The organism is Vibrio sp. 1402, assembly GCF_033340275.1.
The window spans coordinates 82,743-140,413 of the sequence record NZ_JAWOWE010000006.1 but is presented as its reverse complement, the minus strand read 5'-3'; the positions used below and the strand labels follow the sequence as shown (position 1 = coordinate 140,413).

The window sequence follows — 57,671 nt, the reverse complement described above, 5'->3', positions numbered from 1 at the left end:
CGTACATGCGATGGCGTACAAACAGATGTTCTTCGTAAGAATTTCTGTTGTGTTTTTAGAGCGCACAAGGCCAGCCTCTAGCATCGCAAAACCTGCTGCCATCCACATTACCAACGCACCGGAAATGAGGAAGAAAAAGGTGTCAAGTGCGTAACGTAACTCGGTTACTGTTGTTGTTAATTCCATAATAAGTATCTCCAATCCTTTGAATTCTTAAAGTGCTTCTGCGTCCATTTCGCCAGTTCGGATACGCACCGCTTGGTTCAGATCGTAAACAAAAATTTTACCGTCGCCGATTTTTCCGGTTTGCGCAGCTTTTGTAATTGCTTCAACAACGCGATCTACATTGTCTGCGTGAGTCGCGATTTCAATTTTCACCTTTGGTAGAAAATCGACTTGATACTCTGCACCGCGATACAATTCCGTGTGACCTTTTTGACGACCGAACCCTTTAACTTCTGATACTGTCATCCCTTCGATACCGACATCAGCCAATGCTTCTCGTACATCGTCTAATTTAAACGGCTTAATAATGGCATTGATTATTTTCATTGAGTTATCTCCGAAGCTTTCATCCTGAAACACTTCTTATAATCCAATCTACGTGCCAAGTTTTTAAGTTATTGAATAATAAAAACTAACCTCAATTTACATATCTATAAACAAAAAGGGCGCACCATATCGGTGCGCCCTTTTCACAAATTTAAAGCAACGGCAGAGAAGTTACCCAAAACTGTGCATTAAATGTTCAAAAAGTCTTTCCACTGTTCGATAAGTGCCATGAAATCCTCTATCCCACAACTTGCTGTACTTTCTGCATTGTAGAAGTCGAACTCACTTTCCATCTCGACATCATATTCATGGGCTAATGCGTTTTCTTGTACAAGAACTTCGTCGCCCTGAATCATCAAGCTAATTTCCGTGCCTGTTAGGTTATGCTCCTGAGAAGGCGCTGAAAATGACCGCTCAATTAGCTTTTCAACCTGTGCAATCTTCATCGGATCTTTGCCAATTTCTTCTTGCAACCAGCGCCCTACAATCTCATGTCCCATGCTACATTTTACGTAGTACTCGCCCATCAACGTGTTACGAATGAATTCAAATTCCACCGAGATTGCCTATTTCGTATCAATTTGGTGCGAGTATAGCGAATTGCTCCCATAAAAAAAGCACCTCATATGAGGTGCTTTCGAATTGTGCATTTCTGATTATGCCGGTTCTTGGAAGATCACTTCGTCCGCTTTCTTGGTGTATTGATCCATTTTATGGAAGTTCAAGTAGCGGTATGTATCCGTTGCCGTAGCGTCGATTTGCTTCGCGTATTCTAGGTATTCTTCTTTGGTTGGAATCTTACCTAGAATTGCACCTACTGCAGCTAGCTCAGCTGACGACAGGTAAACATTCGCACCAGTACCCAGACGGTTCGGGAAGTTACGCGTTGAAGTCGACATTACTGTTGATTTATCTGCAACACGCGCTTGGTTACCCATACAAAGTGAACACCCTGGCGTTTCAATACGCACCCCTGCACGTCCGAAGATACCGTAGTAGCCTTCTTCAATCAGTTGGTCTTTATCCATCTTTGTTGGTGGCGCTACCCAAAGGCGCGTTGCTAACTGGCCATTGAACTTATCAAGCAATTTACCTGCTGCGCGGAAGTGACCGATGTTCGTCATACAAGAGCCGATGAACACTTCATCAATCGCTGTGCCTTGTACTTCAGACAACAAACGAGCGTCATCTGGGTCATTCGGTGCACATAGTACTGGCTCATTGATTTCAGCCATATCGATTTCAATCACATGTGCGTATTCAGCGTCTTTATCTGCTTGCATCAGCTCAGGGTTTGCTAGCCACTCTTGCATTGCAGTAATGCGGCGCTCGATAGTACGGCGATCACCGTAGCCTTCAGAGATCATCCACTTCAGCATCACGATGTTAGAGTTTAAGTACTCTTCGATCGACTCTTGAGACAATTTCACAGTACAACCTGCCGCAGAACGCTCTGCAGATGCATCAGAAAGCTCAAATGCTTGCTCAACCGTTAGCGTTTCTAAGCCTTCAATCTCAAGGATACGGCCAGAAAATTCGTTGATCTTGCCCGCTTTTTCTACCGTTAGTAGCCCTTGCTGAATCGCGTAGTAAGGGATGGCATGAACAAGATCACGCAGTGTAATACCCGGTTGCATTTCACCTTTAAAACGAACCAAGATTGACTCTGGCATGTCTAGCGGCATAACGCCTGTCGCAGCTGCAAAGGCAACCAAGCCCGAGCCAGCTGGGAATGAAATACCCAGAGGGAAACGAGTATGTGAGTCACCACCCGTACCAACAGTATCCGGCAGTAGCATACGGTTCAGCCATGAGTGGATAATACCGTCACCAGGACGAAGAGATACACCACCGCGGTTCATAATAAAGTCCGGAAGTGTATGGTGAGTGTTAACGTCTACTGGTTTTGGATAAGCCGATGTGTGACAGAAAGACTGCATGACAAGATCAGCAGAGAAGCCGAGACACGCCAAGTCTTTAAGTTCATCACGAGTCATAGGGCCAGTAGTATCTTGCGAACCTACTGTCGTCATTTTCGGCTCACAGTAGGTACCAGGGCGAATGCCTTCTACGCCACACGCTTTACCAACCATTTTCTGTGCAAGCGTGTAACCCTTGCCAGAATCTGCGATTTCACCAGGTTTACGGAATACGTCCGAAGGCTCAAGACCTAGAGACTGGCGCGCTTTGTCTGTCAAACCACGACCGATGATCAATGGGATACGACCACCAGCACGAACTTCATCAATCAGTACTTCTGTTTTTAGCGAGAACTCAGCTAGAACCTCACCAGTTTCGTGGTTGCAAACTTTACCTTCATATGGGTAAACATCGATAACATCGCCCATGTTGAGCTTAGTTACGTCAACTTCAATTGGTAGTGCGCCAGCATCTTCCATTGTGTTAAAGAAGATAGGGGCAATTTTGCCACCAAGCACATACCCACCAGCTCGTTTGTTTGGAACGTAAGGGATATCATCACCCATAAACCAAAGCACTGAGTTGGTTGCCGATTTACGTGAAGAGCCAGTACCAACAACATCACCAACGTAAACCAATTGATGACCTTTGTCTTTTAACTCTTCAATTTGCTTGATCGGGCCAATAGTACCCGGTTGATCAGGGTTTATTCCTTCACGCTCGTTTTTAAGCATCGCCAGTGCGTGTACTGGAATATCAGGGCGAGACCAAGCGTCAGGTGCAGGTGAAAGGTCATCCGTGTTCGTTTCACCTGTTACTTTAAATACGGTTAGAGTGACTTTTTCTTCAAGCTTAGGCTTAGAAAGGAACCACTCAGCATCAGCCCATGATTGAAGTACTTTCTGTGCATGCGCATTGCCTGCTTTCGCTTTCTCTTCTACGTCATAGAAAGCATCAAACATCAGCAGCGTATGAGACAGCGCTTTTACTGCGATCTCTGCCAGTGCTTCATCATCCAATAGCTCAACTAGCGGTTCGATGTTGTAACCACCTTGCATAGTGCCTAGCAGTTCAGCCGCTTTTTCACGACTCACTAATGGTGATTTAACTTCACCTTTTGCTACTGCTGTTAGGAAACCCGCTTTTACATAAGCAGCTTCATCAACACCTGGAGGGATACGGTTTTCAAGTAGGTCAAGAATGACTTCTTCTTCACCTTGCGGGGGATTTTTCAGAAGTTCTACAAGTCCAGCAACTTGTTCTGCGTCTAGCGGTTTAGGAACAACTCCTTCAGCAGCACGCTCTTCGACGTGTTTACGGTAGGCTTCAAGCACGACTTTTTCCTCTCATTGCGGTTCCTCCTCTATTATTACTATTGTTAAAGTAAAGGAGTGAACATCCTTGGAAACTTGGCTCTCCATTGCCCTTGTTTTCATTCAATTATGATTGAGAAACAGCGCCGTAGAGGCCAAACTGTGGGCAAAATAATAGCAAATTTAACCTTAAATTAAAATCTTATCATTTTGACCAACATAGCAACTTACGACTAAAGTTCTGCTAATTTTGACCAAATATGCCAAGTTTTTGCTTTCTCATACCCGATTAATTAAACGATGTTCCTACGATCAAATACACAGCATCCAAATCTTGCTCGGTACGACCGTATGCCAACATTATTGGTCCTATTGGTGAGTCAACACCAAAGAAGATGGAGCCAGCATTGTAAAGCGGCGCTTCGTTTAGTTTCAGATCATTATCAGACCAAACACCGCCATATTCGACCGATGCGCCCAGGTAGACTGGAGCTTCAAACAATCCGAAATCATTATCAAACCACTTATATCGGTACACCAAACTGCTGAAAAATAAGTTCTGTCCGATCAGGCTATTTCTTGGGATTCCAGATAGACTTAAAAAGCCGCCCAACTCTCTGGGATCAAGCGGTAAAGATGAGTTTTTACTCTCTACAAAACTATATTCAGCATGTCCGACTAAAGTATGACGCTGATGACTCACTGCACCTTTAAATCGTGCAGAGATTTCATAAACGGTATCTTCAATAATTTTGTCAGTTTCTAAAAGGCTAACGCCCTGAGGACTTTGATCATGAGACACTAAATATTCGAGATCGACTAAAAGCCCACGAGTCGGAAATGCGAAATCATCGAGTGTATCTAGGCGATAATTGGCAAACAGGCCACGACGTTCAAAATCCAATTTACCAGCAGAAGCCAAAGTAGAAAGCTCAATATCTCCGGTTGAGTAGCGAGCGCCAAATCGAAGTTCTTGCCACAATGTGGGTTGGATACCTATCGCTACCTCTGTTGTAAAATCATCGTAAGTGACCGGAAAAAAGTCATTTACTGACTCTAAATCTGGTGCTTGAGGCTCTGTTAAAGGTAAGTTTCGGCTCTCACTGCCATAGGAAATACGCCCCGATACAAAAAGTTCTTGGCTAGATAAAACAGGGGAATACAACTCAGCTTCAATCAGCTTATCCGTGCCCATTTCTACGTTGAACGCCAACTCCGCGCCATGAGAGTTCAAGTTGGTAAAGTTGGTTGATATCCCTATGCCGTACTGGCTATCTGTATCGAAGTCATCTTCAAGAAAAAATCGGAAGTTGAGATAATTAGGCCCCCACGACTTCTCGTTAACATCAAAAACCAACAATGTCTCACCATCAACCTCTTCAAAGTGATAAGTGATGAGCTCGAACCGATCTAACGCGTAGAGGTTTTCAACGGCTTTCTCAATTTCGGCCGTTGAAATACGACGTCCGGTTTCTAATTCAATACGATTCGTCAACAACACATCGCTGTAGTGCGTGTTATTTACAATCACAATGTCATCAACCACACGCTGATCGCCATAAATCAGAGTTTTACGAACTTCTTGTTTGCGGTCGATGTATTTTTGATAGTCCGCGTTGGACAAGCGTAACTCTTTCAGCTTGTCTTTTAATTGCTTGGTAATATCGTACCCAGCTTGAAAAGCCCAAGGCATTTTGTCGAACTCGACGGTTTCCATGGTGCCCACATTGGGACGAATATAGATATCTTGAGGTTCAAGCTCGTCCACTTGCTGTTGTGTACTACGACGAACGAGATAGTTAGAGAGTTGGTCCGCGACAGTAAACAGCCCCGTAAATTCATCTTCGGTTTTGTAGTCGGTGCTAATATCGACGGCAATAACGACATCAGCCCCCATGGCGCGAGCCACATCGACAGGCATGTTATTGACGACGCCGCCATCAACAAGCATATGGCCATTGAGCTTATAGGGAGGAAGCGCTCCTGGTACAGACATGCTAGCCATCATGGCGTCCACAAGGTAACCATTGCCCAGTACGACTTCTTCTAGGGCAAGAATATCAGTCGCAACAGAACGATAAGGAATGGCAAGATCATCAAAAGAATCGAATCGCCCTAAGTTCCCTGTAGTCTCACGCAATACTCGCAACATGTTCTGGCCTTGCACCACACCCGTTGGTGCTCGTACCTCACCGAACCTTAAGCCGAGATCGGTATTAATTTGATAGCGGTCTTCATACTCTTTGTCACGAACTCGACGTTGGCTACGGTCAACACGATCTCGATAACCGCTGCCCCAATCGACGGTGTAGATAAAACTCTCGATTTCATCAGCACTCATACCCGTGGCATAAAGCCCACCCACATAGGCGCCCATACTGGTACCGGTCACAATATCGACAGGGATCTGCATTTCTTCCAATGCTTTTAAAACCCCAATGTGTGCCGCCCCTTTCGCTCCTCCACCAGCGAGCACAACCGCCACCTTTGGTCGAGGTTCCAAGTCATCCGTTTTTGTTAGAGAGTTTGCGAGGGAAACAGAAGGAGTGATCATCAAAAAGGTACTAACCCAAAGCGCAAAGTTGCGAACCGATGGGCTTGATAACAGCTTTTTGAACATTCACTTCTTCCTTTATTGAATATCTGATCAAGTAGGGCGTGCTAGCAGTACTGTACTAACACGCCCTAATATGTACTAAGAATTAATCAGATAAACAAGCTAATGTTGTTGATTTGGCGATGCTACCAATCAAATATGCTATTTAACCAGTTTGATTTCTTCTCACACTGTTGCTTTATCTGACCGGTTTTATCCCAAACCGGCAGTTTGTAATCACTACGGCAGTTCATTTCTAAACCTCCATCAGATGTAGGCTTGAACCCTAATGTGGTGATTTCTCTTGGCCATGGGAGCTCTAAGCGCTCAGGAATACGCTGCTTCAAGTACTCTGCGTACACTCGTAATGCACCACTCGACCCCGTTAGATTCACGGGTTTATTATCGTCGCGGCCTAGCCAAATTGTCGTCACCTCACGACCATCAACACCGACAAACCAACTATCGCGGTTGTCATTACTGGTACCCGTTTTTCCTGCCAATGCAGCCCAACCAAACTGGCTTTGTAAGAAGCGGCCAGTGCCTTGAGCAACCCCTTGTTTCATCGCGTAGGTCGTTAGCCATGCAGCTTGTTCATCCACGGCTCTTGATGAACGAGGCAAGGATTGATACAGCACATTACCTTCCATATCCATGACTGAGCGCAGAGCGGTCAGTTTTGCACGCTTACCTGAATTCGTCAGAGTCTGATACATCTGTGCAACTTCGAATGGCGTCAAAGAAAACGAACCCAAAAACATCGAAGGCACTGGGCGAATTTCGTCTTTGTTCACGCCCAAACGCTCTAAAGTATTGGACACTTCAGGAATGCCAAGTGCCATACCTAAGCGCACGGTTGGTACGTTAAGTGATTTCGCTAAAGCAATGTAAAGTGGCACATCACCACGATATTTTCTATCGTAGTTGCGCGGCGTCCACACGTTACCTTTACTGCTCTTCAGACTTAACGGCGTGTCGTGTAGCGTCGTGCCTAGGTTGTATTTATCCGGTTGTTCTAGAGCCGTTAAGTAAATCGCTGGTTTCACTAAAGAACCAATTGGACGACTGGCATTGAGCGCTCGGTTAAAGCCTTCATAACCGACACGTTTACCACCAACCATCGCACGGATTTCACCACTATGGCGATCAACGGCCACAGCAGCGGCTTCTAACTCTTTACCACCCCGTTTAGCTAGTTCTGGGATCTTTTTCGCGATAGCTTGTTCCATTTTGCTTTGCGATACTGGGTCCAGAGACGTAAATACGCGCAGTCCGGTCTCTGCCTTAAATCGCTCCCCAACTTTTTCTTTTAATTCAATACTCAATTGTTGGAAATAAGCTGGCTGACGGCTCGCAATACGTGGCTTGCTTTGCGTATCGAGTGGACGACTTACAGCTTGTTCATACTGCTCTGAAGTCAACATGTTTTGCTGCATTAACAGGCGCAGAACGAGATCACGACGCTCTTTCGTTCTCTCAGGGTAACGAATTGGGTTGTAGTAAGACGGTCCTTTTACCATCCCAACTAACATCGCCAGCTGATCGATTCGCAACTCCTGAATTGGCTGCCCAAAATAGTAACGCGACGCCAAGCCAAACCCGTGGATCGCTTCACCTCCACTTTGACCTAGGTACACTTCGTTTAGGTAGGCTTCTAAGATACGATCTTTGCTGTAACGGTAATCCAAAATTAGCGCGATATACGCTTCTCGAACTTTACGCCACAGTGTTTTATCACGAGTCAAAAACAGGTTTTTTGCCAATTGCTGAGTCAGCGTACTACCACCTTGAACAGTACGACCCGCCTTAATGTTCGCAACCAATGCACGTGCAATCGCGAGCGGTGACACCCCGTCATGTTGATAAAAATCCCGGTCTTCGGTCGCAAGCAGTGCATCCACCAAAATTTCAGGGAACTGATCACGACGTAAGAAAAGGCGCTGTTCATCACGGTCTTTCTCCAGCATGCCCAACATCTTCGGTTCTAAGCGCAAGTAACCAAGGTCTCCTCGAGATTCTAAAGACTGAATACGTTGCAAGCCGGAATCAGAGAAATGCAGCATAATGTGACGATCCGGCTCGGGACCATCGGCAAACTCGAATGGACGACGAATCAATTCAATCCGAGTGGAAGAAGAGGAATATTCGCCTGGGTAACGAGGTTGACTCACTTTACGGTAATTCAACACATCTAGCTCGTTGCGCAGTTCTTGGATGGTGATATTCTCACCAGGGCTTAGATTCAAGATACGGGCATAAACCACCGTTGGCAGCTCAAACAGCTGACCTTCAAAGCGTTCTTTCACCACACTATCTAAGTAAATCCCAACAAACAGCAAAACAGCGGCAAGTGCAACGCCAGCTTTCCAGCTAAACGACCACAGAACTTTCAACCACGAACGTTTCTCGTTAGTCGGCTTTTTACTCGGCGTACGTCGAGTCTGTTTTGCGGTTCCTTTATTGGTTGTACTTTTCTTCGCTGGCGCTTTTTTCGCGCTAGGCTTCTTGCTGTCAGTCATTATTCAATTGTCTTTTTGTTTTCGTTGTTGCTACATGATTGGCAGGATCATCTGGCCAAACGTGTTTTGGGTAGCGCCCTTTCATCTCTTTTTGAACGTCTTTGTAGCTTCCGTTCCAGAAAGCCGCCAAGTCCGACGTTACTTGCAATGGACGTTGTGCCGGTGAAAGCAGTTCAAGCACCAAACGCTTGCGGCCAAGAGCTACCGTTGGGGAACCACTCTCCCCAAATACTTCTTGCATACGCACCGATAATATCGGCTCGTGGCCATATTGGTAACGGATACGCTTCTTTGAACCTGTGGGTAGTTGGTAATGCTCAGGTAACCATTCATCCAGTTGTTGATTGAGTGGCCAACCTAATAGAGCATTAAGCGCTTCGACCAAGTTTATCTTGCTCAGGTCTTTAACCGAGCTGACAGACGTCATGTATGGTTCTAACCACTCCTCTAATGAATCCAGCAAACTGGCTTCATCAAACACTGGCCATGACTGCTCAGGTAACCATTCCACCGCACAACGAATCCGAGCCAACAAGCTCTCCGCTGCCGGTGTCCAGTTTAGACTCTGTAAGCCCTGGCGGCGGACATACGTGAGTAAAGCTTGTGTCATTTTTTCTTTGCCCGGGCTTGGCAACGGCTCGCGTTCAACGACCAGCAGACCGAGTTTTGTTTGTCGCTCAGCTATTAGACGGCCTCTTTTTTCATCCCAGTCCACTACTTCTTCAGACGAAAATAGCGTATCAAAGGTCGTTCGCAATATATTGACATCCAATTCACATGCCGAATGAATTTGACTTGAGTTAGAATGAGAACGCATTAAGTCAACGGCAACCAAATACTCACAGCCACCTAGCATGTCTTCCTGACGACATTCTGCACCATGACCATTAGCCAAAGTAAATCGCCCAAATTGATTTGTGCGCTGCTGCGCAATGCGATCTGGAAATGCCAAACTTAACACCAGCGGTAATGCATCTTCATCCACGTCTTTCAGGTCAAATACCGTATCCAATTTGTACGCTAGAGATTGAGCACGCTTGAACAACATCGACTTTTTTGGATGAGTACCAACAAGCCAACGATGCAAGCTATGAGCGATATTGGTAACATTTCTCTCTGGCTCTTCAATCAGTGCGACCGCCGCCAAAGCAGCATTTAACATCTTATCACTGTAAGATTGCGCTTTAATTAGCATCGCAGCCGCACGAGGCTCAACGCCTAGTTCATGCGCCTGTTTTCCTTCGGACGTTAATTGCCCTTTTTCCGTCAGTAGTCCCAATGACACCAATAGCTGCTTCGCTTGTTCCAATGACGCATTAGCGGGAACATCAAGCCACTTTAGATCGTGGATATCACTCGCTCCCCAAAAGGCAAGCTCCATAACTAAACTAGCTAAATCGGAATGCAAAATTTCGGGTTGGGGAACCAGCGGTTGCTGCTTGAACTGGTTTTCAGAATAAAGACGAACACAAATGCCCTCTTCTATTCGTCCCGCTCGTCCTGCACGCTGAATCGCTGAAGACTGTGCAATGCGTGTTTGCTCTAAGCGTGTTAAACCGTTTTTCAAATCAAAGCGGGCAACACGCTCTAACCCAGAATCAACGACGAGGCGAATGCCTTCAATCGTTAGTGAAGTTTCTGCAATGTTGGTCGCTAGAACGACTTTACGCTTACCTTGTTCTGCTGGCGTAATCGCTTTTTGTTGATCTGCAAAACTCAGTTGACCATAAAGTGGGCATACGTCGATATCATCCGCTAAATGAGACAACCGCTCTTCAACTTGTTTTATGGCACCAACACCCGGTAGGAAAGCTAACAAAGATCCAGACTCTTTGTTCATAAGACTTTCTATTGTTTTTGCCATACTCGTAGGTAAATGCTCGTTCACACCTAACGGCTGGTAGCGCATTGCCACATCAAAGCTGCGCCCTTCAGATTCAATGTAACTGGCTTCTGGCAACAACGATTGTAATGCTTGTTGGTCAAGCGTTGCCGACATTACCACCAGCTTGAGATCGTCTCGCAATGCCTCTTGAACTTCTAAACTGAATGCCAAAGCGGTATCGGCATGAATGCTGCGTTCATGAAACTCATCAAAGATCAGTAGATCAACCCCATCCAACTCCGGGTCCGTTTGAATCATCCGAGTCATGATCCCTTCGGTCACGATCTCCAGCTGCGTTGCAGAACTTACCTTTGCCTCACCACGGACTCGATAACCCACGCGTTGACCTACTTGCTCTCCCAATTGCTCAGCAAGATAACGGGCAATGTTACGCGCCGCGAGTCGTCTTGGCTCAAGCATGATGATTTTTCCAGCAACCGAATGATTTAAGAGTAACTGCAAAGGGAAGTAAGTCGACTTACCGGCACCAGGCGCCGCTTTTAAGATCACTTGATGTTGATTTTTGACCGCCGTCAGCAACTCAGGCATCACGGCTTCAATCGGCAATTGTGACAAAGGAAATACCTTATGGTGTAATGGTGGCAACATTGTACATAAAAAATTTTTTGTCTAAATAAGCAAATGCATTTCACACCCGCTTTAGAGTCCGCCACTCTACTCAAACGTTATAAACGCTTTCTTGCCGATATCGAGCTCGATACTGGTGAAATCCGTACAATCCACTGCGCAAATACAGGTGCAATGACGGGTTGTGCAACGCCCGGAAACAAGGTTTGGTTTTCTACTTCCGACAACCCGAAACGAAAATACCCCAATAGTTGGGAGTTGAGTGAGACCGAACAAGGCCACCGTATTTGTATCAACACCGCGCGTGCCAATCAATTAGCCGTAGAGGCTATTGAAAATAATGTCATTTCAGAGCTTTGTGGTTATGACACACTTCAAACTGAGGTGAAATACGGTAATGAAAATAGCCGAATTGATATCTTGCTCAGCGCAGACGACAAGCCAAAGTGCTATATAGAAGTGAAAAGCGTCACTCTTCTTGATGAGACCGACTCTACTGGACAAGGATACTTCCCAGATGCGGTCACGACTCGGGGACAAAAACACCTGAGAGAGCTCACAGAAATGGCACAAAATGGAAGTAGAGCCATACTTTTATTCACTGTTTTACATTCAGGTATTGAAAAAGTATCCGCGGCGCACCATATAGACGCGAAATATTCACTATTACTCAAACAAGCACAAGACGCTGGAGTGGAAGTTCTCTGCTACAAAGCTGAACTGAGCGATACTGGAATGAAGCTGATTTCCGCTATTGATTTTATCAATTAAGAGAAAAAATGATGTCGTCTTCACATTGACGATAACTTTGCGATTCAGTATTTGCTTGCACCGCCTCTTTTTGCTATAGATACCCGCCTTAAATTGACTGCGTAGCAGTTGACTAGGTGTAAGTAGGAGATGCTGTATGCCAGAATCAAAGAAGAAAACGATAGGCATCCTAGCCATTGCCGGCGTGGAGCCATATCAGGAAAAACCTGGTGAAGAGTACATGTCACCAGAGCAGGTTGAACACTTTACGAAAATCTTAACAGCTTGGCGCGACCAGCTAAGAGCTGAAGTGGATCGTACTGTTCACCACATGCAGGACGAAGCAGCAAACTTCCCAGATCCAGTTGACCGCGCCTCTCAAGAGGAAGAGTTCAGCCTAGAACTGCGTAACCGTGACCGCGAACGCCGTTTGATCAAGAAGATTGAAAAGACTTTGGATAAAATCAAAGAAGACGATTTTGGCTTCTGTGAGTCTTGTGGCGTAGAGATTGGCGTTCGCCGTCTTGAAGCACGTCCAACCGCTGACCTTTGTATTGACTGTAAAACACTTGCAGAAATCAAAGAGAAGCAAATGCAAGGTTAATCACCCAGCATTATGATTGTTGAAGGGAGCTCAGGCTCCCTTTTTGTTTTGGCTATCTTCGCACCCTATTTGTTTACTAAATTCGAGATACACGCATGGCACGCTATGTAGGTCGATTCGCCCCATCTCCTTCTGGTCCACTGCATTTTGGTTCACTGATTGCCGCTCTTGGCAGTTATTTTCAAGCGAAAGCACAAAACGGAGCTTGGTTAGTACGTATTGAGGACTTAGACCCACCAAGAGAAATGCCAGGTGCAGCGCAACTTATCCTAGAGGCACTCAAGGCCTATCAGCTGCATTGGGATGGAGAAGTGGTATACCAGAGCGAACGTCACGACCTTTACCAAGCTCAAATAAACAAATGGCTCGAAAATGGAGAAGCCTATTATTGCCAATGTACTCGTAAGCAAATTAAAGAGCATGGCGGTTTTTATCCTGGCACTTGCCGCGATAAAAACTTGAAAGACGGCGCGATTCGCCTAAAAATGACCAAGCCTGTCGCTCATTTCCTCGACCAAAAGCAGGGAACCATTACGATTCCAGAGCAACTCGTTAATGAAGATTTCATTATTAAACGTCGAGATGGATTATTTGCTTATAATCTTGCGGTAGTATTGGACGACATCGACCAAGGCGTCACAGAAGTCGTGCGAGGTGCAGACTTAATCGAGCCGACAGGGCGTCAAATTAGCCTGTACCAAATACTTGGTCAGCCTGAAGTTAGCTACTTGCATTTACCATTGGCGATGGACAACAACGGCAATAAATTGTCGAAACAAAATCACGCGACGGCTATTGATATAGATACACCAAAACCTACTCTATTGCGCGCCATGACATTTTTAGGTTTCGAGATACCTGAAACCGTAAGGGCGGCCAACATAGAAGATATTCTTCGTTGGGGCTGCGAAAACTGGCGGTTGGAACAGCTTCCAGCAGAGATCGAGATCACACCGTGATTCTCAAATGGCATTGTGTAGGCTATCATTAGCCGCAAATTAGGCCCTAGAGGCGTATAAAACTAACCAAAGCAAGATTGGATTAAACCCAGTTATTGCCAGATGCACATGAATACAAACGACTATACACCAAGCGAACCTGCCACAATTCCAGAGCTCGCTCTCAATGTAATAACTCGTGAAGAGCACAACATTTCGCGTAAGCAGATCAGTGATAATGCGCTGAAGGTACTGTACCGCCTAAATGGTGCTGGTTTCGATGCTTTTCTTGTGGGTGGCGGGGTTCGAGACTTACTGCTTGGACAAAAACCAAAAGATTTTGACATTGCGACCAACGCAACGCCGGAACAGATCAAACAGCTATTTCGTAACTGCCGTTTGATTGGTCGCCGCTTCCGCTTGGCTCATATTATGTTTGGCCGAGACATCATTGAGGTTGCGACATTCCGTGGTCACCACCAAGAGCAAAAGAATAAGAGCATTTCTCAGCAATCAAAAGAGGGTATGCTGCTGCGTGACAACGTCTACGGCACCATCGATGAAGATGCTGAGCGCCGTGATTTCACGATTAACTCGATGTACTACAACATCGCAGATTACTCGATTCACGACTACGCACGTGGTATTGAAGATTTAGAAGATCGCCTAATTCGACTTATTGGTGATCCAGAAACACGCTACCGTGAAGACCCTGTACGCATGCTGCGTGCGGTTCGTTTCGCGGTAAAACTAGACTTTGATATTGAAGAAGACACCGCAGCGCCAATCGAACACATGGCACCGTTGCTCGGTGACATTCCGTCAGCGCGTCTTTTTGAAGAGTCACTCAAATTATTGCAATCCGGTCATGGCTTAGAAACCTACCACCTACTGCGTGAGTACAACCTATTCCAGCAACTATTCCCGACGATTGCAGCGCACTTTACAGAAGATTACTCCTCTCATACTGAGCAGATGTTGGATCTTGTCCTAGATTCTACCGACATGCGCATCGAAGATGGGAAACGCATCAATCCAGCATTTATGTTTGCTGCAATGCTGTGGTACCCACTGTGTGCGAAAGCCGATGAACTGATGGAAGAGCGCAACTTAGGCCATTACGACGCCATTATGGAAGCGAGCAACATCATTCTTGACGAGCAAGTTCGCACAATTGCCATTCCAAGACGCCACACCGCAACCATTCGCGAGATTTGGCAGTTACAGCTTCGTCTTCCACGACGTAACGGTAAACGTGCATTCCGTCTTATGGAGCTCAATAAATTTAGAGCTGGCTTTGATTTTCTTGAAATGCGCGGTGAAATTGAAGGTGGTGACACTCAGAAGCTTGCCAAGTGGTGGGAAACTTTTCAAAATGCAGGCCGAGAAATGCGTCAAGCAATGGCTGCCGACTTAGACGGTCAATCACCGAAAACAGGCCAGCGCCGCCGTAAAACTTATCGCAAGAAAAAGAGTAAGCCCAAATCATGATTACAGCGTACATTGCGGTAGGCAGTAACTTGGCTGATCCTGTCAGCCAAGCGAAGCAAGCGATTGAAGCATTAAAAACGCTGCCTAAATCAGAGTTTGTTCAAGCTTCTTCGCTATACAGCAGCACGCCAATGGGGCCACAAAACCAACCGGATTACATCAATGCGGTTGTGTCTATTAACACCAGTTTGACGCCTATTGAATTGCTCAATTGCACACAAGCTATAGAGCAAGAACAAGGGCGTGTCCGTAAAGACGAACGCTGGGGACCAAGAACCTTGGACCTCGACATTGTGCTTTATGGCAATGAGGTGATTAATTCCGAGAGGCTGATCGTTCCTCATTATGGAATGAAAGAGCGTGAATTCGTACTCTACCCTCTTGCGGAAATTGCACCAAGTTTACAACTCCCTGATGGGACCGAGGTCTCTAAACTACTGGAACAAGTAGATAGAAACGGCCTCAGTATCTGGCAGTCATAGCCAACTCCTAGTAAGGATAAAACCATGAAAAAAATGACCATCAACGACCTAATCAAGTGGAAGCAAGAAGGTCGTAAATTTGCTACTTCAACCGCTTATGATGCGAGCTTTGCCCAACTGTTTGAAAGCCAAGAAATGCCAGTACTTCTTGTCGGTGATTCTCTAGGTATGGTTTTGCAAGGTCACAACGATACTCTACCAGTAACGGTCGATGATATCGCTTACCATACTCGTTGCGTACGCGCTGGTAGCCCAAATTGTTTGTTGATGGCAGACATGCCATTCATGAGCTACACCACCCCAGAGCAAGCTTGCGAAAATGCGGCTAAACTGATGCGTGCTGGTGCCAATATGGTAAAAATTGAAGGTGGTGACTGGCTTGTCGACACGGTGAAAATGCTCACTGAACGATCAGTTCCAGTTTGTGCTCATCTTGGTTTAACTCCTCAAGCTGTTAATATTTTTGGTGGTTACAAAATCCAAGGTCGCGATCAAGAAAAAGCAGACCGCATGGTAAAAGACGCATTAGCGCTGCAAGAAGCAGGCGCTCAAATCGTCTTACTAGAATGCGTACCAGCTGAGCTTGCTGAACGTATTACGCAAGTGCTTGACGTTCCTGTTATCGGTATTGGTGCAGGTAACGTAACAGATGGTCAAATTCTCGTAATGCATGATATGTTTGGTATTTCTGCCAACTACATGCCGAAATTCTCCAAAAACTTTCTTGCTGAAACAGGTGATATGCGCAAAGCCGTTACTAAATACATTGAAGATGTAGCCAACGGTGTATTCCCAGACGACGCTCATACCATTGCCTAGAGGATAAATGCATGCAAACTTTTGCGGAAATCTCAGCAGTTCGTGAACACCTTAAAACCTTTAAACGTGAAGGTCGTAAAGTGGCGTTTGTCCCTACCATGGGCAACCTTCACGAAGGCCACTTAACTTTAGTGCGTAAAGCACGCGAATACGCTGATATCGTTGTCGTAAGCATCTTTGTTAATCCGATGCAGTTTGATCGTGCTGACGATTTAAATAATTACCCACGCACGCTAGAGGAAGACTTAAGCAAGTTAACCTCTGAAGGGGTCGATGTGGTATTTACGCCAACACCAGAAGTTATCTACCCAGAAGGTCTGGATAAGCAAACCTTCGTCGATGTCCCTGGCCTATCAACAATTCTCGAAGGCGCGTCTCGACCAGGTCATTTCCGTGGCGTGACGACGATTGTGAATAAGCTGTTTAACATCGTACAACCGGATGTCGCGTGCTTCGGCGAGAAGGACTTCCAACAACTTGCTGTTATCCGCAAGATGGTTGATGACCTAGCAATGGACATTGAAATCATCGGTGTACCAACCGTACGTGAAATGGACGGTTTAGCAATGAGTTCACGCAATGGCTTGCTTACGCTGGACGAGCGTCAACGTGCTCCTGTACTTGCTCGTACAATGCGTTGGATCAGTAGTGCCATTCGCGGTGGCCGCGATGACTACGCATCGATCATCGAAGATGCAAGCGACCAACTTCGAGCTGCAGGTCTGCACCCTGATGAGATCTTCATTCGTGATGCTCGTACATTACAAGTGATCACACCAGAAACGACACAAGCTGTCATTCTGATGTCTGCGTTCCTAGGCAAAGCTCGTCTTATCGATAACCAAACGGTAGATATGGTTGTCGAAACGAAGGAAGAAGCTGAATCTAACAATACAAACTCAGAGAGCGCAGAGTAAGCTCTGAGTCATAAAAGTAAAAAGGTCGACTCTTAGTCGACCTTTTTTATACTCTACGTATAGACGCAATCTAACCCTTCAGGGCGAGTTTTAAACCGCTTGTGCAGCCACATCCACGCTGGAATATCACGTTTTATCATTTTCTCAAGCTCTTGGTTCAAGATGCTTGCCGCTTTAACCGCATTACGTCTCTCGAAACGCTCGCTAATGTCTTTTCCAATGTACAGCGTGTATTGGTGATTTTTACTCACTGTAACGCCAGATATAACCGCGCACTTTGTTGCATCAATGAGAACACTAGACCCGACGGTACTCGCCGCTTGTTCAACAGCAAAAAACGGCGCAAAAACAGAATGGCTAACGCCATAATCATGGTCGGGCAAATACCAAAGTCGATGACCATTCTTCAGAACTTTGAGCATTGATTTCACGTCTTTTCGATCAATCATTTGATGTCCAAAACGAGTTCGACCTCGATGTTGAATAAACTCATAAGCTGGATTCGAATTTGGGCGATAAACGCCATAACCTTGGGCAAACTGGCTAAAAATACGAGCGGTTATCTCCAAGTTTAAATGGTGACTGCACACCACCAACACACCACGTCCATTCTTTTCCTCAGCGAGTAAACGATCTTTTCCAACAATAGAGGTTATCCGACGTATCCGCCAATCTGGCCAAAACCAGGCGATACCGGTTTCGATGATCGCCATTCCAGTATATTGAAAGTTTTTTCGTACTACGTCCTTACATTGCCAATCCGTAAAATCAGGGAAACACAGCTGGAGATTACGCAGAGCGATCTTGTGTCGGCGCTTCATTACATGCATCGCAATACAGCCGATGCTTCTACCTAAGATTCGTAATACTACGTATGGCAGTACATTAACAAGAATCGCTAAAGATCCAAATGCCAGCCATACAGACCAATATTTGGGCTTAAGTAATTGATAGGAGAAAGGCGGCGGCGGGACAATATTCATAGGATCACTCATTTATTACAAATGATTGAAACCTACCATGATAAAAACCGAAAAATTGTATGGGTATGTATTGTTATGCACGCGAAAGAGCAGCATGAATCGCTGCTCTTTGCTTTATGAGAATGGCTTAGCTTCTTAGGCCAATCCCTTTGGTTACTAGGTAATGCGCAATGGCATACAGTGCAACAACAAATACTGCAAGTACACTAAATGAAGTGACAATGCCCACATCCGAGACACCTAAAAAGCCGTAGCGAAACGCATTCACCATGTAGACGATTGGGTTGATCTTAGAAACGCCTTGCCAAAATTCAGGCAGCAGACTGATCGAATAAAAGACTCCTCCCAAGTAAGTTAAAGGAGTCAATACAAACGTAGGGATGATCGAAATATCGTCAAACGTTTTTGCGTAAACCGCATTGATCAAGCCACCGAGAGCAAATACAACCGACGTCATGAAGACAGTCGCGACAATAATGCCCCAGTGCTCCACTTGCAAATCAACGAACAAAAGTGACACACAAGTAACAATTGCACCGACCAACAAACCTCGAGTCACGCCGCCCATCACATAGCCAGCAATAATCACATAGTTTGGTACCGGTGCCACCAGCAGTTCTTCAATATTCTTCTGTAGCTTTGCACTAAAGAATGAAGACGCAACATTCGAGTATGAGTTGGTGATCACCGACATCATGATCAAACCTGGAACAATGTACTCCATGTAACTAAAGCCGCTCATCTCACCAATTCGAGAGCCAATAAGATTACCGAAAATGATGAAGTACAACGTCATCGTAATGGCTGGCGGCACTAAGGTTTGCACCCAAATACGTGTAAAACGAGTGACTTCTTTGCTCAGCAAGCTGCGAAATGCCGTCCAATATAAACCGTACATTTAATTACTCCCCTCTCTTACAATGCTGACAAACAACTCTTCAAGTCGGTTGGCTTTGTTACGCATTGAGAGAACTTTAATGCCATGCTCTGTTAACTGACTGAATACCGAATTCAATCCTTGGCTTTTATCTAGTTCTATCTCTAAAGAGCCATCAACAATACTTTGTCGATTAACACCTTCAAGCTCAGGCACCTCGACTTCTGACTCAATATCCAAGATAAATGTCTCGACGCTTAGCTTACCTAGTAACGCCTTCATGGTGGTATTTTCAATCAGCTCACCACGATTAATAATGCCGATATTTCGACACAGCATCTCCGCTTCTTCTAGGTAGTGTGTCGTTAAAATAATCGTAATTCCTTGCTCTTGGTTGATCTCTTTCAGAAACCCCCACATTGAGCGGCGTAGTTCAATATCCACTCCAGCCGTTGGTTCATCTAAAATGAGTAACTGCGGCTCGTGCATCAAAGCTCTTGCGATCATTAAACGACGCTTCATCCCACCGGATAGGTTACGAGCACGCTCTTGGCGTTTTTCCCATAAATCCAATTTTTTCAGGTATTTTTCTGCTCTTTCTTTGGCTAATACTTTAGACACACCGTAATAGCCAGCTTGCTGCATCACAATTTGCTCAACGGTTTCAAACTGGTTGAAGTTGAACTCTTGTGGCACCAAGCCTAAATTCTGCTTGGCCAATTCGAGGTCGGTATCAATGTCATAACCGAAAACTTTCGTCGTTCCGGAGGTTTTATTCACTAAGGAGGAAATGATGCCAATCGTGGTCGATTTTCCTGCACCATTGGGACCCAGAAGCGCGTAGAAGTCACCCTTTTTCACTTGGAGACTTATACCTTTTAACGCCTCAAAGCCACCTGCATACGTCTTGCGCAGTTGTTCAATTTCTAATGCGTACATAAGGTCTTGATTGCCGTTTGTTTGTGATTACTAATACCGACTCATATTTAGCAGCGGTTTACTACAAAATCGCCTTGGGTATCGTACTGGAGGTCCATCAGTTTATCGTTGAATAACGATGATTACAAATAAACCTTTCGATAATGTTGGAAATATAACCCTTACCTCGTAAAGGTTATCTCTAAGTAAGACAAAATAGAGCATAAAAAAACGCAACAGGACACTGTTGCGTTTTTAACTGTCAGAATGATTACGCCGTTATGCGCTGATACTGGTCTGCCTCAACATGTGCCACCGCCGCATTCAATGCTTCATAACGGAATTGGTACATATTTTCATCAGGCACAAGGTCAATCACATGGAATTTCTCTAGCTGTTCTCGTGTTCGCTCATTCGGGCATAATAAATACACGGCACAATTGGCATCGAGAGCATCCTTAATCGCATTCTCTAACGCCAAACCGACGGTCACATCAATCATTGGTACATCCGTAAGATCGAGAATCATCACGTCATAGTCCGAAATACTAGAGTGCTGACGTGAAATGGCTTTAGAAACACTAAAGATCATCGGACCGGAAAGATAAAAGAACAGCACTTTTCCATTCGCACGATCCAACAAACCACGCTCGCTGTCAGTCAGCGGCACATCATCTTCATCCGCGTCGCTGATCGCTTTTACTTGTCGCGCCTGCTCTCGGCTCAAACGCTCGATGATGATAATGTTCGAGATAAAGACGCCTAAACCCACCGCAACGATAAGATCAACGAATACTGTAAGCAACATAACGCCATACATCACCGCCATTCCGGAAAAGCTTACCTTATGTGCCCTCTGAATAAAGCTCCAGTCTAGGATGTTAAAGCCAACATACACCGCAATGCCTGCTAACACAGCCATCGGGATTGGCTCTGTTAACCCACCAGCAACCAGTACAACCAACGCCAACATTAGTGCGCGAATCACACCAGATAATGGCGAGCGAGCCCCTACTTGGATATTCGTTACCGTCCCCATAGTAGCTCCCGCCCCCGGCAGCGCACCAAACAAGCCTGAGATCATGTTAGCTAACCCTTGACCTCGCAGCTCTTTATCTGAGTCGTGTTCTTTACGAGTTAATGAGTCACCGATAACCGCCGTTAACAAAGTATCAATACAACCTAATGTGCCGAGCACTAATGCATCAATGACCATCTCGACAAACATATCTGTGTCAATATAAGGGGCGACGAGAGAAGGTAACCCAGCAGGAATTTCACCGATACGACGAATATCTTCTGTATCAAAGAGAATCACAGACAATAAAGTCACCGCGACCAATGCCACGAGCTGTGCAGGAACGTATTTACGATATTGCTTAGGGAAGAAAAAAAGAATCCCCAAAGTCAGTAGTCCCAAAAACAACTCACTGAACTTAAGGTTAGAAATGGTCTCCGGCAAAGCAGATAACGTTCCGAGTACTCCCCCTGAAGGCGCAGCATGTCCCATCAAAGGCGATAACTGCAGAATGATAAGAATCACACCAATGCCAGACATAAACCCGGAAATAACGCTGTAAGGCATCAAGGTAACATATTTACCCAGTTTTAATGTCCCCAATAGGATTTGGAACGCGCCAGCCATCATGACAACCGTGAAAGTCATAGCCATGCCCGTTTCTGGGTATTTCGCCATCATACTGGTTAATACTGCGGTCATGATTACCGTCATTGGCCCTGTCGGTTCTGATATTAACGTATTAGAACCACCAAATAACGAGGCAAACAAACCGACCATTATTGCCCCCCAAAGGCCGGCCTCAGCCCCGGCTCCGGATGCAACACCAAACGCTAACGCCAGAGGGAGAGAGATAATCGCCGTGGTTACCCCGCCAAATACATCCCCTTTGAAATTGATATCTTCAAAACGACTACCGAACACTGCTGATTTTCCCTGCATTCAATTTTAAAAAGTAAAATATCACTACTTTAACGAGCTAGGCGAAAATTTAAACCATAAATAGATTAAGGCTAAATTCACACCACAAATAGTTTCACCAGATTTTACTTTTTTCTTAATGAAAACTAGTCAGATGAGTCCTATCTGACGAATATTTAACGAGATCGAAATTGTAACATTGTGTATAGTTACAACACTGATCGCTTGCATGTGCACACAAACAGCGGCAGCGATTTTGTCTTTTAAGGGAAGTAGTTTGCAAAATGCCGGAAATAAAACAGTTATTTGAAAACAATTCGAAATGGTCTCAAGAGATCAAATCTGATCGACCTGAATACTTCGCAAAACTCGCTGAGGGGCAAAAGCCTGATTTTCTTTGGATTGGCTGCTCTGATAGCCGCGTTCCTGCCGAGCGACTAACCGGGCTATACTCAGGTGAACTCTTTGTTCATCGGAATGTTGCAAACCAAGTTATCCATACTGATCTCAACTGTCTATCGGTCGTCCAGTACGCTGTAGACGTTCTTAAGGTTAAACACATCATTGTCTGTGGACACTATGGATGTGGTGGCGTAAACGCAGCCATTGATAACCCTAAGCTAGGTCTTATTAATAATTGGCTGTTACATATCAGAGATATCTATTTCAAACACCGCACTTACCTAGATCAAATGCCGCAACAAGATCGAGCGGATAAACTAGGCGAGCTTAATGTTGCAGAGCAAGTGTACAACTTGGGTAACTCAACCATCCTGCAAAACGCTTGGGAGCGTGGGCAAGATGTTGAAATTCACGGTGTGGTATACGGAATTGAAGATGGTCGCTTAGAGTACTTAGGCATTCGTTCTAACTCTAAGGAAACCGTAGAAGCGTCTTACCAGAAAGCTCTTTCGACGATTCTAAATACAGACAACAAGCTCCTTTGTCGCTAAGTCATATCTAAAAGTTGAACGAAAAACGCCCATCTTAGATGGGCGTTTTTTTATATTTTTAATGCTGAACTCAATGATTATTCTTGAGGTACAACTTTACCGATGTATGGTAAGTGGCGGTATTTCTGTGCGTAATCAATGCCCACCCCAACGACAAATTCATCTGGAATTTCGAAACCAATCCAATCCACAGGAACATTCACTTCACGACGAGATGGCTTATCTAGGAGCGTACAAATAGCGATAGACTTCGGCTCACGTAGCGAAAGAATCTCACGGATTTTATTTAGTGTGTTACCAGTGTCAATGATGTCTTCAACAAGCAGAATGTCTTTACCTTTGATGTCATCATCCAAATCTTTCAAGATACGAACGTCACGTGAGCTTTCCATCGTATTGCCGTAGCTTGACGCAGTCATAAAATCAACTTGGTGAGTCAGTTCGATAGCACGTGCCAAGTCTGCCATAAATACAAATGAGCCACGCAATAAGCCTACCAACACAAGATCTTCACTACCTTGATAACGCTCTGTAATTTGTTTGCCTAATTCACGAACTCGCTCCTGAACTTCTTGCTCAGAAATCATGACTTCTATTGTATGTTTCATACTGTGCTCAATCTAAATTTGTGGGTTGAGGTAAGTCGCACGCAAACGATCACCTAATCTTACGGCGTGTAGTGTATCACCACGTTCATTGGGTTGAAAGTCGCATCCTGTTGCCAAAAAATCTTGGAAGAAGGTCTTAGTTTTATAAAGTTCATAGCTAAATTTATCAATAATAATGACATTACTGTATATAAATTGTTCTACAGATGTTGACCTTGTGCATATGCACCATTACACTCATCACTGCTTTAAGCAACTATTAAAATAATCAATTAGGGGGTTACCCCCAATATCAACTCAAATGGCAAGGAAAATGGATATGGACTCAATTGCAAAGAGACCTAGAACTAGGCTTTCTCCAATTAAGCGTAAGCAACAGTTAATGGAAATCGCATTGGAAGTATTTGCGCGCCGCGGCATCGGTCGTGGTGGTCACGCAGATATCGCAGAAATTGCTCAAGTTTCTGTAGCGACTGTTTTTAACTACTTCCCTACACGCGAAGACTTGGTGGATGAAGTTCTCAATCACGTCGTACGTCAGTTCTCAAACTTCCTATCGGATAACATAGACCTAGACTTACATGCACGTGAAAACATCGCCAATATTACTAATGCGATGATCGAGCTTGTCAGCCAAGATTGTCACTGGCTAAAAGTATGGTTCGAGTGGAGTGCTTCAACACGTGACGAAGTATGGCCATTGTTTGTTTCAACTAACCGTACTAACCAGTTGCTGGTACAAAACATGTTCATTAAAGCAATTGAACGTGGCGAAGTGTGTGACCAGCACGATTCAGAACACTTGGCAAACCTGTTCCACGGTATTTGTTACTCACTGTTTGTCCAAGCGAACCGCGCTAAAGGTGAAGCGGAGCTGAAACACCTAGTGAATTCATACTTAGATATGCTTTGCATTTACAACCGTGAACACTAAAGCTTAGCTCGTAATATATGTCAGCCCACCGTTTGGTGGGCTTTTTATTGTCTGCTGTCAGCTAAGCACACATTTATATTTCTATATAACAAGCATAAAAAAACCGCTGCAATGCAGCGGCTTCTATCATTCAGTCAGAAAAAGCTTACTTCTTCTTAACTGCTTTTTTGTTTGGCAGGTCAGTGATTGAACCTTCAAATACTTCAGCAGCTAGACCTACAGACTCGTGTAGAGTTGGGTGAGCGTGGATAGTCAGAGCGATATCTTCTGCATCACAGCCCATCTCAATTGCAAGGCCGATTTCACCAAGTAGTTCACCACCGTTAGTACCAACGATAGCACCACCGATTACGCGGTGAGTTTCTTTGTCGAAGATTAGCTTAGTCATACCGTCTGCACAGTCAGATGCAATTGCACGACCTGATGCTGCCCATGGGAATGTTGCTACTTCGTACTTGATGCCTTCTTCTTTCGCTTCTTTTTCAGTCTTACCAACCCAAGCCACTTCTGGCTCAGTGTACGCAATTGAAGGGATAACTTTAGGGTCAAAGTAGTGCTTCTTACCAGAGATAACTTCAGCAGCTACGTGACCTTCATGCACACCTTTGTGAGCAAGCATTGGTTGACCAACGATATCACCGATCGCGAAGATGTGAGGAACGTTAGTACGCATTTGCTTATCAACGTTGATGAAGCCGCGCTCGTCAATTTCTAGACCCGCTTTTTCACCGTCGATTAGCTTACCATTTGGTACACGACCGATAGCAACTAGAACCGCATCGTAACGCTCAGCTTCAGCTGGCGCTTTCTTGCCTTCCATTGAAACGTAGATACCGTCTTCTTTTGCTTCAACTGCTGTTACTTTCGTTTCTAGCATTAGCTTGAACTTGTCTTTGATACGCTTAGTAAATACTTTCACGATATCTTTGTCTGCTGCAGGAATTACCTGGTCAAACATTTCAACAACTTCAACTTTAGAACCTAGAGAGTGGTAAACCGTACCCATTTCTAGACCGATGATACCACCGCCCATGATAAGCAGTTTTTCTGGCACTTCTTTTAGTTCTAGAGCGTCAGTAGAGTCCCAAATACGTGGGTCTTCATGCGGGATAAATGGCAGTTTGATTGGACGAGAACCAGCCGCAACGATTGCGTTGTCAAAGTTAACAACTGTTGGCTCACCTTCACCTTCTACAAGGATAGAGTTAGGGCCAGTGAACTTACCGTAACCGTTAACTACTGTTACGTTACGCATCTTAGCCATACCGCTTAGGCCGCCAGTTAGTTGGTTAACAACTTTTTCTTTCCAGATGCGGATTTTGCTGATGTCTGTTTGAGGCTCACCGAACACAACGCCGTGGTCAGCCATCGCTTTCGCTTCTTCAATTACTTTAGAAACGTGAAGCAGTGCTTTAGATGGGATACAACCCACGTTCAGACATACACCGCCAAGCGTGCTGTAACGTTCAACTAGTACAGTTTCAAGACCTAAGTCCGCACAACGGAATGCAGCGGAGTAACCAGCAGGACCAGAACCAAGTACAACAACTTGGGCTTTAATTTCTTTGCTCATTTTGACCTCTTGTAGTCATTATCCCTAACAGGCTGAGTGGGTATCGATTTTTTATGTTTAAGAGAGATTTGTTTTAAACAGTTATTTTCAGACCGCTAACAGTTTACAGAGATGTTAATGGTGTGAAAAGTAAATCAATTTAGCCTGTGAGCTAGACAACAATTCGATTGTGAAAACCCTGAACGAAGCAAGGCTGATAACCAAATTGTCGGTAATTATGATTAGCAGAGGCGGCTAAGTTGCCGCCTCTCATTCATCTAATTTCTATTACAGAACTAGACGACGAATGTCAGATAGACATGAGTTTAAGTAAGTGATGAAGCGCGCACCTTCAGCACCATCGATCACACGGTGGTCGTATGATAGAGACAGTGGAAGTTGTAGACGCGGTTCGAACTCTTTACCGTTCCATACCGGTTTCATTTCTGACTTAGACACACCTAGGATACCAACTTCTGGTGCGTTTACGATTGGAGTAAACGCTGTACCGCCGATACCGCCTAGGCTAGAGATAGTGAAACAGCCACCTTGCATGTCAGCCGCAGTTAGCTTACCAGCACGTGCTTTCTTAGAAACCGCCATTAGCTCTTCAGATAGCTCGTAGATGCCTTTCTTGTTCACGTCTTTAAATACAGGAACAACTAGACCGTTTGGTGTATCTACCGCGATACCAACATTCACGTATTTCTTCAGAATTAGGCTCTCACCGTCTTCTGATAGAGAAGAGTTGAACGCTGGGAACGCTTCAAGCGCTTTAGCTACCGCTTTCATGATGAACACAAGTGGTGTGATCTTCATGCCAGTGTCTTTCTTCGCTTCAATCGCGTTTTGCTCTTTACGGAATGCTTCAAGAGCCGTGATGTCTGCGTTATCCCACTGTGTAACGTGCGGGATCATTACCCAGTTACGGTGTAGGTTTGCGCCAGAGATCTTCTTAATGCGAGATAGCGGTTGAACTTCTGTCTCACCAAACTTGCTGAAGTCCACTTTTGGCCATGGTAGTAGACCAAGAGCCGCGCCGTCGCCTTTGCCAGATGCTGCTGCACCTGCGCCAGACTCAAGACGCTTAAGTGCATCTTTCACGTAAGCTTGAACGTCTTCTTTTAAGATACGGCTCTTACGACCAGAACCTTTAACCTTAGAAAGATTAACGCCAAATTCACGCGCTAGACGACGAACAACTGGAGATGCGTGAGCGTACTCATCGTTTTCTTTGAAATCGCCAGTCGCTGCTGGAGCTGCTGCCGCTGGAGCTTCTGCTTTAGGAGCTGGAGCTGCAGGTGCTGCCGCTTGAGCTGGAGCTGCTGCAGGAGCAGGTGCTGCGCCCGCCACTTCGAATACCATGATTAGTGAGCCAGTAGACACTTTGTCGCCAGCTGCAATCTTGATTTCTTTAACTGTGCCAGCGAATGGTGCAGGAACTTCCATAGAAGCTTTGTCACCTTCAACAGTGATTAGAGATTGCTCTTCTTCCACTGTGTCGCCAACCGCAACCATGATCTCAGTAACTTCAACTTCGTCGCCGCCGATATCTGGAACGTTCACTTCTTTTGCCGCAGACGCTGCTGGAGCTGCTGCCGCAGGAGCTTCAGCTGCCGCTGGTGCTGCTGGAGCGCCTGAACCTGCTGTTTCGAATACCATGATAAGTGAGCCAGTCGATACTTTATCGCCTGTTGCAACTTTGATCTCTTTTAGAGTACCTGCGAATGGCGCTGGAACTTCCATAGAAGCTTTGTCGCCTTCAACAGTTAGAAGAGATTGCTCTTCTTCGATGCTGTCGCCAACGGCAACCATGATTTCAGTAACTTCTACTTCATCACCACCGATGTCTGGTACGTGAACTTCTTTTAGTTCTGCCGCTGCTGCTGGAGCTGGAGCTGCTGCTGGAGCTGCTTCTGCCGCAGGAGCAGGTGCAGCGTCAGCTGCACCCTCGGCTTCGAAAATCATGATTAGAGAACCAGTAGAAACCTTGTCGCCTTCTGCAACTTTGATTTCTTTAACGATACCCGCTTGAGAAGCAGGAACTTCCATAGAAGCTTTATCGCCTTCAACTGTGATCAGAGACTGCTCTTCTTCAACCTTGTCGCCAACGCTTACAAGAATCTCAGTAACTTCAACCTCATCCGCACCGATGTCTGGTACATTAATTTCGATTGCCATTTCTTATCTACCTTCTTAATTAAGCGTATAGCGGGTTTGTTTTCTCTGTGTCGATGTCGAATTTCTTAATTGCTTCTGCAACTACAGATTTCTCAACTTCGCCACGTTTCGCTAGTTCAGTTAGCGCTGCTACTACTACGTAACCTGCGTTCACTTCGAAGTGACGACGTAGGTTTTCACGGCTGTCTGAACGACCGAAGCCATCAGTACCAAGAACTTTGAAAGACTCAGCAGGAATGTATGCACGAACCTGCTCTGCGTAGTTCTTCATGTAGTCAGTTGCTGCGATAGCAGGTTCAGTACCCATTACTGTTTGGATGTAAGGTACTTTCGCTTCCGCTTCTGGGTGAAGCATGTTGAAACGCTCTGCATCTTGGCCATCGCGAGTTAGTTCGTTGAATGACGTTACAGAGTAAACATCAGAAGCAACACCGTAATCTTCGCTTAGGATTTGAGCTGCTTTACGTACTTCATTCATGATAGTACCAGAGCTCATTAGCTGAACTTTCGCTTTGTCGCCCGTGTAAGTTTCTAGCTTGTAGATACCTTTACGGATGCCTTCTTCAGCGCCTTCTGGCATTGCTGGCATTGCGTAGTTTTCGTTCATTAGCGTTAGGTAGTAGAACACGTTTTCTTGTTCTGGACCGTACATGCGACGGATACCGTCTTGCATGATTACTGCTACTTCGTACGCGAATGTTGGGTCGTAAGAAATACAGTTAGGAACCGTACCCGCCAAAATGTGCGAGTGGCCGTCTTCGTGCTGTAGACCTTCACCGTTCAACGTTGTACGACCCGCAGTTGCACCTAGTAGGAAACCACGTGCTTGTTGGTCACCAGCCATCCACGCCATGTCGCCAACACGTTGGAAGCCGAACATTGAGTAGTAGATGTAGAACGGGATCATTGGTAGGTCGTTTGTCGAGTATGACGTCGCAGCAGCAACCCATGAAGACATAGCACCTAGCTCGTTGATACCTTCTTGTAGAACCTGACCTGAAGTCGCTTCTTTGTAGTAAGAAACAACGCCACGGTCTTCTGGTGTGTAAGTTTGGCCGTGCGGGTTGTAGATACCGATTTGACGGAACAGACCTTCCATACCGAATGTACGTGCTTCGTCAGCAATGATAGGAACGATGTTCTTACCAATGTTCTTGTTCTTAAGTAGAACGTTTAGTGCACGTACGAATGCCATAGTAGAAGAGATATCACGCTTCTGTTCTTCTAATAGTGGCTTGAATTCTTCTAGCTCAGGAACGATGAATTCTTGAGTGAATTTTGGTAGACGCTGTGGCGTGTAGCCGTGTAGCGCTTTACGACGAGCGTGTAGGTATTCGTACTCTTTTGAACCTTCTTCAAGTTTCAGGTACGGAAGTTCTTTCACTGCTTCGTCAGTTAGGATGTCTTGAAGACCTAGACGATCACGTAGGTGTAGTACGTGAGTCATGTCCATCTTCTTAACTTGGTGCGCGATGTTCTTACCTTCAGCCGCTTCACCCATGCCGTAACCTTTAACAGTCTTAGCTAGGATTACTGTTGGACGACCTTTAGTTTCTGCCGCGTTTTTGTATGCCGCGTATAGCTTAGAAGACTCGTGACCACCACGCTTAAGTGCGAAGATTTCGTCATCAGTCATGTCAGCAACAAGTGCAGCTGTCTCTGGGTACTTACCAAAGAAGTGCTCACGTACGTACGCGCCGTCTTTTGATTTGAATGTTTGGTAGTCGCCGTCGATCGTTTCATTCATAAGCTGTAGAAGCTTACCAGTCGTATCTTTAGCTAGTAGTGAATCCCAGTTGTTACCCCAGATTACCTTCACTACGTTCCAACCAGCACCTTTGAACAGACCTTCAAGTTCTTGAATGATCTTACCGTTACCCATTACAGGGCCATCTAGACGCTGTAGGTTACAGTTGATTAGGAAGCATAGGTTGTCTAGTTTCTCACGCGCAGCGAAAGAGATCGCACCACGTGATTCTGGCTCATCCATCTCACCGTCACCTAGGAACGCGTAAACGCGCTGCTCTGAAGTATCTTTAAGACCACGGCCTTCTAGGTACTTAAGGAAACGAGCTTGGTAGATAGAAGCGATTGGACCTAGGCCCATCGATACTGTCGGGAACTGCCAGAATTCAGGCATCAGTTTAGGGTGCGGGTATGAAGGAATACCTTTGCCGTCTACTTCTTGACGGAAGTTGTCTAGCTGCTCTTCAGTTAGACGACCTTCAACGAATGCACGTGAGTAGATACCTGGTGAAATGTGACCTTGGTAGTAAACTAGGTCGCCACCATCCTTCTCGTTTGGTGCACGGAAGAAGTGGTTGAAACATGTCTCGTAGAACGCAGCAGAAGACTGGAAAGACGCCATGTGGCCGCCTAGCTCTAGGTCTTTCTTAGATGCACGTAGAACGATCATGATAGCGTTCCAACGAATAATTGAGCGAATACGACGCTCAAGTGTTGTGTCACCTGGGTATGCTGGTTCTTGGTCTGCAGGAATCGTGTTGATGTAGTTAGTTGTGATACCTGTTGGCATATCAACACCGTCTAGACGTGCTTTATCTAGAACTTGCTCTAATAGGAATTGAGCACGCTCTAGACCTTCTTCACGTACAACTGACTCAAGCGCTTGTAGCCATTCTTGAGTTTCCAGTGCATCTACGTCATGCTTCATATCAGACATGGCGATCTATCCTTCTGTTGGTTGGATCTACTTATTTAAGTAACGCTCTTACGAGTCATTACCCTGCTGAATTCGACGTAGAGAACGCTCTCGTCGAGACTCTTCTCGAGTCAAATCCAACAATGTTTCTTCGATGTAAGCCAAGTGCGAGTGGGACATTTCTCGCGCCTTTTCAGGCTGACCAGAAACAATCGCATCCACGATATTGGCTCGGTGTTTACTGACTTTCTCGACCGCTTCTGGGCGGCGACGTAGTAATTTAAAATTTTGTAGAATATTTTGCTCAAGCAAAGGTGCTAAGCTTCGAACAATGTGCAACAAAACCACGTTGTGCGCGGCTTCTGTCAAAGCGATCAAAAATTGCATTACTTCCGCAGATTCAGCTTCGATATCGTTGTTTGCTTGCTCTTGGCTAATGCGCTCAAGGCAACCTTGAATACGCGCAAAATCTTCTTCGGTACCACGTAAAGCTGCAAAGTAGGCTGAAATTCCTTCCATCGCATGACGAGACTCAAGCACATCAAGCTGGGTTTCAGAATGACTAGACAACAAATTCAACAAGGGATCTGAAAAGCTCTTCCAGATATTCTCACTTACGAATGTTCCGCCACCTTGGCGACGAGTCAACAAACGCTTTGCTTCCAAGCGTTGAATGGCTTCTCGGACTGAAGGACGAGACACATCGAACTGTTTTGCCAGTTCACGCTCTGGAGGCAGTTGTTGCCCCGGAGACAATGTTCCTTCCACTATCAACCTTTCTAACTCTTGTTCTATAACATCAGAGAGTTTTGGCTGACGAATCCTTTGATAAGCCATAATTTATTGTTCTTCTACTCTTGCAGGTAATTGGTAATACCAATTTTAAGTTGGTGCAGAAATTAACATAATTAAAACGCCACTGTCCAGCCGAAAATTGACCTAAATCATAGAACGAGCTTACTTCCAACACTCTGATAACAATCGACTGTTAAAACAGCAATAGAATTGGTATGACCAATTACATAAAGCATACAAATGGGAAGTCGACGTGCTAGCAGTTTTGGAAAAGAAATACAGAAAATGACAAAATTATCAGTCTATTTATTCACCAAAACGGCATGTACGAGCGTAAAAATGTAGTTAACTTTTAACAATCATTAATATTTCTGGTATCAAAAAAAGGCATACCTGATCGTATGCCTTATTTATTTCGCTTTTTTGAATTTACACTTTCGCTACAAATCAACGCTGTATAAGCAGTCTATATTTCACCCAATCAAAGCTTAGACCAGGATCGCTTTTTCTCAAGGGCGCAATATATTGATGACCGGTAATTCGTGGCGGGGTGATTTGAGGATAAGACTGCATAATCACCTCAGTGATCTCTGCAAGTGATTGATATTGCGCTTCTGTATAGGCAGTAAATTCTGTCCCTTCAAGCTCGATACCAATGGAATAGTCATTACAACGCTCCCTGCCCGCGAAACTGGATTGACCGGCATGCCATGCTCTATCGAGAAAAGAAACAAATTGAACAACCTCGCCGTTTCTTTTAATCAAGCAATGTGCAGAAACGCCCATTTTGTGAATAACTTCAAAAAATGGATGTTCATTTGGGTCTAGCTTGCCAGTGAAGAAGTCCTCTATATATGGTCCACCAAACTGCCCAGGAGGCAAACTGATGTTATGTACCACCAGCAGAGAGATGTCGTTTACATCAGAGCGTGCATCAAAAAATGGTGACGGAACATGCTTTGCCTGTGTCAGCCAGCCATTCTCGATAATTGGGCGCATATCAACCTCTCTACTTTTCAAATTAACTGCTGAAATTATTGACACCGGAGAGTATCATTCGTTGCCATCTCCCTTTCAAGACAAGATTTGCGATGAAGAACACACACAACATTCAAGAACGCCTAGAATACCTTAAACAACAACTCCCTTTAGAGATCACTCGCTCTGTCGCTGATACCTTAAAAGAAGATCTAGGTGGCAGTGTCAACGCAGATAACGACATTACTGCATCTTTGATCCCTGCCGATGCGGTTAATACCGCAACGATTATTACTCGTGAGCATGGTGTGTTCTGTGGTCAAGCATGGGCTGATGAAGTTTTTAAACAGCTCGGTGGCAAGGTCAGCATTGAATGGCACGTAAAGGACGGCGATAAAGTCGAACCTAACCAAACCCTTTGCACGCTGACAGGCCCTGCTCGTGACTTGTTGACTGGTGAGCGTAACGCAATGAACTTCATCCAAACGCTGTCTGGCTGCGCAACAGTTACCGCAGAGTACGCTGAAAAAATCGCGCATACTGAGTGTCGTCTACTCGACACACGCAAAACCATTCCTGGTCTGCGTAGCGCACTAAAATACGCCGTGACGTGTGGTGGTGGCTTTAACCATCGCATCGGCGTGTTCGACGCTTACCTCATTAAAGAAAACCACATTATTGCTTGTGGTGGCATCACTCAAGCCATCCAAAAAGCGAAAGAGCTTAACCCAGGCAAACCGGTAGAAGTCGAAACGGAAAGCTTAGAAGAGTTGAAACAAGCGATAGAGGCTGGTGCCGACATCATCATGCTCGATAACTTCACAAAAGAAATGATGCGTGAAGCCGTAGCGATTAACGCAGGTCGTGCCGCTTTAGAGAACTCCGGCAACATTACGCTAGAGACCATCGCAGAATACGCAGAAACCGGTGTCGATTACATTTCGGTAGGCGCGTTGACTAAGCATCTAAAAGCGGTGGATCTTTCGATGCGCTTCAAATAATTAAAGCAACACAATCTCAATTACTTCAACTAACTCAGTGAGTTGTGAGTAACTCATCATTTAAAAGGGCCAATTGGCCCTTTCTTTTTATCCACTAAAAAAATAGTACTACTCGCAAAACTCTGCATGCGATATGCAACTTTTCACCAAAGAGTTTTATCTCACTCGAGAGCCCATCTCTTCCCCATTTTCAACCCACTTTAACTCTCCATAATCTTTCGCTAATGCAAGAGCATTATTAATTTTTTAGAAAGGGTTAAAAATGAAAAACAGTAAACAGAAAAAACAGCAAGGTTTTACCTTGATTGAATTAATGATTGTCGTCGCGATTATTGGTATTTTGGCCGCATTTGCTGTGCCTGCTTATCAAAACTACACAAAAAAAGCGACGCTGGCAGAGTTCCCAAAAGCAGCTTCTGCGATGAAGTTAGCCGTTGAGTTGTGTGCACATGAAAATGCATCAAACGCAGCTACTTTTAAAACGAACTGCTTATCTGGTAGTAATGGTGTACCTTCAAAAATTAACAACCTAAATGATATCTCTATTGAAGCAGTTGCTGGATCATCAGGCGTAAATGTCATTGCAAAAGCTGTAGCAGTAAAAGGGCCGATTGCTAGTGGAGAACAGTATACTATGGCATCTAACTACACGACTAGTGGTATTGAGTGGGCGGGCTCATGTCAAGATTCTAATGGTAATAACCAATCTGATTACTGTCCTGAATAATTCATGCAAACCAACCTCTCCACGATTCTTCGTCAAAAAGGACTATTGGCTTTTTCCCAAGAAGAATCGTTACTTGAGCAAGTCAAAGCTTCTGGCATTTCGATGCCAGAGGCTTTACTCAGTTCTGGATTATTTACATCAAGCGAACTCGCTGAGCACTTAAGTTCTCTCTTTGGTTTAAATCAGCCCGAGTTATCTCAGTACGAGTATGCTTCGCTTTGTCAGCAACTTGGCCTTAGGGAATTAATCACGCGGCATAACGCACTCCCACTCCAGCGTACGTCTTCAACGTTATTACTCGCCGTTGCCGACCCCACCAACCAACAAGCAGAAGATGATTTTCGCTTTGCCACTGGTTTACAGGTTGAATTGGTCTTGGGGGAATTTAGTCAACTCAGCGCGGCAATTCGACGCTTGTATGGTCGTTCATTGAGTCATGAGAAGTCCGGGTTAAAAGAGATCAACCAAGAAGAGTTAGCCAATCTGGTTGACGTGGGCGCAGATGAAATCGACAACATTGAAGACTTGAGCCAAGATGAGTCTCCTGTTAGCCGTTACATCAACCAAATTCTATTGGACGCTGTGCGCAAAGGCGCATCCGATATCCACTTTGAGCCTTATGAAAAGATGTACCGCGTGCGCCTGCGCTGTGATGGCATCTTAATTGAAACACAGCAGCCACCAAGCCACTTGAGTCGTCGCTTATCCGCTCGTATCAAAATCCTCTCTAAGCTTGATATTGCAGAGCGACGTTTACCACAAGATGGGCGTATTAAGCTCAAGTTGAATCAAGACACCGCAATTGATATGCGTGTATCCACGCTGCCTACTCTATTTGGAGAGAAAATTGTACTACGACTGCTCGACAGCAGCTCTGCGTCATTGGATATCGACAAGCTTGGTTATAGCGAACAACAAAAACAATTGTACTTGGATGCGCTGCGTCGCCCACAAGGCATGATTCTGATGACAGGTCCAACCGGGAGCGGAAAAACCGTTTCTCTGTACACCGGGCTGAGTATCCTCAATAAACCAGAAATCAACATTTCTACGGCAGAAGACCCAGTAGAAATTAACTTATCGGGCATTAACCAAGTTCAAGTTCAGCCTAAGATTGGTTTTGGTTTTGCCGAAGCCCTGCGCTCTTTCTTACGTCAAGACCCGGATGTGGTAATGGTCGGTGAGATTCGTGACTTAGACACTGCGGAGATCGCCATCAAAGCCTCGCAAACCGGTCACTTAGTACTTTCAACCTTGCATACCAACTCTGCGGCTGAAACGGTTATTCGTTTATCAAACATGGGCGTAGAAAGCTTTAACTTGGCCTCATCTCTTAGTTTGATTATTGCCCAGCGCTTAGCCCGTAAACTGTGCTCGCACTGTAAACAATCACAAGAGCTTACCGTTCAGCTACAACATCTTGGAATTCAAGCAAGCGACAACATTTTTAAAGCCAATCCCGATGGATGCAATGAGTGTACCCATGGTTATTCCGGCCGAACGGGGATTTATGAAGTGATGCGCTTTGATGAATTTCTTTCCGAAGCGCTTATTAAAGGCGCCTCGGTACATGAACTAGAAAAACTCGCCATCGCAAATGGTATGAGCACGTTACAAATGTCGGGCATAGAAAAACTCAAACAAGGAATCACAAGTTTTAGTGAACTACAGCGCGTACTTTATTTTTAATCCTTTAATCAGCAGTCACATCCATGAAAAGCACTACACCACAACTTAAAAACTTCCGCTGGAAAGGCATCAACAGTTCTGGCAAAAAGACGTCTGGACAAACCCTCGCGATGACAGAAATTGAAGTACGCGAGCGTCTAGACGCACAGCACATCAAGATCAAGAAGTTAAAGAAAAGCAGTATCTCGTTTCTCACTAAACTCAGCCATCGCGTGAAAGGCAGAGACATCACGGTGTTTACCCGTCAGATTTCGACGATGTTGATAACCGGTGTGCCCTTGGTTCAGGCTTTAAAATTGGTCTCAGAAAATCATAAAAAAGCAGAGATGAAATCCATTTTGATGAGCGTGACACGCGCCGTTGAAGCGGGGACGCCCATGTCAAAAGCCATACGCACTGCAAGTGAACACTTTGACCCACTCTATACCGATCTTATCGCCACAGGTGAGCAATCCGGTAACTTAGCAGAAGTATTCGAGCGCTTAGCCACCTACCGAGAAAAAAATGAACAACTCCGTGCGAAAGTGATCAAAGCACTGATCTACCCAGCGATGGTAGTGCTAGTAGCGTTAGGCGTGTCGTTTATCATGCTCACCAAAGTCATTCCCGAGTTTGAAAAAATGTTTGTTGGTTTTGGTGCTGACTTACCGTGGTTTACCAGGCAAGTGTTAGATCTTTCCGCATGGACACAAAATTGGAGCCCATTTATAGCACTAGGCTCCATTAGTTTATTCATCTCGGCGAGAATCCTCTCTAAGCGTTCAGATTCTTTTCGCTTAACGCTCAATCGATCTGTGCTTAAATTTCCTGTCCTTGGGCCTGTATTATCAAAAGCAGCGATCGCCAAATTTAGTCGAACACTCGCCACAAGCTTTACAGCGGGCATTCCAATTCTAACCAGTTTAAAAACTACATCAAAAACATCAGGAAACTTGCACTATCAACTCGCCATAGAAGAAGTTTACCGTGATACCGCCGCAGGTATGCCAATGTATGTAGCCATGCGCAACTGTAATGTGTTCCCTGAATTGGTGTTACAAATGGTTATGATCGGTGAAGAGTCTGGTCGACTTGACGATATGCTCAATAAAGTTGCAACAATCTACGAGTTTGAAGTCGACAACACCGTCGACAACCTTAGTAAAATTCTAGAGCCACTAATTATCGTTTTTTTAGGTATCGTTGTTGGCGGATTAGTGACAGCAATGTACTTGCCAATCTTTAACTTAATGAGTGTATTGGGCTAGAATGAGCTGTTAACTCCTTTAAAACAGCATCTTGCTGATTTCACTCATCGCTCAAGAGACAAATATGGAAGTATTCCAGTACTACCCTTGGCTATTCGTTGTGTTTGCCACCATCTTCGGTCTTATCGTGGGTAGCTTCCTCAATGTGGTTATTTATCGACTACCTAAAATCATGGAACTAGAATGGCGACGCGAATGTGCCGAGTCATTTCCTGAATACAAAATAGAACCTCCTAAAGAAGTGCTGACCTTGAGCGTCCCACGCTCCTCCTGCCAGAAATGCGCAACACCGATACGTATTCGCGACAACATTCCTGTGATTAGCTGGCTGCTTTTAAAAGGCAAATGTCACAACTGTCAGGCAACCATTAGTGCACGCTATCCACTGATTGAACTGCTCACCGCGTTCTGTTCAGGCTTTATCGCTTATTACTTTGGTTTTAGTTACTTTACCGTTGCCCTACTCTTTTTTACTTTTATCTTAATCGCCGCAACATTTATCGATCTCGATACTATGTTGTTACCTGACCAATTAACATTACCATTAACTTGGGCTGGCATTGCCTTAGCATTAGTCGAAATAAGTCCTGTTACTCTACAAGATTCTGTCATTGGTGCTATTGCTGGTTACCTATGTCTCTGGTCCGTTTACTGGGGCTTTAAGCTACTTACTGGTAAAGAAGGAATGGGGTATGGTGATTTTAAACTACTGGCGGCACTAGGAGCTTGGCTAGGTTGGCAGTCACTGCCGATGATCATTCTACTTTCTTCTGTGGTTGGCATCGTATTTGGCATCATTCAACTACGCTTGCAAAAGCAGGGAATTGAAAAAGCTTTCCCTTTCGGTCCTTACTTAGCAATTGCTGGTTGGATAAGCTTAATTTGGGGCGACCAGATTTTAAACTGGTACTTTACTTCAGTTCTAGGAGTGTAAATGGCTTTGGTTATTGGTTTAACAGGCGGTATCGCTAGTGGAAAAACAACCGTCGCGAATCTGTTCAAACAACAATTTAAAATCGATATCGTCGATGCCGACATTGTAGCAAGAGAAGTTGTCGAGCCAGGTACTCCCGGCCTAAACGCGATTATTGAACACTTTGGTCACGATATCGTTCGTGAAGACCAAACTTTAGATCGCGCAAAGCTGAGAGAAAAAATCTTTTCGAATTCAGATGAAAAAGCATGGCTCAACGCACTGTTGCACCCGATAATTCGTGAAAAGATGATCGAAGATTTGCAGCAAGTCACTTCAGAGTATGCGTTACTTGTGGTGCCGTTGCTCGTAGAAAACAAGCTAGATAGTTTGTGTGATCGCGTTCTTGTCGTCGATGTAGAACCGAATACACAGATATCTCGCACGATGAAACGAGACAATGTGAGTGAAGATCAAGTTCGCGCCATCCTTGCCTCTCAAGCATCAAGAGAGCAAAGGCTCGCGCTTGCAGACGATGTGGTTAAGAATAATCCAAGTGACCCTGATCTTTTGCTTCAAATCACAGATTTGCACGAAAAGTACCTAGCCATGTGTAAGAAAAATCTGCGAAAATAGGAACGAAACTCACAAAGGCTTATGTCGATGACCACGCACAAATTTGAACATCCGTTAAATGAGAAAACTCGTATTTATCTAAGAGTGGAGTCTCTGCTGCGTCAGGCTCACTTGGCCTCTGGGTTTAGCGAAAATCATCAGTATCAACTGTTTTTCCGTGCGTTATTCGATATGGTTGAGATCTTCGAACAAATCCAACTGAAAAGTGAACTGGCTAAAGATCTTGAGAAGCAACGGCTGTCGTACCGCCATTGGCTCAATGTTGATGGTGTCGATCAAGACGCATTAAATACCTTGCTACAAGAGATAGATGTCGTTCATAGCCAACTAATGGGTGCTGAACGTTTTGGCCAAGCATTAAAAGAAGATCGCTTCCTAAGCTCTATCCGTCAACGCTTTAATCTACCGGGTGGTTCATGCTGTTTTGATCTGCCAGCATTACACTACTGGCTTCATCTACCTATTGAACGTAAAAAGCGTGATGCACAACAGTGGCAAGCAAGCTTAAAGCCCTTATCTGATGCGCTTTCGTTATGGTTAAAGCTCACTAGAGAGACCGGACATTTCAAAGCTCAAATCGGTCGTGCAGGTTTCTTCCAAAGTGACGCTGATGAAGCCAACATTCTAAGACTTCACATCCCAATGGAATATGGCGTGTATCCTATGATTTCAGGCCATAAAAACCGCTTTGCGATCAAGTTCATGTCGTTTGAAAACGGTCAAGCATGCACACAAGATATTGAATTTGAACTTGCTGTTTGCAGCTAAGACGACACTACGCCTCGCCTCCATAATCTAAAATTCAACGCTTTATTGCGCTTATATTTGATAAAATTTCGTAGCAGCAATAGCGCGTTGAATAAGCCATCTTTAATTCGTTTAGGTATACTACCCTTTAACACCAATTAGTAATGGGACGCTCAACTATGTCTAAAGTTACCATCGTTCAATGCCCACAATGTGGCGCCGACGTAGAATGGGGAGAACAAAGTCCTCATCGCCCTTTCTGCAGTAAACAATGCCAAATGATTGATTTTGGTGAATGGGCAGATGAAGAAAACACCATCCCAGGCGCACCCGATATGTCCGATAGTGATGGCTGGTCTGAAGACCAGTATTAAATTGAGACCTAGGGTAAAGGAATACCCTAGGTTCCTTCTTGGGGAACCTGAATCACGCTCCGTCGTCGCTGTCCAGAATGACGAATTTGAACCTCGGTGCTATATAATCTTTGACCATCATTTTCCGTCATTCCGAGGAGCCATAGCGACATCAGGAATCTATTCACAGCAAGGCAGAGGCGTGGAGTGTAAATCAGTGCATGAGCATCGACAGTTCAGTTAGGGTGAAAAGAAACGAGCAAGCTAATTACACAAATAAAAAAACGGAGCCCTAAAAGGACTCCGTTTAAGATGAGAACGCTAGTTATAGCATTACTTCTTAGCAAGCTTCTCTTTGATACGAGCAGACTTACCAGAACGCTCACGTAGGTAGTACAACTTGGCACGACGTACTGCACCACGGCGTTTAACTTCGATGCTATCAACGATTGGAGAGTGTGTTTGGAACGTACGCTCAACACCTTCACCGTTAGAGATCTTACGTACAGTGAAAGCAGAGTGTAGACCACGGTTACGGATTGCGATTACAACGCCTTCGAAAGCCTGTAGACGCTCACGGTCACCTTCTTTTACCTTAACTTGAACTACAACAGTGTCACCTGGTGCAAATTTAGGTAGGTCTGATTTCATTTGCTCTTCTTCAAGAGCTTTGATGATGTTACTCATTTTTTAAATTCCTAGAATAAACTGATACTAAATAAATTAGGTTACTTTGCGTTATGTTCTTTAATGGCTTTATGCTCATTAACAAACTCAGCAAGTAATTGTTCCTGTTCGTCAGTCAGAGCTAGGTTTTCCAGGAGCTCTGGTCTTCTTAGCCAAGTACGGCCCAACGACTGCTTGAGTCGCCATTGACGAATGTCCTTGTGATTGCCTGACATCAGTACCGCTGGTACCTCTTTGTCATCCAATACTTCTGGACGCGTATAGTGAGGGCAATCTAACAAGCCATTTGCAAAAGAGTCTTCTTCTGCTGACGCGAAATCCCCTAGTACACCCGGAACAAACCGAGAGACAGCGTCGATTAACGTCATGGCTGGTATCTCACCACCCGTCATCACAAAATCACCAATCGACCATTCTTCGTCGACTTCAGATTGAATGATGCGCTCATCTACCCCTTCATAACGACCACAAATCAGAAGCAAGTTCTCATTCGTTGCCAGTTCTTCCACTCCTTTCTGGTCGAGCTTGCGACCTTGAGGAGAAAGGTAGATGACTTTCGTCTTGCCCGGTGAGGCTGCTTTCGCGGTATAAATGGCATCGCGCAAAGGCTGAACCATCATTAACATACCAGGGCCACCACCGTAAGGTCGGTCATCGACTGTGCGATGTTTGTCGTGAGTGAAATCTCTAGGATTCCAAGTCTCAATCGACAAAAGACCTTTTTTAACCGCTTGACCTGTTACTCCAAAATCAGTAACAGAACGGAACATTTCTGGAAAAAGGCTAATAACGCCAACCCACATGTTTATCTCGCTCTGTAATTTTGGAGATTAGAATCCAGGATCCCAGTCAACTTCGATCCGTTGAGCTTCGCGATCAACATTAATGATCACTTGCTCTTCAAGGAACGGGATTAATCGTTCCTTCTGCCCGAAAGCATCTTTAAGATTTGCTTTAACAACCAGAACATCGTTTGAGCCAGTTTCTAGCATGTCAGTAACAACACCTAGATCGTAACCTTTAGTGGTTACAACTTGCATCCCAAACAATTCGCGCCAGTAGAACTCATCTTCTGACAATTCAGGAAGTACCGCAGGGTCAATAGCAATTTCAAAGTTCGTCATTAGATGCGCGTCTTCACGAACATCCATGCCTTCCAGCTTAGCCACCATACCTTTGTTATGGCGCTTCCAGCTTTCTACTTTGTACTCAACCCACTTGCCCTTTTGGTTAATGTACCAAGGGCTGTAATCGAAAATGCTTTCAGCATTGTCTGTGTAGGAAAAAACCTTAAGCCAACCACGAATGCCGTAAGTAGCACCAAACTTGCCTACAACAATCTTTTCGTTGCTCATTGTTTCTTTACCTTTCATCGACATAAACTAGTTTCTACTTTTCAAGTAAAAAATTAAGCCGCTTTTTGAGCGTCTTTAACTAGCTTAGCAACACGGTCAGATACTGACGCGCCTTGACCAACCCAGTGGTTAACGCGGTCTAGGTCTAGACGTAGACCTTCTTCTTGACCTTTAGCAGTTGGGTTGAAGAAACCAACTTTCTCGATGAAACGGCCAGTTGCAGCGTTGCGGCTGTCCGCTACTACGATTTGATAAAATGGACGCTTTTTAGCGCCGTGACGTGCCAAACGAATGGTTACCATGTCGTCCTCTTTGCTTTCTCAAAAATAAAATTAACCCCAAAAACCATTCAATAAATTAAACAGTTTGGGGTCTCGTGCCAAAATAAAGCTCCGGAATTTTACTCTTCTCCCGGAGCAATGCAAGGAGTTTAGTTACTTTTTCACCAACATAAATTGAATTTAAAGTTTGTGACGTACCTAACACCCTGAATCTATGCGTGATCGATTAATTAACGACCAAATGGATTGAAGCCACCGCCACCACCCATGCCGCCCATCATGCCTTGCATATTGCGCATCATGCCTTTCATGCCACCTTTTTGCATCTTTTTCATCATTTTCTGCATTTGGGTGAACTGTTTTAGTAAGCGGTTTACATCTTGAACCTGCACACCAGAACCAGCCGCGATACGCTTCTTGCGCGAGCCCTTGATAATTTCTGGGCGTTGACGTTCTTTCATTGTCATGGAGCTGATGATCGCTTCCATCTGTTTGAACATCTTGTCATCAACTTTGTCTTTTACATTGTCTGGTAGCTGGGACATTCCTGGAAGCTTATCCATCATCCCCATCATGCCGCCCATGTTTTGCATCTGGCCTAGCTGTTCACGGAAATCTTCAAGGTCGAAACCTTTCTTCTCTTTGAACTTCTTCGCTAACTTTTCTGCCTTTTCTTGGTCAACGTTGCGTTGTAGGTCTTCAATCAAAGACAGAACGTCACCCATGCCAAGAATACGTGAAGCAACACGATCTGGGTGGAACGGTTCTAGCGCGTCAGTTTTTTCACCGACACCCAAGAATTTGATTGGTTTGCCCGTTACATGGCGTACTGAAAGTGCCGCACCACCACGAGCATCACCATCAACCTTAGTTAGAACTACACCGGTAAGAGGTAGCGCATCGCCAAAGGCTTTTGCTGTATTTGCTGCGTCTTGACCCGTCATGGCGTCAACAACAAATAGCGTTTCTACTGGGTTGATAGCTGCGTGAAGATCTTTGATCTCCCCCATCATCTCTTCATCAATTGCCAAACGACCTGCGGTATCGACAATAAGTACGTCGTAGAATTTTTTCTTCGCATGGTCAATCGCTGCATTGGCGATATCAATAGGCTTTTGGTCTGGTGATGATGGGAAGAAGTCAACACCGATGTCTGATGCCAGTGTTTCAAGCTGCTTGATTGCCGCAGGACGGTAAACGTCGGCAGACACAACCAAAACTTTCTTCTTGTCACGTTCTTTTAGAAGCTTAGATAACTTACCTACCGATGTGGTTTTACCCGCACCTTGTAGACCTGCCATAAGAAGCACAGCAGGTGGTTGAGCGGCAAGGTTTAGCGCCTCATTCGACTCACCCATTACGGCTTCAAGTTCTGTTTGAACGATCTTGATAAATTCCTGACCTGGAGTCAGAGATTTAGAAACTTCTACGCCCACCGCTTTTTCTTTAACGCGGTTCACAAATTCACGAACGACCGGAAGCGCAACGTCAGCTTCAAGTAGAGCCATTCGGACTTCACGTAGGGTTTCTTTAATGTTGTCTTCGGTCAGACGACCTTTACCACTGATATTTTTCAGCGTTTTGGATAATCGATCCGTTAAATTCTCAAACATCTTTGTCTCTTCGCTAAAATGGCGATTAATTAGTGTGAGTATACATTAGCCAAGGTCTGAGTCATACCCGTACCGCTGTCCTATTCTTGTCTCTATTTATATATGGTGCGGTAACTTATTAATTTCAATATCTCATCTCTCACGATTGATGTCGGATATAACGTAGCCCCAAAGTGTAATGCAAGGTATAATTTCTCCATCGTGCACAATAATATTTAGGATTCATGGATAGCTTAATAGCCATCGCGGCCGCCATACTTTATGTCTTGGCGATTGCGACCATCATACCCGGACTCTCACAACAGTCAGGAATCAAAGCAAAAACAGTGTTTGCTAGTGCTGCCTGTGCGCTTGTTTTTCATGCGTGGATTTTGAGTGATCTGATTTTTGATGGTTCAGGTCAAAACCTGAGTATTCTCAACGTGGCTTCTTTGATCAGTTTTATTATTTCTCTGGTCATGAGCCTTGCTATGTTGAAAAACCGACTGTGGTTTTTATTGCCAGTCGTTTATAGCTTTGCTGCCATCAATTTATCTGCTGCCACATTTTTGCCAAGCACGTTTATAAAGCACCTAGAGAATGACCCTAAGCTACTCATTCATATTTCATTTGCGCTCTTCTCATACGCGACTTTAACTATCGGGGCACTCTATGCGCTTCAGTTGGCTTGGCTGGATCACAAACTGAAAGCAAAAAAATCTTTGGCGATTAACCCAAACCTGCCGCCTCTATTAATGGTGGAGCGTCAACTCTTCAAAATTATTTTGATCGGTAACTTATTGTTAACTGCCACGCTCATTACTGGCTTTGTCTTTGTGCAGGATATGTTTGCCCAAGGTAAGGCACATAAGGGCATTCTTTCTTTCATCGCTTGGGTGGTGTACTCAATACTGCTTTGGGGTCACTATCAAAAAGGCTGGCGTGGTAGAAAAGTCACATGGTTCGCTGTTGCAGGAGCAACACTGTTAACTCTGGCATATTTTGGCAGTCGCTTTGTAAAAGAAATCATCTTGAATTAAGGAGCTCTAGGGCTCCTATCCTTTATATTTTAGGCTAGATAAAATACAGTACGCCTTAACTCTTTGACTTAACGGACTTACTCAACCGTTATATAACCCAATACTTACAAGGAACAGCAACGTTTTGGACGACATCTCTACGGGTATCTTGTTTGCGCTACTCGCGTGTCTTATCGTCATATCAGGTTACTTTTCCGGTTCAGAAACAGGGATGATGTCTCTGAATCGTTATCGCTTAAAACACTTAGCCAAAAACGGGCATAAGGGTGCTAAGCGAGTCGAAAGACTATTAGACCGTCCAGATCGTTTGATTGGTCTTATTCTTATCGGCAACAACCTCGTTAATATTCTCGCGTCCGCGATCGCGACCATTATTGGTATGCGTTTGTATGGTGATTTAGGTGTCGCTATCGCAACCGGTGCACTAACTATGGTTGTATTGGTTTTTGCCGAGGTTACCCCTAAAACAATTGCAGCGCTTTACCCTGAACGTGTGTCCTACGCGAGCAGTATATTATTGACCATACTGATGAAGTTACTGTCGCCTTTAGTGATGCTTGTTAACTTTATTACGAATGGCTTTATCCGCTTACTTGGTGTAAGAGCGGATCACTCAGCAGAAGATCATCTTAGCTCCGATGAGCTGCGTACGGTGGTAAATGAAGCTGGCGGTTTGATCCCTCGCCGACACCAAGACATGCTAGTGTCTATTTTAGATCTTGAGCACGTCACCGTGAACGACATTATGGTCCCACGCAATGAAATTACCGGTATTGATATTAACGACGACTGGAAATCCATTGTTCGCCAGCTAACACACTCACCACATGGACGCATAGTTTTCTATCGTGACCAAATTGATGAAGTGGTTGGCATGCTGCGCTTGCGTGAAGCTTATCGTCTGATGTTGGAAAAGAACGAATTCAACAAAGAAACGCTATTACGTGCTGCTGATGAGGTCTATTACATCCCAGAAGGCACACCACTGAACGTGCAAATGTTGAAATTCCAACGCAACAAGCAACGTATCGGTCTGATCGTGGATGAGTACGGTGATATCATCGGTCTAATCACTCTTGAAGATATTCTGGAAGAGATCATTGGTGAGTTCACGACGTCAATTTCTCCAAGCCTCTCTGATGAAATCAGTCCTCAAGGTGACGGAAGCTTTCTTATTGAAGGCAGCACCAATATTCGAGATATTAACAAAGGCCTGAAATGGGATTTACCAACGGATGGCCCAAGAACGTTAAACGGTCTTATTTTGGAGCACCTGGAAGATATTCCAGAGAGCCATTTAAGCGTGAGAGTAGCGGGTCACCCAATGGAACTTGTTGAGATTGAAGAGAACCGAATCAAGCTCGTTCGTGTTTATCCGAAGAAGAAAAAATCGACATCCAAATAACCAAAAGAAAAGCCTGACTCATGTCAGGCTTTTTTACTTATTGGGGCAATATGCTTCTTAATGAGCACCTAGTCGATGCGCAACTCTTTTAACATCGACTCAGGCAAAGCAAGTTCATCATTTTTGTTCACCGAAACACCAGCATCCAAAATGTTCTTTGCGATCTGTTGTGCTTCTTTTAAAGAGTGCATTGCTGCCGTGCCGCATTGGTATTCGTTAAGTTCAGGGATCTTATTCTGACTTTCTACCTTCAGCACGTCTTCCATTGCTGCAATCCAAGCATCTGCGACTTGCTGCTCTGATGGTGTGCCAATCAGACTCATGTAAAAACCTGTGCGGCAACCCATAGGCGAAATATCGATGATCTCAACAGAATCACCGTTTAGGTGATTACGCATAAAGCCTGCATAAAGGTGCTCTAGGGTGTGAATACCTTTTTCAGAAAGAATGTCTTTGTTTGGCGCAGTAAAGCGTAAGTCGAAAACAGTAATCGTATCCCCTTTTGGGGTCTGCATGGTTTTCGCCACTCGCACTGCCGGTGCATTCATACGAGTGTGGTCCACGGTAAAACTATCGAGTAAAGGCATTACATCTCTCCTGATTGTAACTCCAGTACCTTTCGGTAATGGATAAATGTCATTCATCCCTACAGCACATGAACTGACTGTGGGCTAAAAGAACCAGCTGCTGTTGTCTTCTAATTCCTCACGACATTGCTTCAGCTGCCAGCCATAAGTTTTCGCTGTTTGTTCAACACGTCGAGCGACTTTGATTAAACTAGGTTTTCGATTATAAGTGCCTCGCTTATATCCACCTCGCCCTTCATGATAAGCCAGATACTGGTTATAGGGATCCCATAATGAAATCCCTAGCTGACGCCGTGTTTCATGAGTGTACCAACCGACAAACATCATAGAATCATCGAAGTTGGTACGAGAGCCCCCCTGACCTGTCGCATCTTGGAAGTCTTCCCAAGCAGGGTCTTGAGCTTGAGCATAACCATACGCACTGCTGACTCGTCCCCAAGGAATAAACCCTAGCAAATAATCTTTAGGTGGTTTTGCATCGTGCCGAAAGCTGCTTTCTTGTTTAATGATGGCCATAGCGACATGAATAGGGGTACCCCATTCATCTTCCATATCTTTGGCATCATCGTACCAACCGGATTTCTCTCGGAATATCTCGCATAAGTTATTCTGCTGCTTTGGCGGTGCCGTAGCACAACCTGCAAGTAACACGCTTCCAAGTACCGCTACTACTAACGACTTAATGTTCAACCCCACCAATCCTTAGTTAGTCATTACTGCTTCAGGTAAGCAAAGTAATCTTCCAAAAAATCATCAAAAGAAAGCATGTCACTCTGCTCTGCTTGCTTTTGTTTTTCCACGGACGACGCAACTTCCGTTTCCATCGTATCTTGTGAATAGTACTGATAACCGTGAGCTAGGTTTTCATCACGGTACTTCATACCAAGAGTACAACCGACTTTACCTAGCCCACCCAGCTCTTTCGTTAGCTCTAATAGTTGACCAGAGATCGTTAGTTCTGGGTTATCAATCCATGTCTCGAGTTGATTACACACATCTTGGTATGCACAGCCACCAGCGGTCATATCCATTTGCTGTGCTATTTGACGTAACTCGACGAAAACTCGGTGTGCCCAATCTTGTAGAGATAGACGCTCACCTTGGCAACCAATTTGCAGCATTAGACCTTTTTCACGGCCTGAAACAATGACTTTATTCCAGTTATCGCGCCAACACTCTAATTCACAGTTATCCATAGGGTCTGAGTCTGACAAGGCCGCCCAGGTAAGGAAGAGATCCAAGAATCGTACTTGCTCTTCATTTAAGCCCACTGCGCTGAATGGGTTAACATCTAGAGAACGAACTTCAATGTATTCGACACCACCGCGTCGTAACGCATCTGAAGGCTTCTCACCACTTTTCGATACACGTTTTGGACGAATCGGAGCGTACAGTTCATTCTCAATTTGTAAGATATTGGAATTAAGCTGGCGGTATTCACCATCCACTTTTACCCCAATTTTCGCAAACTCTTCTGATGGGTGGCGAATCGCATCACTCAAACCATCGAGGTATTGGTCAATGCTGTTAAAACCAATTTTCAGCACACTTTGAGCACTATTGGTATAGCCAAGATCGCTCAAACGCAAAGACGTCGACTTCGGCAAATATAATGTCCCGCCAATCTTCTCGAATGGCAGATCGGTTTCACGACCTTGAATAAAAGAGCCACATAACGCTGGTGATGCACCAAAGAAGTAGGGAATCATCCAGCCAAAGCGGTAGTAATTACGGATCAACGCAAAGTACGCATCAGACTTAGCATCTTGGCGGGCTTGTTCATCTTGCTCGCCATAGAGCGCATCCCAAAATGTTTCAGGAAACGAGAAGTTAAAATGGACACCTGAAATAATTTGCATCAGGCTGCCATAGCGACGCTTTAGGCCTTCTCGGTACAGCGTTTTCATTTTCGCTGCATTCGAAGAGCCATACTGGGCTAACTGAATATCATCCTCTGAGCCTACGTAGCAAGGCATTGATAGTGGCCACATTTTCTCTTCACCCATTTTGGTTTGAGTGAAATGATGGATATCTTTCAGCTGTGCCATCAGTTCTGGAATTTCATGTGACACAGGCGTAATGAACTCTAACAATGATTCCGAAAAATCCGTTGTGATCCATTGATTTGTGAACGCAGAGCCTAACCCTTCAGGATGAGGAGTTGTAGCTAGATGTCCATCCTGACGATAGCGCAAAGTTTCTCGCTCAACACCGCGTCCAAACTGCTTAAATACTTCGGGGTTTGATGCAACTTTTTTTAGTCGCGCAGCAAAATCAGTCAAAATGAGGTTCGCTTATATTGGGAGCAGGACACTTGTTACATAACACAAGTGTAAGCTAAGTTATTGATAGTTAATGCATCTAGATAAATAACCCACGAAAAGTTGCTTATCTAGATGAATAGCGGAGAAACGTTTCTCCGCTATTAAATGTGTACTCTATCGAATGATTTCAAGCTCTTCTACGTCTTTCCCCAACTTTTCTAATTGAGGACGCAACGATTTAGCATCACCAACGACGATAATTTGATAGTCATTTGGATCAAACCATTTCTGAGCCAGCGCATTCAACGTCTGCTTATCGACTTTTTCTACGATAGCGTTTCTTTGCTGCAAGTAATCATGATCGAGGTTGTACTTAAGAATATCACTGATGAGCTCCGCTTTTTGTGTTGGCGTTTCATATTTCAGTGCATCTTTTTGACCGACCGCTTGACGCATAAATTTCATCTCTTCATCAGTAATACCTGACTGCGAGTATTCATTTAGCTCATTTTCCATCTCAATGATCGAAGCAACCGTTGCATCCGCTCGTACTTGCGCGGTGAAAACCACCGAGCCTGTTTCTGGATTACCAGAGAAGTAGCCGTAAGCACCGTATGTGTAACCCTTGTCTTCACGTAGATTTTGGTTAATGCGGCTATTGAAGTTCCCAGCTAAGTTGAAGTTTGCCAGTTGACTTAGGTAAAAATCGCCCGTTGCGTCGTAAGGCATACCTTGACGAACCATCATGACCACACTTTGCGGCGCTCCTGGTTTATCAACAAGATGGATCTTTTGCTCACCTAATGCAGCAATGCTTTGCGGTGCATACAATGGCGCAGCTTCATCTTGCCAGTTTTTCCAGAACGTCAGTTGCTGCTCAATTTCCTGTTTATTGATGTCACCAACAACGACGATTTGCGCACTTTGTGGCGTGTAATGCTTCGAGTAGAATTCACGGACATCATCCAACGTTAATGCACTGACACCTGCTTGCGTGCCGTCTTTTGGTCGAGCAAAAACCGAATCCCCATAGAGCACCTGGCGACTCGCTTGTGACGCCATCCAACTTGGATTTTGGTGCTCATACACCAGGCCTTCTAGCGCTTGCATTTTTACACGCTCGAAATCATCTTGATTAAATGCAGGAGACAGCAACATCTCTTCGACAATTTCTAACGTCGGCTCTAAGTTCTTTTCTAGAGCAGAAACACTGATGTTTGTTGTATAACCTGTGGCATTAACAGAGATAACACTACCCAGTTTATCAAGCTCAGCTTGAATCTCTTCGACACTGCGTTTCGTTGTACCTTCTTGCAACATCGCAGCGGTCAATTGGGCAAGACCTTCTTTACCCTTTTCAACAAAACGTGTCCCTGCAGGTAGACTAAATTGCATCATCACCGTCGGCGTTTCATCGCTAACTGCACCAAGCAGCTCTGAGCCATTCTTGAAATGTAACTCGTACAGCTCTGGCATCGTCGCTTTCACTGGTTCTCCTACTGGCGGTTGCACTGAGCGATCGAAGTTATCGGTCGCACGACGATACGCCAATTGGTCATCGGAAATCTTCTCATATTCTGGCAGCGTGCGCTTTGGCGTCACAAAGGTCGCAGGTTTTACGACAAGGTCTGTTTTTCCTTTTGGGACCACGCTTAGGGTCACTTTGTTCTTACCTTGGATAAAGTCCGTATACGCTTTTTCTACCGAAGTCGGCGTAACTGCACGGATTTGCTCAAGCTGTTGCTCAAGACGATCAGGATCGCCGAAAAATGTCTCGTTGGAAGCCAACTGAGTCACTTTACCTTTAACGCTTTCTAGCGCAAAAATAGCATCCGCTTCCGCTTTACCCTTCAACTGCTCAAGGCGATCTTCTGTCACGCCTTTTTCCGCAAACTGATTCAGTGATTGTAAAAGCTCGTCGTACAGTTTTGATAGGTCGCCTTTGTCTCCAGAATCACCCATTGCGTAAACGTAAAAGTTACACGCCAGTTCAGCACAATCATGGAATGAACCAGCATCGACCGCTTTTTGAGTCTTCACTAGGTCTTGATAGAGCACGCTGTTGGTACCGCCACCCAATACTTCTGATAATGTATCGAGAGACGCTTGGCTTTCTTCGCCGTTGTAGGTTGTTGGCCACGCGATCATCACCATAGGTTGTTGAATACGATCTTCTAGAGTGATGTATTTATCTTCTTGCAGTTTTGCAGGTTGTTTCGGCGCATTTTCAACCTCAGGACCACGAGGAATCGAACCGAAGTACTTATTTACCCACTCTAGAGTTTGTTCAACGTCTAAGTCACCACCGATCGTGATAGTCGCATTGTTTGGGCCATACCAACGCAAGAAAAACGCTTTGAGATCGTTCACATCAACACGATCAAGATCTTCAACATAACCAATGGTTTGCCACGAATACGGGTGACCTTCAGGATATAGCGCTTCGGACATGCGCTCCCAAATTAAGCCATAAGGACGATTATCGTAACGCTGAGCTCGCTCATTTTTTACAGTAGAACGCTGAATTTCAAATTTGCGTTGAGAAACCGCATCCAACAAAAAGCCCATACGGTCAGACTCTAACCACAGCATTTTCTCGAGCTGGTTAGCAGGGACCGTTTCAAAGTAGTTAGTACGATCGCGGTTTGTTGTACCATTTAACGTGCCGCCAGCCTCTGTGATGATTCTGAAGTGCTCTTGGTCACCAACGTTCTCTGAGCCTTGGAACATCATGTGCTCAAAGAAATGCGCAAAACCAGACTTACCCACTTCTTCACGAGCTGAACCAACATGGTAAGTCACATCCACATGGACCAATGGGTCAGAATCTTCAGGAGCTAAGATCACCGTTAAACCATTATCGAGTTTATACTTTTGGTATGGAATCTTAACTTTGCCTTCTTCAGCTTTCGATGACTCAACGAAAGTTACCCCTTTCGGCAGTGATGAAACTGGCGTATTTGATGCACAGCCCGTGATCACCAACAGTGAACACGCGCCAACCCAAAACATCTTCATGTACTTTCCTTAAAATAATCCGAGATAGATGGCCGCAAGTAAGCTATACCTAGCAGCCTTTCCTAAAAATATTAAAATCACGCAAGGCAGAAACTTCATTCTTAGCCACCCTGCGGCTAAACACAGCGGGTCTCCTATTACAGGTAACCAGCTAAAAAATAATCCCCAATAGCCATACTTAGAGAGCCACTTTAATGCGGTATGACCGTGCTTTTCCTCTTGTGCTTTGTTGGGAATCCACAAGCCAAGCCAATAATTTGTTAAGCCACCAAGCGTATTACCGATAGTAGCGACCATAACAATTGAAGAAACGGAGTATTGATTTAATGAGAGAGTGGCAACTAAGCCCGCCTCAGAACCACCAGGCAACAACGTGGCACTGAGAAAACCGGTCATGAAAAGCACCCATAATGCTGAATCTGAAAACCAAAGCGCTAAACTTTCAAAACTCGTGTTAAATGCTTCTAGCATGTCATATCAAGCAACACCTTGCCTCTGGTTCTTCCTGATTCGACCTGCTGGTGAGCACCAATGACATCACTCATAGGATAAACCTGTTGAATTTCAGTCTTCAGTAAGCCAACGCCGACCATGTACAACAAGGTATCTAACTGCGCAGGGTCTGGTTCAACCAACATGCCACTAGCCTCAAAGCCTAGGAGTTTGGCTTTTTCACAAATCAGCTCAGCAGTTATGGTTGGAACGGTGATGACTCTCGCATTGTCTTTCAGGCATTTAAGCGCATCTAACGCAGCATCTCCGCCTACTAAATCAATCAAAACATCAACATCTTCAACACGTTCTGACACTGGTGCAAATTGATAGTTCACTGCATGAGCACCGAGCGTCGCAAGGTAATCTAAATTTCGTTCACTGCAGGTTGTAAAGACTTCCGCTTTCGTCGCGATCGCAATTTGTACCGCGAGGTGTCCAACACCACCGGCACCAGCGAGGATAAGTACGCGATCGTTTTCCGTCACATTAGCCTTACTGAGAGCTTGTGCCGCAGTTTGTCCCGCCAACGGTAATGCAGCAGCTGCCTCTAAAGTGACAGAGCTAGGAACATGACTTAACTCAGTTTCTGGAACACATATGTATTGACTGTAACCACCGCCTCGAACTGGGAAACCAATAAATCCAGCCACCTCATCACCTTCATTAAAACGTGATGCCCCCTCTCCACAAGACATCACTTTTCCTGAGATGTCGTAACCTGGCACCCAAGGTAAATTATCCTTATTCTGCGCTGCTGCCCAACCGAGCCCAGCTCGAGTTTTGACATCAATAGGATTTACGCCTGAAAAAGCGACTTTTACTAAGACTTCACCAGGCTGTGGTGATGGTGTAGAAGCATGTTGAATCGCGAGTACGTTGGCATCACCAAACTCAGTGATAACGATCTGTTTGTGTTCCATAAACCATTCCCTGCAAGAAAACAAAAAGGGATGCGAAAGCATCCCTTTGACTATAAACCATTTTGTTAACCTAAGTTAATCGTGATTTTGTAAATTGGTTGATCATTCCATTTTCAATAATGTCTAACCAACAAGTGCTAACAATATACCAGCCGCAACGGCTGAACCCAGCACACCAGCAACGTTTGGTCCCATCGCATGCATTAACAAAAAGTTTTGCGGGTTAGCTTGTAAACCAACTTTGTTTACGACTCGCGCGGCCATTGGTACCGCAGAAACGCCAGCCGCACCAATAAGTGGGTTGATGTCTTCTTTCGAGAACTTGTTAAGCAGTTTCGCCATCAGGACGCCCGCACCAGTACCGATACTAAATGCAACTGCGCCTAACCCCAAGATACCTAACGTTTCTAGGTTCAAGAACTGCTCAGCTTGCAGCTTAGAACCAACACCAAGACCTAAAAAGATAGTCACTATGTTGATCAATTCATTTTGAGCAGTTTTCGATAAACGATCGACCACACCAGCTTCACGCATCAAGTTACCCAAACAGAACATACCAACCAATGGCGTAGCTGAAGGTAAGAACAGAATCGTCATCAGTAATACAGCAAGCGGGAAGATGACTTTCTCCCATTTACCAACATGACGAAGCTGAGCCATCTTGATTTGACGCTCTTCCTTGGTTGTCAGTGCTTTCATGATTGGTGGCTGGATGATCGGCACCAATGCCATATAGCTGTATGCCGCGACTGCAATCGCACCTAACAGATCTGGAGAGAGCTTACTCGCCAAGAAAATCGCTGTTGGCCCATCAGCACCACCGATGATCGCGATAGACGAAGCATCTGCCATGGAGAACTCCATGCCAGGTACATAGTTGAGCAAAATAGCGCCAAACAGTGTTGCAAAAATACCAAACTGCGCAGCCGCACCTAACCACAACGTTTTTGGGTTTGCGATCAAAGCACCAAAGTCAGTCATCGCGCCCACACCCATGAAGATCAATAGCGGGAACACACCCGATTCAATCCCAATGTAGTAAACGTAGTAGAGCAAGCCACCAGGCTCAGTAAAGCCAGCATTTGGAATATTCGCCAAAATAGCACCGAAACCAATCGGCAATAACAGTAAAGGTTCAAATCCTTTTTTAATTGCCAAAAACAGCAAGGTACAACCAACCAGCATCATACAGATTTGGCCGAACTCGAAGTTAGCGATCCCTGTTTCTGCCCAAAGGGTTAACAATCCGTCCATGATACTCCCTTACGCCAGGCTCAACAGAGGCGCACCTACTGTGACAGCATCGCCTTCTTTAACGTTCAGCTCTTGAACCACACCACCACGCGCCGCTCGTACTTCAGTTTCCATTTTCATCGCTTCAAGGATGAGCAATACATCGCCTTCAGCTACCTCAGCACCAGGTTGAACATTCACTTTGAAGATGTTACCTGCAAGAGGAGCAGGTACCGCTTCTGCTGAAGCATTAGAAGGTGCGCTAGGTGTAGCCGATTTTGCCGGTGCATTAGAAGGAGCAACAGATGTCAGTTCACCTTGAGGGCCAACTTCCACCTCATACACCTGCCCGTCAACACGTACACTATAAGTTTCTACACCACCAGTTGCTGGTTGAGCTACAGGTACAGCAGGCTTCTCAGCTTCTAGCGTTGGTGCAGGCTCAAATGCTTCTGGGTTTTCACGATTCTTAAGGAACTTAAGCCCAACTTGAGGGAAAAGTGCATAAGTGAGTACGTCATCAACACGCTCACTTGCTAGCTTAATGCCTTCTGATTTCGCTTTCTCCATCAGATCAACCGTAAGCGTCTCCATTTCAGGCTCAAGTAAATCGGCAGGACGACAGGTAATTGGCTCTTTACCATCAAGCACTTTCGCTTGCAGTTCTGCATTTAACTCGGCTGGCGCTTGACCGTACTCACCTTTCAATAGGCCAGCGGTTTCCTTGGTAATACTCTTATAGCGCTCGCCAGTAAGAACGTTAATCACCGCTTGCGTACCGACGATCTGTGAAGTTGGAGTCACCAATGGAATGAAACCAAGATCTTCACGTACACGAGGGATCTCTTCTAATACTTCATCAATGCGATCCGCAGCACCCTGCTCTTTCAACTGGCCTTCCATATTGGTCAGCATACCACCAGGCACTTGAGCAATCAGGATGCGTGAATCGACTCCTTTTAACTGGCCTTCCCACTTCGCATACTTCTTACGTACCTCACGGAAATATGCGGCGATAGATTCCAGTTGCTCGAGTTTCAAATTGGTATCTCGCTCGGTGCCTTCTAGCATAGCGACTACCGTTTCTGTCGGTGTATGACCGTAAGTACAACTCATTGAAGAAATCGCAGTATCGAGAATATCAATACCGGCTTCTACTGCTTTTACCGCTGTTGCTGTAGACAGCCCCGTTGTTGCATGACAATGAAGTGCCAATGGCACATCACAAGACGCTTTGATACGCGTGATAAGCTCTTCCGCTTCATAAGGCTTAAGTAAGCCAGACATATCTTTAATACACAGCGAATGACAACCTAAATCCTCTAGGCGTTTTGCCAAGTCAACCCAAGTGTCTGCGTTATGCACTGGGCTCGTTGTGTAAGACAACGTACCTTGAGCATGCGCACCAACATCAACCGTTGCTTTCACGGCTTTCTGGAAGTTTCGCACGTCATTCATTGCATCAAAAATACGGAATACATCCATGCCGTTAGCATGCGCGCGTTCAACAAACTTTTCTACTACGTCGTCGGCATAATGGCGGTATCCTAAAAGGTTTTGACCACGCAGTAGCATTTGCATTGGTGTATTAGGCATCGCTTTTTTTAGTTCACGTAAACGCTCCCAAGGGTCTTCCCCTAAGAATCGAATACAAGAATCAAATGTTGCACCACCCCAAGTCTCTAGAGACCAGTAACCAACCTTATCCAACTCAGCTGCGATAGGCAGCATATCCTCAATACGCATACGCGTAGCAAATAGTGATTGATGGGCATCACGAAGGACCACATCAGTAATAGCTAGTGGTTTAGACATGCTCTTAAACTCCTTTTTAATCCTAGTTCGGCTACTTCGCGAATGAGGCGCGATGTTTATGAATCGCAGCCGAGATCGCCGCCACTACTTGTGGACTAACAGCTGAAGAGGTTGATTGAATATTAGTGTTTGTTTTTGGTGCTGCGATCGGCTCTGGTACTTCTTCTGGTACCAATTTCGACATTAACCGAACGAGATAAACAAGAATAGTGAGGAAAATAAATACGACCGCCATCCCCGTTAGCATCAGGGTGGCCGCATCTACTAGCAGGCTTCCTATATTAGTCATGTTGCTTCCTTTCTTTGTCATCCTGACAACGTGCAGGACTTTAATAGTGTCAAATCCCGACCCATGGATTATCTCGATTGGTTAAATTTTGTCAATTTTGTTTAAGGAAGGTTTGTAGTAATCCTGATAAATGATTATTTATTCACTACCCAGATCACAGTTCATGACAAAATAATCACTTCAAATCGCTATCACCTTACGAACAGAGTAAAGGAGGACATAAATAAAAACTGCGATTTAGATTTCAAAATCAAATCGGGACTCACGCAGTAAAAACCAACAAAAACAAAAAGATGAACAAGATTAACAATAAATAAACAAATAACAAACAAAGTGACTACATGAGAGTGATTGAAATGAAAAATGGAAGTCAGTGTATAGGAGGGATAATCAGGATGATTTCACACGATGCGACAGAAGCTTGATAGCAAATTGCTTAGATACGCACATATTCGCTTTTAAAAAGAGGAACATAGGCTCTAGTGATCCTACGCCATATTTCAGATGTCTAGATACAAAAAAGCCTCGCAATTGCGAGGCTTTTTCAATAAGTGGCGCGTCCTGGAGGATTCGAACCTCCGACCGCCTGGTTCGTAGCCAGGTACTCTATCCAGCTGAGCTAA

The 57,671-nt window shown here is 44.9% G+C and carries 50 protein-coding genes (1 of these 50 only partly in view); 19 read left to right on the top strand and 31 right to left on the bottom strand.

Features of this window, described 5'->3' with window-relative positions; translation table 11 throughout:
- From R7044_RS13490 to hrpB, 7 genes are all read right to left on the bottom strand, one after another.
- Positions 1 to 186, bottom strand: partial view of an ammonium transporter gene (locus tag R7044_RS13490; RefSeq protein ID WP_005386568.1) — the 5' end (the start) only. Its footprint begins 1,044 nt before the window's first position; only the first 186 of its 1,230 coding nucleotides appear in the window; the start codon lies at positions 184 to 186; its stop codon lies off the left edge, out of view.
- Positions 187 to 213: 27 nt separating this feature from the next.
- A complete protein-coding gene (locus R7044_RS13485) occupies positions 214 to 552 on the bottom strand; it encodes a P-II family nitrogen regulator (RefSeq protein ID WP_005386570.1) in 339 nt (112 codons plus the stop codon).
- 188 nt (positions 553 to 740) lie between these two features.
- Positions 741 to 1,109, bottom strand: a complete 369-nt coding sequence (locus tag R7044_RS13480) for a YacL family protein (protein ID WP_017635908.1) — start codon at positions 1,107 to 1,109, stop codon at positions 741 to 743.
- A 99-nt stretch (positions 1,110 to 1,208) separates the two neighbouring features.
- Complete coding sequence (gene acnB / locus R7044_RS13475) at positions 1,209 to 3,806, bottom strand: bifunctional aconitate hydratase 2/2-methylisocitrate dehydratase (RefSeq protein ID WP_005380009.1); 2,598 nt, start codon at positions 3,804 to 3,806, stop codon at positions 1,209 to 1,211.
- A 268-nt stretch (positions 3,807 to 4,074) separates the two neighbouring features.
- A complete protein-coding gene (locus tag R7044_RS13470; protein WP_064376528.1) occupies positions 4,075 to 6,405 on the bottom strand; it encodes a patatin-like phospholipase family protein in 2,331 nt (776 codons plus the stop codon).
- Positions 6,406 to 6,527: 122 nt separating this feature from the next.
- Entirely contained in the window at positions 6,528 to 8,900 is a 2,373-nt protein-coding gene (gene mrcB / locus R7044_RS13465; RefSeq protein ID WP_005380020.1) for a penicillin-binding protein 1B, read from the bottom strand.
- Entirely contained in the window at positions 8,893 to 11,361 is a 2,469-nt protein-coding gene (hrpB, locus tag R7044_RS13460; RefSeq protein ID WP_225455626.1) for an ATP-dependent helicase HrpB, read from the bottom strand. The genes mrcB and hrpB overlap by 8 nt, the downstream gene beginning before the upstream one ends.
- 66 nt (positions 11,362 to 11,427) lie before the next feature.
- Between hrpB and sfsA the strand changes: the two genes are divergently transcribed.
- The 7 genes from sfsA to panC all read left to right on the top strand — a co-directional run bounded on the left by sfsA (position 11,428) and on the right by panC (position 17,374).
- Positions 11,428 to 12,144, top strand: coding sequence for a DNA/RNA nuclease SfsA (gene sfsA, locus R7044_RS13455; protein ID WP_017635909.1), 717 nt, complete (start codon positions 11,428 to 11,430; stop codon positions 12,142 to 12,144).
- Positions 12,145 to 12,280: 136 nt separating this feature from the next.
- Positions 12,281 to 12,727 carry an RNA polymerase-binding protein DksA gene (gene dksA, locus R7044_RS13450; protein ID WP_005386584.1) on the top strand — a complete coding sequence of 149 codons (447 nt, stop codon included), beginning with the start codon at positions 12,281 to 12,283 and terminating at the stop codon, positions 12,725 to 12,727.
- 95 nt (positions 12,728 to 12,822) lie between these two features.
- The gene (gene gluQRS, locus R7044_RS13445) at positions 12,823 to 13,686 is read left to right on the top strand and encodes a tRNA glutamyl-Q(34) synthetase GluQRS (protein ID WP_225455625.1); all 864 of its coding nucleotides are present in this window, start codon (positions 12,823 to 12,825) and stop codon (positions 13,684 to 13,686) included.
- A gap of 102 nt (positions 13,687 to 13,788) precedes the next feature.
- Positions 13,789 to 15,156 carry a polynucleotide adenylyltransferase PcnB gene (pcnB, locus tag R7044_RS13440; RefSeq protein WP_005386589.1) on the top strand — a complete coding sequence of 456 codons (1,368 nt, stop codon included), beginning with the start codon at positions 13,789 to 13,791 and terminating at the stop codon, positions 15,154 to 15,156.
- Complete coding sequence (gene folK, locus R7044_RS13435; RefSeq protein WP_005380007.1) at positions 15,153 to 15,638, top strand: 2-amino-4-hydroxy-6-hydroxymethyldihydropteridine diphosphokinase; 486 nt, start codon at positions 15,153 to 15,155, stop codon at positions 15,636 to 15,638. Before pcnB ends, folK begins: the two co-directional genes overlap by 4 nt.
- Positions 15,639 to 15,662: 24 nt before the next feature.
- Positions 15,663 to 16,457 carry a 3-methyl-2-oxobutanoate hydroxymethyltransferase gene (gene panB, locus R7044_RS13430; RefSeq protein WP_005386592.1) on the top strand — a complete coding sequence of 265 codons (795 nt, stop codon included), beginning with the start codon at positions 15,663 to 15,665 and terminating at the stop codon, positions 16,455 to 16,457.
- An 11-nt stretch (positions 16,458 to 16,468) separates the two neighbouring features.
- Positions 16,469 to 17,374, top strand: a complete 906-nt coding sequence (panC, locus tag R7044_RS13425) for a pantoate--beta-alanine ligase (RefSeq protein WP_064376526.1) — start codon at positions 16,469 to 16,471, stop codon at positions 17,372 to 17,374.
- A 53-nt stretch (positions 17,375 to 17,427) separates the two neighbouring features.
- On the opposite strand, the gene R7044_RS13420 is transcribed toward panC, so the two are convergent.
- The 4 genes from R7044_RS13420 to R7044_RS13405 form a co-directional block, all read right to left on the bottom strand.
- Entirely contained in the window at positions 17,428 to 18,357 is a 930-nt protein-coding gene (locus R7044_RS13420; RefSeq protein ID WP_064376525.1) for a Kdo(2)-lipid IV(A) acyltransferase, read from the bottom strand.
- Between the two features lie 127 nt (positions 18,358 to 18,484).
- Positions 18,485 to 19,255: an ABC transporter permease gene (locus R7044_RS13415; RefSeq protein ID WP_005386598.1), complete on the bottom strand. Its 771-nt coding sequence runs from the start codon at positions 19,253 to 19,255 to the stop codon at positions 18,485 to 18,487.
- Positions 19,256 to 20,173, bottom strand: a complete 918-nt coding sequence (locus tag R7044_RS13410) for an ABC transporter ATP-binding protein (protein ID WP_005380000.1) — start codon at positions 20,171 to 20,173, stop codon at positions 19,256 to 19,258.
- Positions 20,174 to 20,423: 250 nt separating this feature from the next.
- Positions 20,424 to 22,094, bottom strand: a complete 1,671-nt coding sequence (locus R7044_RS13405; RefSeq protein WP_005379997.1) for a SulP family inorganic anion transporter — start codon at positions 22,092 to 22,094, stop codon at positions 20,424 to 20,426.
- 281 nt (positions 22,095 to 22,375) lie between these two features.
- On the opposite strand from R7044_RS13405, the gene can reads away from it, so the two are divergent.
- On the top strand, positions 22,376 to 23,044 hold the full coding sequence (can, locus tag R7044_RS13400; protein ID WP_005379996.1) for a carbonate dehydratase: 669 nt from the start codon (positions 22,376 to 22,378) through the stop codon (positions 23,042 to 23,044).
- A gap of 77 nt (positions 23,045 to 23,121) precedes the next feature.
- Here the strand turns inward: can and hpt are convergent, their stop codons facing one another.
- The gene (gene hpt / locus R7044_RS13395) at positions 23,122 to 23,652 is read right to left on the bottom strand and encodes a hypoxanthine phosphoribosyltransferase (protein ID WP_005379995.1); all 531 of its coding nucleotides are present in this window, start codon (positions 23,650 to 23,652) and stop codon (positions 23,122 to 23,124) included.
- A gap of 319 nt (positions 23,653 to 23,971) precedes the next feature.
- Here hpt and opaR point away from each other — a divergent pair, with 319 nt between their 5' ends.
- Positions 23,972 to 24,586 carry a transcriptional regulator OpaR gene (opaR, locus tag R7044_RS13390; RefSeq protein ID WP_005379994.1) on the top strand — a complete coding sequence of 205 codons (615 nt, stop codon included), beginning with the start codon at positions 23,972 to 23,974 and terminating at the stop codon, positions 24,584 to 24,586.
- A gap of 145 nt (positions 24,587 to 24,731) precedes the next feature.
- Here opaR and lpdA read toward each other — a convergent pair whose 3' ends face one another.
- The 5 genes from lpdA to ampD form a co-directional block, all read right to left on the bottom strand.
- Complete coding sequence (lpdA, locus tag R7044_RS13385) at positions 24,732 to 26,159, bottom strand: dihydrolipoyl dehydrogenase (protein WP_005379993.1); 1,428 nt, start codon at positions 26,157 to 26,159, stop codon at positions 24,732 to 24,734.
- Between the two features lie 267 nt (positions 26,160 to 26,426).
- Entirely contained in the window at positions 26,427 to 28,319 is a 1,893-nt protein-coding gene (aceF, locus tag R7044_RS13380; RefSeq protein ID WP_033905589.1) for a pyruvate dehydrogenase complex dihydrolipoyllysine-residue acetyltransferase, read from the bottom strand.
- Positions 28,320 to 28,338: 19 nt separating this feature from the next.
- Positions 28,339 to 31,002 carry a pyruvate dehydrogenase (acetyl-transferring), homodimeric type gene (aceE, locus tag R7044_RS13375; RefSeq protein ID WP_005386612.1) on the bottom strand — a complete coding sequence of 888 codons (2,664 nt, stop codon included), beginning with the start codon at positions 31,000 to 31,002 and terminating at the stop codon, positions 28,339 to 28,341.
- A 48-nt stretch (positions 31,003 to 31,050) separates the two neighbouring features.
- Positions 31,051 to 31,818, bottom strand: coding sequence for a pyruvate dehydrogenase complex transcriptional repressor PdhR (gene pdhR, locus R7044_RS13370; RefSeq protein ID WP_005379989.1), 768 nt, complete (start codon positions 31,816 to 31,818; stop codon positions 31,051 to 31,053).
- A 405-nt stretch (positions 31,819 to 32,223) separates the two neighbouring features.
- Positions 32,224 to 32,775, bottom strand: coding sequence for a 1,6-anhydro-N-acetylmuramyl-L-alanine amidase AmpD (ampD, locus tag R7044_RS13365; protein ID WP_005386614.1), 552 nt, complete (start codon positions 32,773 to 32,775; stop codon positions 32,224 to 32,226).
- A gap of 92 nt (positions 32,776 to 32,867) precedes the next feature.
- Here ampD and nadC point away from each other — a divergent pair, with 92 nt between their 5' ends.
- From nadC to yacG, 8 genes are all read left to right on the top strand, one after another.
- Positions 32,868 to 33,755: a carboxylating nicotinate-nucleotide diphosphorylase gene (gene nadC, locus R7044_RS13360; protein ID WP_225455624.1), complete on the top strand. Its 888-nt coding sequence runs from the start codon at positions 32,868 to 32,870 to the stop codon at positions 33,753 to 33,755.
- A gap of 262 nt (positions 33,756 to 34,017) precedes the next feature.
- On the top strand, positions 34,018 to 34,482 hold the full coding sequence (locus R7044_RS13355; protein ID WP_033905592.1) for a pilin: 465 nt from the start codon (positions 34,018 to 34,020) through the stop codon (positions 34,480 to 34,482).
- Between the two features lie 3 nt (positions 34,483 to 34,485).
- Positions 34,486 to 36,171 carry a type IV-A pilus assembly ATPase PilB gene (pilB, locus tag R7044_RS13350; RefSeq protein ID WP_033905593.1) on the top strand — a complete coding sequence of 562 codons (1,686 nt, stop codon included), beginning with the start codon at positions 34,486 to 34,488 and terminating at the stop codon, positions 36,169 to 36,171.
- Between the two features lie 23 nt (positions 36,172 to 36,194).
- Positions 36,195 to 37,418: a type II secretion system F family protein gene (locus R7044_RS13345; protein ID WP_205390996.1), complete on the top strand. Its 1,224-nt coding sequence runs from the start codon at positions 36,195 to 36,197 to the stop codon at positions 37,416 to 37,418.
- 64 nt (positions 37,419 to 37,482) lie between these two features.
- Positions 37,483 to 38,352: a prepilin peptidase gene (locus tag R7044_RS13340; protein ID WP_017635919.1), complete on the top strand. Its 870-nt coding sequence runs from the start codon at positions 37,483 to 37,485 to the stop codon at positions 38,350 to 38,352.
- Positions 38,353 to 38,967: a dephospho-CoA kinase gene (gene coaE / locus R7044_RS13335; protein ID WP_017635920.1), complete on the top strand. Its 615-nt coding sequence runs from the start codon at positions 38,353 to 38,355 to the stop codon at positions 38,965 to 38,967.
- Positions 38,968 to 38,994: 27 nt separating this feature from the next.
- On the top strand, positions 38,995 to 39,735 hold the full coding sequence (gene zapD / locus R7044_RS13330) for a cell division protein ZapD (RefSeq protein WP_005373086.1): 741 nt from the start codon (positions 38,995 to 38,997) through the stop codon (positions 39,733 to 39,735).
- A 158-nt stretch (positions 39,736 to 39,893) separates the two neighbouring features.
- Complete coding sequence (gene yacG / locus R7044_RS13325; RefSeq protein ID WP_017635922.1) at positions 39,894 to 40,088, top strand: DNA gyrase inhibitor YacG; 195 nt, start codon at positions 39,894 to 39,896, stop codon at positions 40,086 to 40,088.
- A 312-nt stretch (positions 40,089 to 40,400) separates the two neighbouring features.
- Here yacG and rplS read toward each other — a convergent pair whose 3' ends face one another.
- The 5 genes from rplS to ffh all read right to left on the bottom strand — a co-directional run bounded on the left by rplS (position 40,401) and on the right by ffh (position 44,003).
- On the bottom strand, positions 40,401 to 40,754 hold the full coding sequence (gene rplS / locus R7044_RS13320) for a 50S ribosomal protein L19 (RefSeq protein WP_005379971.1): 354 nt from the start codon (positions 40,752 to 40,754) through the stop codon (positions 40,401 to 40,403).
- 41 nt (positions 40,755 to 40,795) lie between these two features.
- Complete coding sequence (trmD, locus tag R7044_RS13315; protein ID WP_033905595.1) at positions 40,796 to 41,557, bottom strand: tRNA (guanosine(37)-N1)-methyltransferase TrmD; 762 nt, start codon at positions 41,555 to 41,557, stop codon at positions 40,796 to 40,798.
- 27 nt (positions 41,558 to 41,584) lie between these two features.
- Entirely contained in the window at positions 41,585 to 42,133 is a 549-nt protein-coding gene (gene rimM, locus R7044_RS13310; protein WP_005379964.1) for a ribosome maturation factor RimM, read from the bottom strand.
- 29 nt (positions 42,134 to 42,162) lie between these two features.
- Positions 42,163 to 42,411, bottom strand: coding sequence for a 30S ribosomal protein S16 (gene rpsP, locus R7044_RS13305; protein WP_005379962.1), 249 nt, complete (start codon positions 42,409 to 42,411; stop codon positions 42,163 to 42,165).
- Between the two features lie 209 nt (positions 42,412 to 42,620).
- Positions 42,621 to 44,003, bottom strand: coding sequence for a signal recognition particle protein (gene ffh, locus R7044_RS13300; protein WP_005385423.1), 1,383 nt, complete (start codon positions 44,001 to 44,003; stop codon positions 42,621 to 42,623).
- Between the two features lie 224 nt (positions 44,004 to 44,227).
- Between ffh and R7044_RS13295 the strand changes: the two genes are divergently transcribed.
- The gene (locus R7044_RS13295; RefSeq protein ID WP_005379950.1) at positions 44,228 to 45,022 is read left to right on the top strand and encodes an inner membrane protein YpjD; all 795 of its coding nucleotides are present in this window, start codon (positions 44,228 to 44,230) and stop codon (positions 45,020 to 45,022) included.
- A gap of 124 nt (positions 45,023 to 45,146) precedes the next feature.
- Positions 45,147 to 46,427, top strand: coding sequence for an HlyC/CorC family transporter (locus R7044_RS13290; protein ID WP_005379948.1), 1,281 nt, complete (start codon positions 45,147 to 45,149; stop codon positions 46,425 to 46,427).
- Between the two features lie 68 nt (positions 46,428 to 46,495).
- Here the strand turns inward: R7044_RS13290 and luxS are convergent, their stop codons facing one another.
- From luxS to R7044_RS13245, 9 genes are all read right to left on the bottom strand, one after another.
- On the bottom strand, positions 46,496 to 47,014 hold the full coding sequence (gene luxS / locus R7044_RS13285; RefSeq protein ID WP_017820391.1) for an S-ribosylhomocysteine lyase: 519 nt from the start codon (positions 47,012 to 47,014) through the stop codon (positions 46,496 to 46,498).
- Between the two features lie 84 nt (positions 47,015 to 47,098).
- Entirely contained in the window at positions 47,099 to 47,704 is a 606-nt protein-coding gene (locus R7044_RS13280; protein WP_172563496.1) for a hypothetical protein, read from the bottom strand.
- Between the two features lie 23 nt (positions 47,705 to 47,727).
- The gene (gene gshA, locus R7044_RS13275; RefSeq protein ID WP_033905598.1) at positions 47,728 to 49,296 is read right to left on the bottom strand and encodes a glutamate--cysteine ligase; all 1,569 of its coding nucleotides are present in this window, start codon (positions 49,294 to 49,296) and stop codon (positions 47,728 to 47,730) included.
- A 156-nt stretch (positions 49,297 to 49,452) separates the two neighbouring features.
- Positions 49,453 to 52,296 (bottom strand): M16 family metallopeptidase, encoded by a 2,844-nt coding sequence (locus R7044_RS13270; RefSeq protein ID WP_033905599.1) that lies wholly within the window; start codon positions 52,294 to 52,296, stop codon positions 49,453 to 49,455.
- 9 nt (positions 52,297 to 52,305) lie between these two features.
- Entirely contained in the window at positions 52,306 to 52,767 is a 462-nt protein-coding gene (locus R7044_RS13265) for a YqaA family protein (protein ID WP_005379938.1), read from the bottom strand.
- Positions 52,761 to 53,711, bottom strand: coding sequence for an NADP-dependent oxidoreductase (locus tag R7044_RS13260; protein ID WP_005385434.1), 951 nt, complete (start codon positions 53,709 to 53,711; stop codon positions 52,761 to 52,763). The genes R7044_RS13265 and R7044_RS13260 overlap by 7 nt, the downstream gene beginning before the upstream one ends.
- Before the next feature lie 123 nt (positions 53,712 to 53,834).
- Complete coding sequence (locus tag R7044_RS13255; RefSeq protein ID WP_005379935.1) at positions 53,835 to 54,965, bottom strand: sodium ion-translocating decarboxylase subunit beta; 1,131 nt, start codon at positions 54,963 to 54,965, stop codon at positions 53,835 to 53,837.
- A 9-nt stretch (positions 54,966 to 54,974) separates the two neighbouring features.
- Complete coding sequence (gene oadA, locus R7044_RS13250; RefSeq protein ID WP_033905601.1) at positions 54,975 to 56,759, bottom strand: sodium-extruding oxaloacetate decarboxylase subunit alpha; 1,785 nt, start codon at positions 56,757 to 56,759, stop codon at positions 54,975 to 54,977.
- A gap of 31 nt (positions 56,760 to 56,790) precedes the next feature.
- Complete coding sequence (locus R7044_RS13245; RefSeq protein ID WP_005379932.1) at positions 56,791 to 57,048, bottom strand: oxaloacetate decarboxylase subunit gamma; 258 nt, start codon at positions 57,046 to 57,048, stop codon at positions 56,791 to 56,793.
- Positions 57,049 to 57,671 lie beyond the last annotated feature (623 nt).

Excerpts from the sequence above, each read along its gene's own strand:
- yacG (WP_017635922.1), top strand. The coding sequence starts at position 39,894 with ATGTCTAAAGTTACCATCGTTCAATGCCCACAATGTGGCGCCGACGTA.
- dksA (WP_005386584.1), top strand. The coding sequence starts at position 12,281 with ATGCCAGAATCAAAGAAGAAAACGATAGGCATCCTAGCCATTGCCGGC.
- panB (WP_005386592.1), top strand. The coding sequence starts at position 15,663 with ATGAAAAAAATGACCATCAACGACCTAATCAAGTGGAAGCAAGAAGGT.
- gluQRS (WP_225455625.1), top strand. The coding sequence starts at position 12,823 with ATGGCACGCTATGTAGGTCGATTCGCCCCATCTCCTTCTGGTCCACTG.
- aceF (WP_033905589.1), bottom strand. The coding sequence starts at position 28,319 with ATGGCAATCGAAATTAATGTACCAGACATCGGTGCGGATGAGGTTGAA.
- opaR (WP_005379994.1), top strand. The coding sequence starts at position 23,972 with ATGGACTCAATTGCAAAGAGACCTAGAACTAGGCTTTCTCCAATTAAG.
- R7044_RS13485 (WP_005386570.1), bottom strand. The coding sequence starts at position 552 with ATGAAAATAATCAATGCCATTATTAAGCCGTTTAAATTAGACGATGTA.
- pilB (WP_033905593.1), top strand. The coding sequence starts at position 34,486 with ATGCAAACCAACCTCTCCACGATTCTTCGTCAAAAAGGACTATTGGCT.
- can (WP_005379996.1), top strand. The coding sequence starts at position 22,376 with ATGCCGGAAATAAAACAGTTATTTGAAAACAATTCGAAATGGTCTCAA.
- mrcB (WP_005380020.1), bottom strand. The coding sequence starts at position 8,900 with ATGACTGACAGCAAGAAGCCTAGCGCGAAAAAAGCGCCAGCGAAGAAA.
- R7044_RS13295 (WP_005379950.1), top strand. The coding sequence starts at position 44,228 with ATGGATAGCTTAATAGCCATCGCGGCCGCCATACTTTATGTCTTGGCG.
- R7044_RS13265 (WP_005379938.1), bottom strand. The coding sequence starts at position 52,767 with ATGCTAGAAGCATTTAACACGAGTTTTGAAAGTTTAGCGCTTTGGTTT.
- R7044_RS13410 (WP_005380000.1), bottom strand. The coding sequence starts at position 20,173 with ATGTACGCATTAGAAATTGAACAACTGCGCAAGACGTATGCAGGTGGC.
- zapD (WP_005373086.1), top strand. The coding sequence starts at position 38,995 with ATGACCACGCACAAATTTGAACATCCGTTAAATGAGAAAACTCGTATT.
- R7044_RS13260 (WP_005385434.1), bottom strand. The coding sequence starts at position 53,711 with ATGGAACACAAACAGATCGTTATCACTGAGTTTGGTGATGCCAACGTA.
- ffh (WP_005385423.1), bottom strand. The coding sequence starts at position 44,003 with ATGTTTGAGAATTTAACGGATCGATTATCCAAAACGCTGAAAAATATC.
- trmD (WP_033905595.1), bottom strand. The coding sequence starts at position 41,557 with ATGTGGGTTGGCGTTATTAGCCTTTTTCCAGAAATGTTCCGTTCTGTT.
- aceE (WP_005386612.1), bottom strand. The coding sequence starts at position 31,002 with ATGTCTGATATGAAGCATGACGTAGATGCACTGGAAACTCAAGAATGG.
- R7044_RS13355 (WP_033905592.1), top strand. The coding sequence starts at position 34,018 with ATGAAAAACAGTAAACAGAAAAAACAGCAAGGTTTTACCTTGATTGAA.
- R7044_RS13415 (WP_005386598.1), bottom strand. The coding sequence starts at position 19,255 with ATGTACGGTTTATATTGGACGGCATTTCGCAGCTTGCTGAGCAAAGAA.
- pdhR (WP_005379989.1), bottom strand. The coding sequence starts at position 31,818 with ATGGCTTATCAAAGGATTCGTCAGCCAAAACTCTCTGATGTTATAGAA.
- R7044_RS13420 (WP_064376525.1), bottom strand. The coding sequence starts at position 18,357 with ATGAATATTGTCCCGCCGCCGCCTTTCTCCTATCAATTACTTAAGCCC.
- R7044_RS13270 (WP_033905599.1), bottom strand. The coding sequence starts at position 52,296 with ATGAAGATGTTTTGGGTTGGCGCGTGTTCACTGTTGGTGATCACGGGC.
- sfsA (WP_017635909.1), top strand. The coding sequence starts at position 11,428 with ATGCATTTCACACCCGCTTTAGAGTCCGCCACTCTACTCAAACGTTAT.
- oadA (WP_033905601.1), bottom strand. The coding sequence starts at position 56,759 with ATGTCTAAACCACTAGCTATTACTGATGTGGTCCTTCGTGATGCCCAT.
- folK (WP_005380007.1), top strand. The coding sequence starts at position 15,153 with ATGATTACAGCGTACATTGCGGTAGGCAGTAACTTGGCTGATCCTGTC.
- rpsP (WP_005379962.1), bottom strand. The coding sequence starts at position 42,411 with ATGGTAACCATTCGTTTGGCACGTCACGGCGCTAAAAAGCGTCCATTT.
- ampD (WP_005386614.1), bottom strand. The coding sequence starts at position 32,775 with ATGCGCCCAATTATCGAGAATGGCTGGCTGACACAGGCAAAGCATGTT.
- R7044_RS13245 (WP_005379932.1), bottom strand. The coding sequence starts at position 57,048 with ATGACTAATATAGGAAGCCTGCTAGTAGATGCGGCCACCCTGATGCTA.
- coaE (WP_017635920.1), top strand. The coding sequence starts at position 38,353 with ATGGCTTTGGTTATTGGTTTAACAGGCGGTATCGCTAGTGGAAAAACA.
- nadC (WP_225455624.1), top strand. The coding sequence starts at position 32,868 with ATGAAGAACACACACAACATTCAAGAACGCCTAGAATACCTTAAACAA.
- R7044_RS13345 (WP_205390996.1), top strand. The coding sequence starts at position 36,195 with ATGAAAAGCACTACACCACAACTTAAAAACTTCCGCTGGAAAGGCATC.
- rplS (WP_005379971.1), bottom strand. The coding sequence starts at position 40,754 with ATGAGTAACATCATCAAAGCTCTTGAAGAAGAGCAAATGAAATCAGAC.
- pcnB (WP_005386589.1), top strand. The coding sequence starts at position 13,789 with ATGCACATGAATACAAACGACTATACACCAAGCGAACCTGCCACAATT.
- R7044_RS13255 (WP_005379935.1), bottom strand. The coding sequence starts at position 54,965 with ATGGACGGATTGTTAACCCTTTGGGCAGAAACAGGGATCGCTAACTTC.
- lpdA (WP_005379993.1), bottom strand. The coding sequence starts at position 26,159 with ATGAGCAAAGAAATTAAAGCCCAAGTTGTTGTACTTGGTTCTGGTCCT.
- hpt (WP_005379995.1), bottom strand. The coding sequence starts at position 23,652 with ATGAAACATACAATAGAAGTCATGATTTCTGAGCAAGAAGTTCAGGAG.
- R7044_RS13470 (WP_064376528.1), bottom strand. The coding sequence starts at position 6,405 with ATGTTCAAAAAGCTGTTATCAAGCCCATCGGTTCGCAACTTTGCGCTT.
- rimM (WP_005379964.1), bottom strand. The coding sequence starts at position 42,133 with ATGTCGATGAAAGGTAAAGAAACAATGAGCAACGAAAAGATTGTTGTA.
- panC (WP_064376526.1), top strand. The coding sequence starts at position 16,469 with ATGCAAACTTTTGCGGAAATCTCAGCAGTTCGTGAACACCTTAAAACC.
- luxS (WP_017820391.1), bottom strand. The coding sequence starts at position 47,014 with ATGCCTTTACTCGATAGTTTTACCGTGGACCACACTCGTATGAATGCA.
- R7044_RS13340 (WP_017635919.1), top strand. The coding sequence starts at position 37,483 with ATGGAAGTATTCCAGTACTACCCTTGGCTATTCGTTGTGTTTGCCACC.